Genomic DNA, 47,986 nt, shown 5'->3' with positions numbered 1-47,986 from the left:
CCAGCGGCCAAGCCAGCTGCTAAAACCGCTGCTGCAAAGCCAGCGGCCAAGCCAGCTGCTAAAACCGCTGCTGCAAAGCCAGCGGCCAAGCCAGTGGCTAAAACTGCTGCTGCAAAACCGGCGGCCAAGCCAGTGGCTAAAACTGCTGCTGCAAAACCAGCGGCCAAGCCAGCTGCTAAAACCGCTGCTGCAAAGCCAGCCGCCAAGCCAGCTGTTAAAACTGCTGCTGCAAAACCAGCGGCCAAGCCAGCTGCTAAAACTGCTGCTGCAAAACCAGCCGCCAAGCCAGTGGCTAAACCCGCTGCTGCCAAACCAGCGGCCAAGCCAGTTGCCAAACCGGCTGCTGCCAAACCAGCGGTTAAGCCAGCTGCCAAACCTGCTGCCGCTAAACCGGCCGTTGCCAAGCCTGCTCCGGCCAAGCCAGCAACTCCGGCAGCCGCGCCTGCTACCCCGGCAGCGTCCAGCGCTCCAACCGCATCGGCCAGCAGCACGCCTGCACCGGTAGCGCCAAGCACCACCCCAACCAGCGCTTCCTAAGTGCGGGTGGCCACGACGCGCAGCTGCTGCAGCGCGTCGTGGTCAAGGTTGGCGGCTTCGGTCGCCAAGCCTTCAAGCCATTTCGGTTGACTCACTTCCCCAGTCGGCCATGCCTGCGCCAACGCTTCCAGGCGCGCTAATAATTCCCGTTCGGCCTCCAGCTCCAAAGCTTTGACTCGCTCGCGTAATGCCGCCAGAGGCACATCCTGTTGCGCCAGGGCTCGCCATTGCATGCGCATCTGTCGTAACGGTTCGACCACCGTTTTTTGCCATGGGCGTGCAAGCTGTTGCAGCGCGTGAATGCGCGCAGGCTCAAGCGCTACGCCGCGCCGTTCCAGCCACGCACCACAGAGCAACAGGCACACATCCGCGCCTTGTTCCTGCAAGCGCAGGCAAGCGGCTTCGCACCCTGGGCGGGCGTAAATCGATAGGGCAAAGCTCCACAGGTCAGCGCACATATTCACACCCAAGCCAGCGGGCAACGAAGCTGGTAGACTCCGCCGCCATTATGATCCGACTTCAAAGCCTAACATTACAGCGTGGCCCGCAACGTCTTCTTGAAGACGCCGAGCTGACCCTGCACGCCGGTCACAAAGCCGGCCTGATCGGTGCCAACGGCGCCGGCAAATCCACGTTGTTCGCCCTGTTGCTGGGTGAGCTGACCCCGGATTCCGGGGACTGCTTGCTGCCGGCCGACTGGCGCATTGCCCATATGCGCCAGGAGATCGACACCCTCGACCGCATTGCGATCGACTACGTGCTCGATGGCGACCTGCGCCTGCGCCAGGTGCAACACGACCTCGCCGAGGCCGAGAAAGCCCAGGACGGCGCCGCACAGGCCCGCCTGCACTCGGAGCTGGACAGTGCCGACGGCTACACCGCCGATGCCCGCGCCCGCAAGATGCTGGCTGGCCTTGGGTTTACCAACGAACAGATGGATCGCCCGGTCGCCGACTTCTCCGGTGGCTGGCGCATGCGCCTGAACCTGGCCCAGGCACTGATGTGCCCGTCGGACTTGCTGCTGCTCGACGAACCGACCAACCACTTGGACCTCGATGCGATCCTGTGGCTGGAAGACTTCCTCAAGAACTATCAGGGCACCTTGTTGCTGATTTCCCACGACCGGGACTTCCTCGATGCCGTGGTCGATAACATCGCCCACGTCGAACAGAAGAAGATCACGCTGTACCGTGGCGGCTACACCGCGTTCGAACGCGCGCGCGCCGAGCGTCTGGCCCAGCAGCAACAGGCCTTCGAAAAGCAGCAGGCGCAACGTGCGCACATGGAAAGCTACATCGCCCGGTTCAAGGCCCAGGCCACCAAGGCCCGCCAGGCCCAGAGCCGGATCAAGGCGCTGGAGCGCATGGAAGAGCTGTCGGCGGCCCATGTCGATTCGCCGTTCGACTTTGTATTCCGTGAATCGGTGAAAATCTCCAGCCCCTTGCTGGATCTCTCGGATGCACGCCTGGGTTATGGCGACAAAACCATCCTGGAGAAGGTCAAGCTGCAGCTCACACCGGGTGCGCGCATCGGTTTGCTTGGCCCTAACGGCGCGGGCAAATCGACGCTGATCAAGAACCTGTCCGGCGAGCTTGAGCCTTTGGCCGGCCGCCTGACCCGTGGCGAGAACACGGTGGTGGGCTACTTCGCCCAGCATCAGTTGGACTCTCTGGACTCCAAGGCCAGCCCGTTGCTGCACCTGCAGCGTCTGGCGCCGACCGAGCGCGAACAAACGCTGCGTGACTTCCTTGGCGGTTTCGATTTCCGTGGCGCACGCATTGATGAGCCGGTACTGAATTTCTCCGGCGGCGAAAAGGCCCGTCTTGCCTTGGCATTGATTGCCTGGGACCGGCCGAACCTGCTGCTGCTCGACGAACCGACCAACCACCTGGACCTGGAGATGCGCCTGGCGCTGACCATGGCCCTGCAGGAGTTCAGTGGTGCGGTGCTTGTTGTGTCTCACGATCGCCACTTGCTCAAGAGCACCACCGACAACTTTCTGCTGGTGGCTGACGGCAAGGTTGAAGAGTTCGACGGCGACCTGGATGACTATGCGCGTTGGCTGACTGATTACCGCCTGCGCAACGCGCCCGTGAGTAATACGCCGGTCAACCCCGACAAAACCGACAAGAAGGCCCAGCGCCAGGCAGCCGCCGCCCTGCGCCAGCAGTTGGCGCCGCACAAGCGCGAAGCCGACAAGCTGGAAGCCGAGCTGGGCAAGGTGCATGAGCGCCTGGCAAAGATCGAAACCAGCTTGGGCGACAGCGCTGTCTACGAGGCGGCGCGCAAGGACGAACTGCGCGACCTGCTGGCCGAACAAGCCAAGCTCAAGGTGCGCGAAGGGCAGTTGGAGGAGGCCTGGATGGAAGCCCTCGAAGTGCTCGAAACCTTGCAAGCGGAGCTGGAGGCGCTGTCCTGATGGAAGCGTTGCAGTTACCGCTGCCGGCACAATGGATCGCCCCGGTCTGGGTGGGTGTGCAAATCCTGCTGATCCTGCTGGCGGGTTATTTCGCCCAGCGCTTCGTGGCCAAAGTCCTGAATCGCCTGGGTGAACGCTACCCGTTGCCGCCTCAGTTGCTGATGCCACTGCGTGGCGGCCTGCGCTGGCTGATCATGGGCAGTGCGCTGATTTTTGTGCTGGAGCGCCTGGGCGTGTCCGCCACTGTGTTGTGGACGGCGCTGTCGGGGTTTGTCGCAGTCGCGGCCGTGGCGTTTTTTGCCATGTGGTCGGTACTGTCCAACCTGCTGTGTGCGATTTTGATCTTTACCGTCGGGCCGTTTCGCCTCGGTGATATCGTCGAGCTGGTGGATACGGTCGACAAGCCGGGTGTAAAAGGCCGGGTGGTGGCGATCAACCTGCTCTACACCACACTCATTGAGGTGGAGGAGGCCGGCACTGACAATGCGATGGTGCAGGTGCCAAACAGCCTGTTCTTTCAGCGCTCGGTGCGGCGTTGGCCAGGTACCCACGTGTTTCCAGGCGACCGCTAGCATTCACGTCGTGTAAAAATCTATAGCCAGTCTTCGGTCGGCGGAGTTAGCTTAAGCCTTACTCGCAAACTCCCTTCTGAGGTGTGTAATGGCACTCGACACATGGCTGGCCTTTTTCCTGGCCAGTTGGATCATCTCCCTTTCCCCCGGCGCCGGTGCCATCGCTTCGATGTCCAGCGGCCTGCAATACGGTTTCCTGCGCGGCTACTGGAACGCCATTGGCCTGCAGTTGGGCCTGGCGATGCAGATCGCCGTGGTGGCGGGTGGGCTGGGTGCCATTCTTGCGGCGTCTTCGACCGCGTTTTATGCGATCAAGTGGTTTGGTGTGGCGTACCTGGTGTATTTGGCCATCAAACAGTGGCGCGCCCTACCGATGGACATGAGCGAGGATGCGACGATACGCCCGATCGGCAAGCCAATGGCGATGATATTCCGTGGCTTCCTGGTCAACGCGAGCAACCCCAAGGCGTTGGTGTTCATGCTGGCGGTTCTGCCGCAGTTCGTGAACCCGCAGGCGCCGCTGCTGGTCCAGTACCTGATCCTGGGCGCAACCATGATCAGCGTCGACATGATCGTAATGGCGGGCTACACGGGGCTTGCGTCGAAAGTCTTGCGGTTGCTGCGTACGCCCAAGCAGCAGAAACGCATGAATCGAACGTTTGCCGGATTGTTTGTGGGAGCGGCGGGGTTTCTCGCCAGCTTGCATCGCGCAACGGCTTGATTGACGAAACCAGCTCCCACATTTGTTATGTGTTGGCTTTGAGATGACGGCTCAGCGCAGAATCTTCGGCGCTTCATCCCTTGGCAGGTTATTGCGCAGTGCAGGCTTGCCCGGGTCTTGGTAGCCACCGCCCAGTTGCTCCGCCAGTTGGCGCGCCACGTCCTCACCCAGCGCTTTCGACACTTCCCGCACCACACGCGGCCGGTTCAGGCTCACGCGCACGTCACGGTTGTTCACCAGCTTGGTGTCCTGGCCCTCACCCATGGCGGTAAACGCCGAGGTGATCTCGAAGGTTCGCGTATTGATCAGGCTGAAATCGGCCACCAGCGTCAGGCCCAGCACCGCCGAGTAGCTGTTGGTGTGGTCCAGGGCGTTGATGTCCTGGGTGAAGTCGATATCTGACAGGGTGCCGAACAGCACATAGTCCGCGCCCTTGAAGTTACCGGCCTTGATGCGTTTGATCACGTCATAGACGTCACCTTTTGCGTCGGCGGTGTAGGGCGTACCCTGCACCAGCTGAAACTGGTGCGACTTGAGGATCTCGCCCTTGATATCGCTGCTGAATTTACGCAGCTCGGCCTGTTCGATGTAGCTGGTGCGGCTCTCGTACTCGCTGTAGCTCGAAGCTCCGCTGGCGCTGTAGCCACTGGCCTGGAAATTGTTGCTGGCCGACACCGCGTGGATGTACTCCTCGACTCGCGCCTCGTACGCCAGGTCGGTGACCGCGATCTTCGGGGCGGCCGAGACGCCAAAGGCGCACAGCAGGCCGATCATGCCGATCCATGCACGCATTGCTTAGCGCTCCGTGGTCTTGCGGATTTCTTTCTCGTCCATCCATTCGGCCAGGCCGCTTTCAACGTCGATCAACTGCAGGCTGAACTTGTAGAACACGTCCTTGTAGTCCGAGCTGCGCTTGACGATGGAGCTGATGGAACCTTCCAGGCGGTACTTGGCGGCAACCATGTTGCCGGTTTTGCTCACCGTGGATTTTTTGTACAGGCCGCTCTGGTTTTGCAGCTTGAGCTGGTCGACCTGGCTTTGCATGTCGGTGTTATCGCTGGCGAAACGCGCGGTGCCGGTTTTCATCAACTGGGTCTTGATCGACGTGGTGATCTCGCGGGTATCGATGTACTCGCTGGTCTTGTTCTTCACGTCGTACACCTGCACCACTGGGCGGCCTTGCAGGATGCCGGACTGGGCCAGGGAGCGGGTCATGCTCTCGGCGATCATCTGCAGGTCGGTGGAGCCGAACTCGTTGGTCACCAGCTCCACGGCCTTGGAGTCGCCATAGCTGATGTTCTTGCCGCCGAGTACCGGCGAGGTGTTGGAGCAACCGCTGGCCAGAAGGGCAACGAGGGCGAGAATCGAGAAGCGTGCAAACATGGGGAAATCTCTCTGAATACGGTTAGCGCAGCGGCTCAAGGGGTTTTCACTTCGAGACGGAAGTCAGCGGCCTGGGGCAGGTTGGCGATGGCCGGCAGGAAAGTCGCCTGGTTGGCGTACAGGTTCAGCACTTTCCAGGTTTCTTCATCGCCCACCGGGAAGCCGTCGGCGCCCAGCCAGGCGAAGCGGTAATACATCATCTGGTTGCTGCTGGTGATGTTGCTCAACTGCACCTTGGCGGTGAGGAAGCCATTTTCGCGGGCCACGCGGATGGCGCCGACGGCGATGCCCTTGAACTTGCCCATCACCACGATCTTGCTGGCGGCACTGCCGGGCTCCGGTGGCGGCGGGGTGGCGCAGCCGGCGAGCAGGACCAGCGCCAGGGCGCCGAGGATGAAATGACGCATAACGTGCTCCTTAAGGTTGTTTGAGGGCGATAGCCTGGGTGGAAGTGCTCGGAACCACATGAGCTGCAAGGCCAGCGGCGAACACCTGGTTGCCGACCACGCGCAGGGTGATCACCTGATAGCGCTGGTCAGCCTTGACCGTCACCCGTGTGCCGCCCAGGGCATTGGGCAGGCTGACCTGGTGCTCGCCGTGCTTGAGGCGCAGGCGTGTCACCTGGGTCATGTCCGGCAGCGTGCGCCAGGTGCGGGTGTCGGCGCCTTCGGTCACCGCCGAGGCGATGCCCAGCACCAGGCCCGCCATGGGGTTGGTCTTGTTCAGGTTGTTTTGCGTCACGCCACGGCTGACGGCCCGCACGGTGGTGCGCAGGATGATCCCCGGCATGTCGTCACGCAGGGCACGGCGGGACATGGCGGTGGTGCTATTGAGCACGGTTAGGTTCTGTTGCTTGCCGTCGACGCCGATCTGGCCGAAAGCCTGGGTGGAGGTGTCGGCCTTGATCACCGGGAACGAGAGCGGGGTGATCACCAAATGGCCGTCAATCGGAATTGGCAGCGGCAGGCGGATCGAATCTCGCGCCGGTGCCAGGCCGCTCTGCACCACGATCAGTACGTCGGTCTCGTCGGCGCCGACCTTGGACTTGTCCAGGTCCAGCAACGCTTGTTCCAACAGCGGCGTATTGGGGCGCAACTCGGCGGCCTTGCGATAGCCCGGTGCGGCCAGGTCTCTTTCACCCAGGGCTTCGTAGACAAAGCCTGCCAGGTAATGGCTGAACGCACTCTGGTAGCTGTTCTTGAGGCCGACCACTTCCGGCGCGTCCAGTGCTTCAATCGGGTAGCCGCGCAGGTCCTTGACCTGGGTAGTGACGCCCTGGCGCTCGGCTTCGTTCTCGCGCTTGAGGTATTCCTTGTCCCGCAGGTCGGCAATCACGGCTTCGCGCTCGTGGGTCTTCTTGATTTCGGTACGGGCGCCGTCGAAATCATTCAGGGCCAGCAGGTTCAGGGCCATCTGGGTGGTCAGCATGACTTTTTCGTAGTCATAACCTTCGTAGCGACGCACCTTGTCGTTAACCAGGAAACTGCCGAACTGGGCGAGGTACTTTTCGCTGTCGAACTTGACCGACTCTTCCCACTTGAACACTTGCAGGTCGGCGCTGCGCCAGGCGGTCTGGCTGCCGGTGAGGTCGCCCTTGGCGCGCAACAACTCGCCCTTTTCAAAGAAGTAGAGCAGGTCCTTGTCTTCGCCGGTGTTGTTCTTTTCCAGCAGGGTCAGGGCGCCGTCGACGTTACCGGTGGCCAGCTGCTGGTTGGTGGCTTGCAGCTCGGTGTCGTAGCTGCGAAACATTGAACAACCGGAGAGCAAGGTAACCGCCGCCAGTGTGAGCGGGGCTAAGGCGCGAAATGCCATGCAAACTTCTTCCCTGAGAGTGATCGGCTGATGTGCAAATTCCTCATAAAAACGAGGATATAAATTCCCTTTCGCAATAACAGGGCGCGGCATTATAGGCGTCATTGCTGGCAAAACAATGGCTTTTTGCTGCTGCAAGTCGCGTTCATATGCCATTACTTGCCCCTTTAATGCACAGGGCTCACCTGCGCCAAATCACTAACACCTTGAGTCAAACCCTTTAAAATTTAACAATGTGTTACTTCGTATTTCCCTTTGAGATTCATTCATGATTGCCCCCATCCGTTTTCTCGCCTGGTTGCTGCTGCCAGCCTTGATGTCGTGCAGTTTCAACCTGCTGGCCGCGACTGCCGAGGGCGCCCCACAAGCCCTGCATCTGTTGGACTACATTGGTGCTGACTACCCCCCGACGGTGGAGGCGGGCAAGGTTATCGATGAATCGGAATACCGCGAACAAATAGAGTTTCTCGGCGTGTTGCAGGGCCTGGTGGCCGAGTTGCCGCAAAGGCCGGAGCGCGCGGAGTTGGTCAAAGGCGTCGACGAATTGTTAGCGGCTGTATCCGCTCACCAGGACGGCGTACTCGTCGCCCGCCAAGCCCGCCAGTTGGGCGCCAAGTTGGCGGTGGCCTATGAAGTCAGCCAGGCGCCGGCTATCACGCCAGACCCTGCGCGGGGTGCGCCGCTGTACGCCCAGCACTGCTCGGTGTGCCACGGTACCGCCGGTGCGGGTGATGGCCCGGCGTCCACGGGCATGACGCCGCCGCCAGCGAACCTGCGCGATGCGGTACGTCTGGACCGCCTGAGTCTCTACGCGATTTACAACACGTTGGGCCTGGGTGTTGAAGGCACCGACATGCCGTCCTTCGCCGATCAGTTGGACGATCGTCAGCGCTGGGACCTGGCCACCTATATCGCCAGCTTCACCGCTGACCCCGCTGCGGCAAAATCCGAACAGCCGTTCAATCTCGCCGACCTGGCGCGCCAGACGCCCAATGAGGTATTGGCCGCAAATGGCCCGGCCGCTGCCGCGACGTTCCGCGCCCAGCGTGCGCAGCCGCCGCAGGTCAAGCGTGGCCCGGCGCAGTTGCTCGACTACACCGCAACCACCTTGGACAAGAGCCTCGCCGCGTTCCGTAACGGCGATCGCGAACAGGCCTATGACCTTTCAGTCGCAGCGTACCTGGAAGGCTTCGAGCTGGTAGAAAGCTCCCTGGATAACGTCGACGCCAACGTGCGTAAAGACACCGAGAAAGCCTTGATGGCCTACCGGCAGTCGTTGCAGGACGGCCTGCCGGTCGAGCAGGTGCAACAGCGCCTGGACGTGGCCAAGGGCAAACTCACCGAATCCGCCGGATTGTTGGGCAGTGATGGCCTGAGCTGGTCGCTGAGCTACATCTCCGGTTTGCTGATCCTGCTGCGCGAAGGCCTGGAGGCGATCCTGGTACTGGCGGCGATCCTGGCGTTCCTGCGTAATACCGGCCAGCAATCGGCGGTGCGCAGTGTCAACGTCGGCTGGGGCTTGGCGCTGCTGGCCGGCTTGGCGACCTGGGCACTGGCGGCGTATGTGATCGACGTGAGCGGCGCCCAGCGCGAATTACTCGAAGGCTGCACGGCGCTGTTCGCCAGTGTGATGGTGCTGTGGCTGGGCGTGTGGATGCATGACCGACGCCACGCGGCGGCCTGGCAGGATTACATCAAGAGCAGCCTGGTCGGCGGCGGTGGCCGTTTCGGTTTTGCGATGCTGGCGTTTTTCTCGGTATACCGCGAGCTGTTCGAAGTGATCCTGTTCTACGAAACCCTGTGGCTGCAGGCGGGTCCTGCCGGGCACAACGCGGTATTGGCCGGCGGCGCCACGGCGTTGGTGCTGCTGGTTGGTTTGGCGTGGGTGATCCTGCGCGGTTCAGCGAAACTGCCGCTGGCGTTGTTCTTCGGTATCAATGCGGCGCTGCTGTGCGCGTTGTCGGTGGTGTTCGCCGGGCATGGCGTCAAGGCATTGCAGGAAGCGGGCATCTTCGGCACACGGCCGGTGGCGTTCTTTGACTTCGACTGGCTGGGCATTCATGCCGACGCGTACTCGTTGAGTGCGCAGGCTGTGGCGATCCTGGCGATTGTGGTGCTGTACGGCCGCAGCCGCCTGGCCGAGAAACGCCGAGTGGTTGCATAAGCATGCGCGTGTGGATCGATGCAGACGCCTGCCCACGGGCGGCCAAGGACCAAGTGGTGAAGTTCGCCCTCAAGCGCCAGTTCGACGTGGTGCTGGTGGCGGGCCAGAGCCAGATCAAGCCGGGCTTTGCCTGTGTGAAGCTGATCGTGGTGCCCAGCGGCCCGGACGCGGCGGATGACTATCTGGTGGAGCACGCCGTGCCCGGTGAGTTGGTGATCTGCAGCGACGTGCCGTTGGCCGACCGTCTGGTGAAGAAGGGCGTCACGGCCCTCGACCCACGCGGCAAGGAGTTCAGCCCGTCGAACATGAGTGAGCGACTGGCGGTGCGCAACCTGTTCACCGACCTGCGTGAGCAGGGCCAGATGGGCGGCGGCCCGCCGCCCCATGGCGAAAAGGACAAGCAGGCGTTTGCCAATGCGCTGGACCGTATCCTCACGCGTTTGATGAAGGTGGATTAATCATTCTCGTGGGTCAGTTCCAGCACCCGATCCACCAGCTTGTTGATGCCTGACGCGACCTCGCTGATGCGCTTGCCGAGCATGTAGGCCGGTGTGCTCACCAGCTTGCGCGCCTGGTCCTCGACGATATCCTCGACTGCGCACTCCTGATGAGTGGCGCCCATCTTGTCCAGGGCGGCCGCCGTGTCGGGGCAGTTGCCGATGGTGCACGTCACGCCGGGGCCGTAGATCTTTGCCGCCAGGGCCGGCGAGATGCAGATCAACCCAACAGGCTTGCCGGCTTCGGCAAAGGCTTCAGCCAGTGCCAGCACATGCGGGTTGACGCTGCACCCGGCGCCTTCCACGGCAAAGTTCGAGAGATTCTTCGCTGCGCCAAACCCGCCGGGCACGATCAGTGCGTCGAACTCGTCGGCGCTGGCTTCACGAATATCCTTCACTTCACCTCGAGCGATGCGCGCCGACTCCACCAGCACATTGCGCGACTCGGGCATCTCTTCACCGGTGAGGTGGTTGATGACGTGCAACTGCGCAATATCTGGCGCAAAACATTGAACCTGAGCGCCGCGCTGATCCAGGCGCAGCAGCGTGATCACGCTTTCGTGGATCTCTGCGCCGTCGTACACGCCGCAGCCGGAAAGGATCACTGCAATCTTTTTGCTCATGGGCATCTCTCCTCTTTTGTGGCGTTAAATGTCTACTAATTTGTCACCTGTTGCCAATGGGATCTCCTGCCGCTACACCTAATCTTGATGTAACAAAAAAACATCGGACTAGCCCATGGACTTCGTGCCTTACGCGGTACCGTTTTTCATTGCCCTGATTGTGGTCGAGCTGCTGGCCGATCGCTGGCGCGGTGAACGCAATTATCGGGTCGCGGACGCTATCAACAGCCTCAGCACCGGTGTGCTGTCCACCACCACCGGGTTGTTGACCAAAGGCGTGGGCCTGCTGACCTACGCGTTTGCCCTCAAGCACCTGGCGCTGATCGAACTGTCGGCCCACAGCGTGTGGACCTGGGTGTTCGCCTTTGTGTTCTACGACTTCTGCTACTACTGGCTGCACCGCTGCGGCCATGAGCGCAACATCCTGTGGGCCGCGCACTCGGTGCATCACCAGAGCGAGGACTACAACCTCACCACCGCCCTGCGCCAGACCAGCACCGGCTTCCTGCTGAGCTGGGTCTTCTACCTGCCCCTGGCCGTGCTGGGTGTGCCGCTGGTGGTGTTTATCAGTGTGGCCTCGCTTAATCTTCTGTATCAATTCTGGGTGCATACCCGCCATGTGCCCAAACTTGGCTGGTTCGAGTGGTTCTTTGTCACGCCGTCCAATCATCGGGCCCACCATGCGCAGAACGCTCTCTACATGGATCGCAACTACGGCGGGGTGTTCATTATTTGGGACCGCCTGTTCGGCAGCTTCCAGGAAGAAGACGAAAATGAACCGGTGATCTTTGGCGTGACCACGCCGCTGGCCAGTTGGAACCCGCTATGGGCCAACCTGCAGTTTTATGCACAGTTGTGGAGTGACGCGCGGCGCACTGAGAGCGGGTGGGACAAGCTGCGCATCTGGTTCATGCGCACCGGCTGGCGCCCGGCGGACGTGAAAGCCAAGTACCCGATGGCCAAGCCCGACTTGAGCCAGTTCCGTAAATTCGAGGTGCCGCTGGATGCGCGCCAGCAGGTCTACATTGCGCTGCAATTTGCGGCGTATGTAGGGTTCGGCAGTTATTTGATGAATTTCGGCGAAGGGCTGCCCACGGCGGCGCTGGTGTTGGGCTGGAGTGCCATGGCGCTGGGGCTGTTCAGCTTGGGCGTGGCCCTGGAGAACCGCCCGTGGGCGCTGAAAGCCGAGCTGGTGCGCCTGGGGCTGAATGTGCCGCTGGTGTGGCTGGCGCCGCTGGTCGGCTTGTGGCCGGCCAGCAGCCTGGGCTGGTTGGGCCTGCTCAGTTACAGCTTGCTCAGTGCGATCGGCCTCTACTGTTGCAGAAGCCGGCTTACTCGACTGGCGTCTTAGGCGGTTGCTCCGTGGCCTGCTCGGCAGCCAGCCGGGCCTTGGCCTCGGCACAGGCTTCGCGGGCGATACGCGCATTCTTGAAGCGCCGGCGCAGCCACAGGCCAAAGCCCAACAGCAGCAATGCCCCCAGCACCCACAGCTCGTATTTCTTGACGCTGCCGAGCATGCCTTCCAGCACTGCGCCGAAGTGGTAGGCCGCAGCGCCCAGGGCCGCGGCCCAGACGGCGGCGCCGATGCCGTTGAGGATCAAGTAGCGAGCCGGCGGGTAGCCCGACAGGCCAATCGCCACCGGCATCACGGTGCGCAATCCATACACGAAGCGGAAGCTCAGCACCCAGATATCCGGGTGCTTGCGGATGTGCTCCAGGGCCTTGTCGCCCATCAATTGCCAGCGCGGCTTGCGCGCCAGCAGCTTGCGCCCGTGTTTGCGCCCCAGGAAATACCACAGCTGGTCGCCGGCGTAGCTGCCAAAAAAGGCAACCACCACCACCAGGTTGATATCCATATAGCCACGGAACGCCAGGAAGCCTGCGAGAACCAAAATGGTTTCGCCTTCAAAGAAGGTGCCCAGGAAGAGCGCAAAGTAGCCGAAGTCATGCAGAAATTGTTGAAGCATGGTCTGGGGTGCTGGCGAAATGAACGCGCAGCCTACGCCTTCGTGAACATTCATGAAAGTATCGAGATGTGTCACGAAGTGAACAATTCCTACATAAACGACGAATGCGACTACAGGTCGCATCGATAAGCACAACTGTCATTCCTTCGTCATAATGGCCGCTTATAACTGCAACGCTCGCCCGTAAACGCGGGCTCAGGAGTCTGTCGTGAGCTTTACCCCTGCCAATCGCCTGTTCCCCGCCACCCGTCTGCGACGCAATCGCCGTGATGATTTTTCGCGCCGCCTTGTACGTGAAAACGTACTGACGACGAATGATCTGATCCTGCCGGTGTTTGTGCTGGACGGCGAAAATCGTCGGGAAGCCGTGGCATCGATGCCGGGTGTGGAGCGCTTGACCATTGATTTGCTGCTGGAAGAGGCGGCTGGTTGGGTTGAACTGGGGATTCCGGCGCTGGCACTGTTCCCGGTGACACCGGCTGAGCTCAAGTCCCTCGACGCCGCCGAAGCCTGGAACCCGGATGGCATCGCCCAGCGCGCCACCCGTGCCTTGCGTGAGCGGTTCCCGGAACTGGGTGTGATCACCGACGTGGCGCTGGACCCGTTCACCACCCACGGCCAGGATGGCATTCTCGACGAAGACGGTTATGTTCAGAACGACATCACTGTCGATGCGCTGGTCAAGCAGGCCTTGTCCCATGCGGCGGCAGGCGCCCAGGTGGTGGCGCCGTCGGACATGATGGACGGCCGCATCCAGGCGATTCGCGAAGCCCTGGAACTGGCCGGCCACGTCAATGTGCGCATCATGGCCTACTCGGCCAAGTACGCCAGCGCCTATTACGGCCCGTTCCGCGATGCGGTGGGTTCGGCGTTGAACCTGGGCAAGGCCAACAAGGCTTCGTACCAGATGGACCCGGCCAACAGCCATGAAGCGCTGCACGAAGTGGCGGCCGACCTGGCCGAAGGCGCCGACATGGTGATGGTCAAGCCCGGGATGCCGTACCTGGACATCCTTTATCGGGTCAAAGAGGAATTCAAGGTGCCGACCTTTGTCTATCAGGTCAGCGGTGAATACGCCATGCACATGGCCGCGATCCAGAATGGTTGGTTGAGTGAAGGGGTGATCCTCGAATCCCTGACTGCCTTTAAACGTGCGGGCGCTGATGGCATTCTGACCTACTTCGCCGCCCGCGCCGCCCAATTGCTTAGAGAGCAACAATAGCCCTCACAGGAACACTCGATGAATACCGAAGGACTCTCCGAAGTGGCTGTAAAAGACGCTCACCCGGTGGTTGAACAAATCGCCGAAACCCCACCGGAGCTGGAACCGGCTGCGCCTGCCGTGGTGGCTGAGGCGCCCGCGCCGGCCCCGGTGGCGGCGGTGACCAACCTGGATGACAGCAGCCTGTACATCCATCGTGAGCTGTCACAACTGCAATTCAACATCCGCGTGCTGGAGCAGGCGCTGGATGAGTCCTACCCGCTGCTGGAGCGGCTGAAATTCCTGCTGATCTTCTCCAGCAACCTGGACGAGTTCTTCGAGATCCGCGTGGCCGGCCTCAAAAAACAAATCACCTTTGCCCGCGAACAGGCCGGTGCCGACGGCCTGCAGCCGCATCAGGCCCTGGCGCGCATCAGCGAGCTGGTGCACGGCCATGTGGACCGCCAGTACGCGATCCTCAACGACATCCTGCTGCCGGAACTTGAAAAACATCAGGTCCGCTTCATCCGTCGTCGTCACTGGACCACCAAGATCAAGACCTGGGTGCGCCGCTACTTCCGTGACGAGATTTCACCGATCATCACCCCGATCGGCCTCGACCCGACGCACCCGTTCCCGTTACTGGTCAACAAGAGCCTCAACTTTATCGTCGAGCTGGAAGGCATCGACGCTTTCGGTCGCGATTCTGGCCTGGCGATCATCCCGGCGCCGCGTCTGTTGCCACGGATCATCAAGGTACCGGAAGAAGTAGGGGGCGCTGGCGATAACTATGTATTCCTGTCTTCGATGATCCACGCGCACGCCGATGACCTGTTCCAGGGCATGAAGGTCAAGGGCTGCTACCAGTTCCGCCTGACCCGTAACGCCGACCTGGCGCTGGACTCCGAAGACGTCGAAGACTTGGCCCGTGCCCTGCGCGGGGAGCTGTTCTCGCGCCGTTACGGCGACGCGGTACGCCTGGAAGTGGCCGACACCTGTCCCAAACACCTGTCGGACTACCTGCTCAAGCAGTTCAACCTGGCCGAGTCCGAGTTGTACCAGGTCAATGGCCCGGTGAACCTGACCCGTCTGTTCAGCATCACCGGCCTGGACAGCCACCCGGAGCTGCAATACACGCCGTTCACACCGCAGATTCCGAAACTGCTGCAAAACAGCGAGAACATTTTCAGTGTGGTGAGCAAGCAGGACATCCTGCTGTTGCACCCGTTCGAGTCCTTCACGCCAGTGGTCGACCTGCTGCGCCAGGCCGCCAAAGACCCGCATGTTCTGGCGGTGCGCCAGACTCTGTACCGCTCCGGCGCCAACTCGGAAATCGTCGATGCGCTGGTAGACGCCGCGCGAAACGGCAAGGAAGTCACGGCGGTGATCGAGTTGCGTGCGCGGTTTGACGAAGAGTCCAACCTGCAACTGGCCAGCCGCCTGCAAGCGGCCGGTGCGGTGGTGATCTACGGCGTGGTTGGCTTCAAGACCCACGCCAAAATGATGCTGATTCTGCGCCGCGAGGCCGGCGAGATTGTGCGTTACGCCCACTTGGGCACCGGCAACTACCACGCCGGCAACGCCAAGCTCTACACCGACTACAGCTTACTCACCTCTGACGACGCCTTGTGTGAGGACGTCGGCAAGTTGTTCAGCCAGCTGATCGGCATGGGCAAGACCTTGCGCATGAAGAAGCTGCTGCACGCGCCGTTCACGCTCAAGAAGGGCATGCTCGACATGATTGCCCGCGAAACCCAGTTCGCCCTCGACGGCAAGCCGGCGCACATCATTGCCAAGTTCAACTCGCTGACCGATCCGAAGATCATCCGCGCGCTGTACAAGGCCAGCCAGTCCGGTGTGCGCATCGACCTGGTGGTGCGTGGCATGTGCTGCCTGCGCCCGGGCATTGTGGGTGTGTCGCATAACATCCATGTGCGCTCGATCATCGGCCGCTTCCTGGAGCACACGCGGGTGTTCTACTTCCTCAACGGCGGCGAAGAGCAGATGTTCCTCTCCAGTGCCGACTGGATGGAGCGCAACCTCGACAAGCGTGTGGAGACCTGCTTCCCGGTGGAAGGCAAGAAGCTGATCATGCGGGTCAAGAAGGAGCTCGAAAGCTACCTCACCGACAACACCCATAGCTGGAGCCTGCAATCGGACGGGCGCTACGTGCGCAACACGCCGACCGGCAACCAGAACCCGCGCAGTGCGCAGGCGACGCTGCTGGAGAAGCTGGGTAGCCCGATTCTTGCGGTGAATTAAAAACCGACAGGGTCTGAAATGTGGAGTGGCTTTGTGGCGAGCGGGCTTGCCCCGCGTTGGGCTGCGAAGCAGCCCCAATAAAAACGCCGCATTCTGTCTGACAGAATGCGGCGTTTGGTTTTAGGGCCGCTTCGCAGCCCAACGCGGGGCAAGCCCGCTCGCCACAACAAGCCCGCTCCCACAGGTGTTTTTGCAGTGTCCTTTAGCGCAGGTTCAGGCTGAACCCAACCCGCGTCAGCCACTCCGCTTCCTGGGCAAAGTCTGCCTGGGTCAGCTGGTTTTCATCCAGCCAGCCTTTGGGGAATACCACGTCCAGGCTGTCACCGTGCGCGCGCAGGGTGACTTGGGGCATTTCCTGGGTGCCACGGATGTGGTGGAACAGGATCGCAAAGCGCAGCAACACGCACAGGCGGATCAGTTTGATGCCTTCGTCGCCGAATTCGGCAAACTTGTCCTTGGGAATGTTGCGGCGATGGCCACGCACCAGCAGGGCGAGCATCTGTTGGTCTTCGCGGGAGAAGCCGGCGAGGTCCGAGTGTTCGATCAGGTAGGCGCCGTGCTTGTGGTAATGGTAGTGGGCGATGTCCAGGCCCACTTCATGCACCTTGGCCGCCCAGCCCAGCAGCTCGCGCCAGACGCCGTCTTCCAGCTCCCAGTCCTCGGCCACCTGGTCAAAAGCGTGCAGGGCTTTGCGTTCCACACGGGCCGCTTGTTCCAGGTCGACGTGATAGCGCTCCATCAGGGAGGTGAGGGTGCGCTCACGCACGTCTTCGTGGTGATGGCGGCCCAGCAGGTCATACAGCACGCCTTCGCGCAGGGCGCCGTCGCAGTGGTCCATGCGTTGCAGTTCGAGGGCGTCGAAGATCGCTTCGAGAATCGCAAGGCCGGCCGGGAAGATGGTGCGGCGGTCGGGCTTGATGCCGTCGAAGTCGATTTTCTCGGCATCGCCCAGCTTGAACAGTTTGCGCTTGAGCCAGGCCAGGCCTTCGGCGTTGACCTCACCGGTGCCATGGCCGCCGGCTTTCAGGGCCAGGCCGATGGCGCGGATGGTGCCGGAGGAGCCGATGGCTTCATCCCAGGTCAGGCGGTGCAGGGCGTGCTCGATGCTCATGATCTCCAGCCGCGCCGCCGTGTAGGCCTGGGCGTAGCGGGCCGGGGTGATCTTGCCGTCCTTGAAGTAGCGCTGGGTAAAGCTCACGCAGCCCATTTGCAGGCTCTCGCGCAGCAAGGGCTCGAATCTTTGCCCGATGATGAACTCGGTGCTGCCGCCGCCGATATCCGCCACCAGGCGCTTGCCGGGGGTGTCGGCCAGGGTGTGGGACACGCCCAGGTAGATCAGGCGCGCTTCTTCGCGGCCGGAAATAACTTCAACCGGGTGCCCGAGGATTTCTTCGGCGCGGCGGATGAATTCGACACGGTTACGCGCCTCACGCAAGGCGTTGGTGCCGACAATTCGCACGGCGCCCAATGGCATGCCGTTGATCAGTTGGGCAAAACGCTTGAGGCAGTCGAGGCCGCGCTGCATTGATTCTTCATTGAGCTGGCGCTGGTCGTCGATGCCGGCAGCCAGTTGAACTTTCTCGCCGAGCCGCTCAAGGATGCGGATTTCGCCGTTCTGGGCCTTGGCCACGACCATGTGAAAGCTGTTGGAGCCCAGGTCGATGGCGGCGATCAGGGACAGATTCTTGGCTTGGGATTGCGGCATGGTTTGGGGGTCTCGGTCGATAACCCGACCATCGTGCCACGATCGACCGCTGGCGCCAACGCGTTGTGCTTCGGGAATGTTCCTGTGGGTGTAGGAGGCAATGCCCGTTGGAGCTGTAGGGCGGTTCGATTTTGATCTAGTGAATAAATTTTAAGCCAGGTAAGAGATATTAAAATTATGCCTGTAGAAATCCTCTACTGACTTTCCTTACAAGGTTGTTGAGTTGTTCTGTTCGATTTCTTGCTTATGACTACGTGGGCAGTCGAAAACGGTAACTACGTTTTTATTGCATTCTGACAATAGCTGGCGCGCTCTCCTATTCTTTTTTGGGTCACTAACAAGCGAGACTGCCCGCCGGCAATGATGCCGTGGTGTTACTTGCTTATGGGCTTTTATGTCAGGGAGTGTCGTGTTTTGGAAGCGGAGCTTTTCAGTCTTTAATTAGTAACGCCTGTTAACTTCTAATGATGGGTAAAACATGAAAAAAGTATTTGGCTTGGCCGTGGGTGTAGCGTGTCTGGTTGCCAGTGTGGGCGCCTATGCTACAAACAACCCGACCGGCAACCTGATCGTCAAGGGCACCATCACTCCGGCAGCTTGCAGTATCAGCGTGACCGCCGGCGGGGTTATTGACTATGGCACGATTCGCGCCGCCGAATTGTCCCGGACGAATTTCAACCCGCGTGAGGAGCGCTCCACAGCGCTGGTCGTCAATTGCGGTCAAACGCCTGCGAGGTTTGGCTTGACGGTGACTGACTTGCGAGCCTTCAGTAAAGTCCCCGGCATATTGGGCGCAAACTATACCGAGGCCCAGAACTTTGGCCTGGGCGCGCCCGGTGGCAAGCGCACCGGCGGCTATTCGGTCACCCTCAGGAACTTGACGTCCAGCGGACAGGCGCTTTGGCCGATCGTACGCTCAAGCACGACAGCTGCCTGGCAAGCCAGCGACGGCAAGGTGACCCAGGCGCCCAGTCAGCACTCCTGGCGTAACGGCGCACCCTATGCGCCAGCGGCGATCTCCCAGCTCTCCGGTGTTATTGCCGTTAAAGCTGTGATCAATCGCGCGGCTGACCTGAACCTCACCGGTAATGTGACACTGGATGGTCACGCAACCCTGGTGCTGAATTACATCTAAGCCTTTTGAATGACAGTCGATGCGAGGCAGAGGTCGTCAGCATGCCCCTGGTTTGTTATCGGCTGTTTTTACATGGCTGGGAGATTACAAGTGTTTATTTATTTGTAAGTGTTCCAGGGAGAACTCGGTGATCGGTCTTTCAAGAATAATTGTTTCTATATCGTGCTGTATGGCGTTGCTATTGTACGGCACAGCCTATGCCGACGGTATGTTGCCTGAAACCACGGTTGTCATTCTTTATGAGGAAAATGGCGAAGCCACGATTAATATCAAAAATACCGATCCAACTCCCGCATTACTGCACTCCGTCATTGAAAACGTGCCCGAGGATCTTGAAACCCTGTTGATTGTCACCCCGCCCATTGCTCGCGTGGAGCCAGAGGAGACGCAACTGGTTCGGTTTATCAGTACCTTGAAGACACCGCTCAAGACTCAGCGTCTCAAACGTGTGTCCTTTGAGGGTATTCCCCAGGCGCGTGAACCCGGTGGTGCGACCATTGGTATCACCCTGCGTCAAAACTTGCCGTTGATCCTGCACCCGGCAGGTTTGCCCCGGCACGAGGCACCTTGGGAACTGCTTAAGTGGAAGCGCCAGGGTGATCGCTTGAGCGTACATAACGACAGTGCCTATGTGGTGCGGATGGGGTTGGAGGTACAGCTTAATCCGCTGAAGCAAATCGGCTTGCTGCCCCGCACTTATATCCTGCCCGGCGAGGTGTTGACGCTCAAGACCGAGGGGCCGGTGAGCGAGGTGACCTCGGTGCGGCTACAGCCGGCCACGGTGTTTGGTTTTGCCGTCGATGATTACCAGGCAGATGTACTGGGCCATGAGGGTTAATCAGTCGCTACCCAGCCCGGTAGGCCGCCGCTCAGGGCTTTTCTTGGGGTTGGCCGCCTTGTGGGGTGCCCCCGGTTTTGCTTGGGCGGGCGAGTTGGGGGAGGGCTTTGATCTGGCTGTCTTGGCCAGCTATGGCATCGATCCGAAGGTTTCCGACTACTTTCGCAGTGCGGCGCGGTTTCGTGAGGGCATGCAGGTAGTGGGACTGCGCGTCAACGGAAACTCCCTGGGTCTGGTCGAGGCCCGTTTCGATTATCAGGGACAGCTGTGCTTTACCCAGGGTCTGCTTGAAAAAGCCGGACTCAAAGTACCCGCCGCAATCGTGCAATCGGGCATTTCGGCCGATCAGGCGTGTCACGATTTCATGGGTGAGTTCCCCGCGACCATCGTCAGGCTGCAGCCGGGCAGAGAAGAGGTTGCTCTGGTCGTGCCTACCCAGTCCCTGCGTGAGGCTGAATGGGAAGCGGGGAGTTTTTCCGAGGGCGGTGCGGCAGCGTTGTTCAACTACGATGTGCTCGGGTTTCAGACCCAGTCGCGCAGTGGCCCCAGCCGGTTCGTTTCGGCTTACACCGAGGCGGGATTCAATCTGGGTAATTGGGTGGTCCGCAGTCGGCAGTTCTTCATCTCTGATAACGGTAAAAGTCGCAGCGAACATGTGCAGGCCTACGCCCAGCGTGACATTGCCGCGTTGCGCTCGACGTTCCAGGTGGGCCAGATCTCTACCCAAAGTCCGGTGTTCGGTGGGGTTCAGCTGTCGGGCTTTCAGCTGTTTCCGGATGGCGTATCGCGCACCGGCGCCAGTAATGGCGTGGTGGTGGAGGGGGTGGCCCACAGCCAGGCGCGTGTCGAGGTGCGCCAGTCCGGCGCGCTGATTCATACCACGTTGGTGCCTGAGGGGCCGTTCAGCCTGACTGGCTTGCCCTTGCTCAATGGCACCAGCGACCTGGAAGTCAGCGTTATCGGCACCCGGGGGGGCACTCGCAGTTTCGTGGTGCCGGCGGCCTCCTTCAGTGCGGCCATTGGCGTAACTCCGGGTTTTGACTTCGCCCTGGGCAAGGTGCGCGAACAACTGAGTGATGGTCGGGAGGCGCCGACTGTCGCCATGGGCAGTGGCACCTGGGGGCTGGGCAGGCAGTCATCCCTTGGGTTTGGTTTATTGAGCACCGATGAGTATCACTCGGCCGGTGGCACCTTTAGCAGCGTGTTTTTCCAGCGGGTGACTGTCAGTGCCCGGCATAACCTCTCGCGCGATGGCGAGGTGGGTGTGGACGGCGGACGCAGCTCCCTGTCCCTGAGCAGCCCGTTGGTGGCGGGTATTGAGATGAGCCTGAGCGCGACGACCCAAAGCCAAGGCTATCGGGATGTCCTCGAAGCGGGCCGGCGCTTGAAAAAAGATGAGCTGCAGACTCGCTTCCAGAATCAGTACACGGCGGGCCTCAGTTGGGCTGACCCGACCCTGGGGGCCTTTGCGGTTAACTACGCACGCAGTACCCAGTTTGATGGTCAGCTTGCCGAAAATGTATTTGCCTCGTGGAGCAAGGGTTTCAGGCAGGTCGATGTGGCGTTGATCGCCGACTCGCAGGTGGGCGCATCGCGGCGGCGCAAGACCGCAAGCCGTGAGCGGGGTATGCGTGATGAGGTATCGCCGGAAGGGGTGTCCTTGCGCCTGCAGGTCACGGTGCCCTTTGGTGACGATCGCCGCCTGACATCCTACGCCAGTCGCCGCAATGGCCGCGCCGATATGGGCACGGCGTTGTCCGAACGGGTCAATGAGTATGTGAACTACGAAGTGGGCGTTGAGCGGGATCTGCAGGACCGCCAGCAAGCGGTGCGCGCAAACGTCGATGTGATACCGCGTTATACCCGGGTTGGCCTGGGCATGAATCGCACGCCCACGAGCACCAGCTATAACGGGCAACTGCAAGGCGCCGTGGTGGCTCACGAACGCGGCCTGACCTTTTCTCCCTATAAGGTGCAGGACACCTTCGGTGTTCTGTCGGTGGGCGATGTGTCGGCGGCCAAGGTCTCGACCCCACAAGGCCCGGTGTGGACGGACTACCGTGGGCATGCAGTGATACCCGGCTTGCCGGCTTACACCACCAGCCGTCTGGAAGTGCAGACCCAGTCCTTGCCCAAGCGGGTCGATCTCAAGAACGGCACCAAAATCCTCGCCGCTGGGCGCGGGTCATTCAATACCGTGGATTTCCAGGTGGTGAATGTTCGTCGGGTATTGCTTGAAGTCCGCGATGACCAAGGTGCACCTCTGCCCCAGGGTTCTGCGGTGTTTGGCCCGGACAATACCTACCTGACCAATGTGGTGGGCGAGGGCCTGATCTTTTTGAACAATATGGATGACGGGCAAATCCTCAGCGTTTCGCCGCCGGGCTCTACGCGCGCGTGTTTGCTGCATCTGAACCTTGAGTCGCAACCCCAAGAGGACAAGCTCTATGAAACGGCTTCGGCGGTCTGTCGTGCCCAGTAAAACCGTACAGCACCCCGTCCGCCGAATGTGCCTGGGGCTTGGCTTGTTGTTCATGCTCTCGATAGCTGCCCAGGATGCTTCGGCGAATGATTGTCGCCTCTCGATCAGCCAGCCCAGGGTCGACTACGGCATGCTCAGGCGCGCAGAACTGCTGGATGAGCAGATCAGCAACCAGCCGGTTATTTTGGGCAAACGTACCCTGCAACTGAGCGTCGTGTGTGCCGAACCCGGGGTTGTCGCCCTGCGCTTTACCGGCGTACCGGCAGGGACGCAAGGCTTTCGATTCGGGCGCCAGGGCAGTTTCACCCTGGCCCTCAAACATGCCTTGGTCGATGGTCGCGCTGTCGAACTTTACTCGATGCAATCAACAGACACGTCTGCCCTGGGGCATTTACTGCCCGGCCAGGTATTGATTGCCAAAGCCGGGGGGGGGCCGCTGACCGGCACACGCTTTTCAGCGCAAGTGGAGATCGACACTTACCTGCCGCCCGATGCCTTTTCGGTGCGCCACGAGACCGTCTTCGAAGGTCAGGGGCACTTTGAATGGTTGCCTGGCGGCTGACCGGTCAGCCCGGTTGTTCCACCGAGCCAATGAAATTGGCGAATTCCGGCGTCTTCGGGTTTGCGAACAAGGTCTTGGGGTCGCCCACTTCATGCACCTTGCCCTGATGCATGAACACCAGCTTGTCCCCGACTTCCCGCGCAAAGCGCATTTCGTGGGTCACCATAATCAGGGTCATGCCGTCCTTGGCCAGTTGGCGCACCACACTGAGCACTTCATTGACCAGCTCCGGGTCCAGCGCCGAGGTGATTTCATCGCACAGCAGCACCTTGGGCGACATGGCCAGCGCGCGGGCAATGGCCACCCGTTGCTGCTGGCCGCCGGACAGGCGATCAGGGAAAGCGTCAAACTTTTCCCCCAGCCCGACCCGCTCCAGCATCTGCCGGGCAAGCTGGGCGGCCTTGGCCTTGGGCACTTTCTGCACCACTTGTGGCGCGAGCATGACGTTCTCTCCCACGGTCAGGTGTGGGAACAGGTTGAACTGCTGGAACACCATCCCGACTTTCTGCCGCAGGCTGCGCAGGTCGGCGCGGGCGGCGTCGAGGTATTCACCATCGACTTCAATCACGCCGTCGTTGATCGATTCCAGACCGTTGAGGGTCCGCAGCAAAGTGGACTTGCCTGAGCCGCTGCGGCCGATAATCGCCACCACTTGGCCTTCTTCAACGGTCAGGTCGATGCCTTTGAGGACGTGGTGATCGCCGTAGTACTTATGCAGGGCGGAAATTCTAAGCAGAGGCATGCAGTCTCCTTTCCAGGTAGCGCGCACTGAGGGACAAGGGGTAGCAGAGCAGGAAGTAACCGAGGGCCACCAGGCCGTAGACCATAAAGGGCTCGAAGGTAGCGTTGGCGAGCATGCCGCCGGTTTTGGTCAGCTCGGTAAAACCGATGATCGAGGTCACGGCGGTGCCTTTGACCACCTGCACCGAGAAGCCCACGGTGGGCGCCACGGCAATGCGCAGGGCTTGCGGCAGGATCACGTAGCGCAGTTGTTCAAGCGGGTTAAGCGCCAGGCTGGCCGATGCTTCCCATTGCCCGTGGGCAATCGATTCGACGCAGCCGCGCCAGATCTCGGCCAGGTAAGCACTGGTGAACAGGGTCAAGGCAATCGCCGCCGCCAGCCAGGGCGAGATATCCACGCCCAGCAGCGCAATGCCGAAAAACACCAGGAACAGCTGCATCAGCAGCGGCGTGCCCTGGAACAGCTCGATATAGGTGCGCGCGACATTGCGCGGGAAGGCTTTACGGCTGATGCGCAGGGTCATCACCAACAACCCGATGACGCCGCCGCCGACAAAGGCCACCAGCGACAGCAGCAAGGTCCATTGCAGGCCGGTGGCGAGGTTGCGCACGATGTCCCAGAAGGAGAAATCACTCATCGGCTGTTCCTCATTACGTAGCGACGGCCGATCCAGTTGAGCAACTGGCGAATCATCAGCGCCATGCACAGGTACACCAGAGTGGTCAGTGCATAGGTTTCGAAGGCACGGAAGTTGCGCGACTGGATAAAGTTGGCGGCAAAGCTCAGCTCTTCGGTGGCGATCTGTGAACACACCGCCGAGCCGAGCATCACGATGATGATCTGGCTGCTCAAGGCCGGCCACACCTTGCCCAGTGCCGGCAGCAGCACCACATGGCGGAACGCCTCGAAACGCGTCATCGCCAATGCCGCTGCGGCTTCCAGCTGGCCGCTTGGGACTGCCTGGATGCCGGCGCGAATGATCTCGGTGGAGTACGCCCCCAGGTTGATCACCATCGCCAGTACGGCGGCTTGCCACTCGGTGATTCTCAGCCCCAGGGACGGCAGGCCGAAGAAGATGAAGAACAACTGCACCAGAAACGGCGTGTTGCGGATCAACTCGACATACACCCCGAAGATCCAGGAAAACGGCTGGATCTTCCATGCCCGCACCACGGCGCCGACGGTGCCCAAGGCCACCCCGAGGATCGTGCCGATAGCCGTCAGCTCAAGGGTGAACAGCGCGCCGCGTAGCAGCAGGTCGGTATTGGCCAGCACCGGCACAAAGTCAAATTGATACGCCATGAATCAGCTCCGCCTCACAGATCGGCAGGCAGTGGTTCTTTAAGCCACTGCATCGCGTTCTTTTCCAGGCTGCCATCGGCCTTGGCCGCGACCAGGATCTGGTTGACCTTCTCCAGCAGCGCCGGCTCGTTTTTGTTCACGCCCACGTACACCGGCGAATCCTTGAGTTTCACCTTCAGCGCCAGCCCGCGTTTGTTGCTGCGCTCGCTGATCGCGACCATCACCACGTTGCCGCTGGCGATCAGGTCGACCTGGCCGGCCAGGTAGGCGGCGATGGTGGAATTGTTGTCTTCGAAGCGCTTGATCGTGGCTTCCTTGGGCGCCACGGCGGTCAGCTCGATGTCTTCGATGGCGCCGCGCGTCACGCTGATGGTCTTGCCCTTGAGGTCATCGGTGGTGTGGATGGCCGCATCAGGCGGGCCGAACACGGCCAGGTAGAACGGCGCGTAGGCCTTGGAGAAGTCGATGACCTTTTCGCGCTCGGCATTCTTGCCCAGGCTGGAAATCACCAGATCGACCTTGCCGGTAGTGAGGAACGGGATACGGTTGGTGCTGTTGACTGGGGTCAGCTCCAGCTTGACCTTGAGCCGGTCGGCCAGCAGCTTGGCGGTGTCGATGTCCAGGCCACGGGGTTTCATGTCCGGGCCAACCGAGCCGAACGGCGGGAAGTCCTGGGGCACGGCCACCTTGAGGGTGCCACGGGCGACGATATCGTCCAGACCGTTGGCATGGGCGGGCGCCTGGCTCAGCATCAGGCTGGCAAACAGGGCAGTGAGCAGGGCGCTGTAGCGCTTGGTCATGGCAACTCTCCGGGGAAGGGCGCGGGAATATTCTGTTTCGAGCCATTGCACGGCCCATGCCATCACCGCATCAATGGCCTGGAACGCCGGGATTTGTTGAGGTCTGGTGGTCTTACTGGTCTGAACAGTGCGCAGGGTTTTCGCACCTTTTTCGAGCGCCGATAAAACCCCGCGAGCCCCTTTGGGGCGTGGCTTGCCGCCGGCTGCGAATAGCTTTACAACTAGCCGCTCCGTTGACTGCAACCTTGAGTTTTTTATGAATTCCATCGCCCAAGCCGTACCGGAAGCGGCCCTGCAGGCCATCCGTAAACTGATCAAGGAACAGGGCTTTGCCGCGGGTGACGCGTTGCCGTCCCAGCGCGACCTGGCGGTACAGTTGGGCGTGAGTCGGGCGTCGTTGCGCGAGGCGTTGTCGTCTTTAAGTGCTCTGGGCGTGGTGAGTGTGCAGCCGGGTAAAGGCGTGTTTGTGCAAGAGGTGCAAGAGGCGCCGGGGTTTGCCTGGCCCTTCGCCGCCCAGGCCACGCCGCTGGATATCTTCCAGTTGCGCTACGCCCTGGAAGGGTTTGCTGCGGGGTTGGCGGCGGTAACATTGAGCCCCGATGAGCTGGACAGCCTGCAAGACAATGTCGAGGCCATGCGCAAAGTACTCAAGGCCGGCGACTTCGAAGCCGCTGCCCGCTTGGACTTCGAGTTTCATCAACGGATCCTGCTGGCCAGCGGTAACCAGGCGATGGTGAGCATCCTGAGTGCCAGTGCCGAGGTGTTCCTGGAGAGCCAGAAGCTACCGTTCATCCGGCCGGAACGGGCCATGGAGACCTGGCAAGAACACCGCAGGATCCTGCGTGCCCTGGCTCGGCGCGCCAGTGCGGCGGCGCAGAAAACCATGCAGGAACACGTGCGCAATGCGGCGTTGCGTACAGGCATCGCCTTCGTGACTGCCGTGACGCCGTGAGTGAGCTATACCCAAACTCATGCGGCGCCATAGCAAGACTCAATCAGAGGCGGCTTCCTGAACGGGGGAAGGGCGGCTATGATGGGCCACGTTTTTTTTGCTTACAATCCGGAGACATCCATGAGCAACGATCTTATCAAGCACGTCACCGACGCGACCTTTGAGGCCGAAGTACTCAAGGCTCAAGGCCCGGTACTGGTTGACTACTGGGCTGAATGGTGTGGCCCTTGCAAAATGATCGCCCCTGTTCTGGACGACATTGCGACCACTTACGAAGGCAAGCTGACCATTGCCAAGCTGAACATCGACGACAACCAGGAAACCCCGGCCAAGCACGGCGTGCGTGGTATCCCGACCCTGATGCTGTTCAAGAACGGCAACGTCGAAGCCACTAAAGTGGGCGCGCTGTCGAAGTCCCAGCTGCAAGCTTTCCTCGACGCGAACATCTAAGCGTCGTCAAAAAAGCCCCGCAAAATAGCGGGGCTTTTTCGTGAAACAGGGCTAGACGCTCCGAAATTCAGGTGGTACATTCGGCCCCGCACTGGTTTCTCCACTGCCCCCTGCAAGCCGTCGCCGACGCATTCCTTTTCGATTAGTACGCGATCCTGTCGCCTTCTCTGCGGCGCGGCCTCATTAAGCCAAAAGCTTAATTTCCCCCCTCCATAAATGATTACGTCATTCCTATATGAATCTGACTGAACTCAAGCAAAAGCCGATTACCGACCTGCTCCAACTGGCCGAAGAAATGGGCATAGAAAATATGGCCCGTTCGCGCAAGCAGGACGTGATTTTCTCCCTGCTCAAAAAGCACGCGAAAAGCGGCGAGGAAATCTCCGGTGATGGCGTGCTGGAGATTCTCCAGGACGGCTTCGGCTTCCTCCGCTCTGCAGACGCTTCCTATCTTGCCGGCCCAGACGATATCTACGTCTCGCCGAGCCAGATCCGTCGCTTCAACTTGCGCACCGGTGACACCATCGTTGGCAAGATCCGTCCTCCGAAGGAAGGCGAGCGTTATTTCGCCCTGCTCAAGGTCGACACGATCAACTTCGATCGTCCTGAGAACGCGAAGAACAAGATTCTCTTCGAGAACCTGACGCCGCTGTTCCCGACCGTGCGCATGAAGATGGAAGCCGGTAACGGTTCCACTGAAGACTTGACCGGTCGTGTCATCGACCTGTGCGCCCCGATCGGCAAAGGCCAGCGCGGCCTGATCGTCGCACCGCCGAAAGCCGGTAAGACCATCATGCTGCAGAACATTGCAGCGAACATCGCGCGTAACAACCCGGAAGTTCACCTGATCGTATTGCTGATCGATGAGCGCCCGGAAGAAGTGACCGAAATGCAGCGCACCGTGCGCGGCGAAGTGGTTGCCTCGACGTTCGATGAGCCGCCAACCCGCCACGTGCAGGTTGCCGAAATGGTGATCGAGAAGGCCAAGCGCCTGGTTGAACACAAGAAAGACGTGGTCATCCTGCTCGACTCCATCACCCGTCTGGCGCGTGCCTACAACACCGTGATCCCAAGCTCCGGCAAGGTCCTCACCGGTGGTGTCGATGCCCACGCCCTGGAGAAACCAAAGCGTTTCTTCGGTGCTGCGCGAAACATCGAAGAAGGCGGCTCGCTGACCATTATCGCCACCGCGCTGGTTGAAACCGGCTCGAAGATGGACGAAGTGATCTACGAAGAGTTCAAGGGTACCGGCAACATGGAACTGCCCCTGGACCGTCGCATCGCTGAAAAGCGTGTGTTCCCAGCGATCAACATCAACCGCTCCGGCACCCGCCGTGAAGAGTTGCTGACCGCCGACGACGAACTGCAGCGCATGTGGATCCTGCGCAAGCTGCTGCACCCGATGGACGAAGTAGCCGCCATCGAGTTCCTGATCGACAAGCTGAAAACCACCAAGACCAACGACGAGTTCTTCCTGTCGATGAAGCGTAAGTAATACGACGCTTCAGGTCCAAAAAATGGCGCCCTTCGGGGCGCCATTTTTTTTGCATCGGAAAAGTGAGATTTGTGCGGTAATAGTGTCAGTTAAGAAACAAAAAGGCTGAGCGTGGCTACGCTCATCTCCATTCGAATCAGGCTGATCTACGATTTATGACCGCTCTTGCTTACCGAAGAGACATTGATGGCCTGCGCGCCATTGCTGTCCTCGCTGTCGTGCTGTTCCATTTTGGTGTTCCTGGTATTACTGGCGGTTTTGTCGGCGTTGATGTGTTCTTCGTGATTTCAGGCTTCCTGATCACCTCGATCATCTGGCGCGAGCGTGAAGCAGGGCGTTTCAGCTTTGTCGATTTTTGGGCGCGACGGGCACGGCGTATCCTGCCTGCGTTGCTTGTGATGATGTTCACCTCGTTGGTGGCCGGCTGGTTCCTGATGGCGCCCAAAGATTACTCAGAGCTTGGGCGCTCGATACACAATCAGGTTATTTTCATCTCCAATCTGTTCTTCATGCGTCAGGATGGCTACTTCGACACGGCCTCCGATATGAAGCCGATGTTGCACACCTGGTCGCTCTCGGTTGAAGAGCAGTTCTACATCGCCTTTCCACTCTTGCTGGCGCTGTTGTCGAGCCGGCTGAAGCAGTGGCGCAGCGCTTTGTTTGTGTTGCTGCTGGTGTCGTTTGCGGCGAGCGTGTGGGCCGTGGCCCATGAGCCGGACAAGGCGTTCTTCCTGCTGCCCATGCGTGCCTGGGAATTGCTGGCCGGGTCCATGTTGGCGGTGATGCCGGCGCGGGCAGGGCGGGTAAGTCCGCTGTTGGCGCAAACGGTCAGTCTGTTCAGCCTGGGCCTGATTCTGGTGGCGGTATTGGGTTATGACGCCAGCACTGCGTTCCCTGGCGCTGCGGCCTTGTTGCCGGTATTGGGCGTGGTGGGGTTGATTTGGGCCAACGGCCAACACGCCACCTGGGTCGGGCGCTTGCTGGGCAGTCGCGTGCTGGTCGGGATTGGGCTGATTTCCTATTCGTGGTACCTGTGGCACTGGCCGGTGCTGGTGTTTGGCAAGTACGCGAGTATTTTTGGCCTGTCGTCCTGGGCGCTGGCGGGTCTGTTCGTCTTGAGCCTGGTGTTGGGTTACCTGTCCTGGCGGTTCGTCGAGGGGCCGTTTCGTGAGCGGCGCCTGCTGGCGGGTCGTCGGGCGATCCTGATCGCGGGCCTTGTCGGGCTCGCCGGCCTGGGCCTGATCGGCAAAGGCCTGGTGTGGTCGGATGGGTTTGCATCGCGGCTGTCGCCCCAGGCGTTGCAATTTGCCCAGGCGCATACCTGGAGCCCTACGCTCATGAGCTGCCTGTCGGATGACAAGAAGGACCCACATCGCAAACTTTGCCACTTTGGCCCGCAGGCCAGTGCTGCCCGCGCATTGGTCTGGGGCGACAGCCATGCCTCGGCACTCATTCCTGCGTTGAATGACGGCTCACGCAAGTACGACTTCGGCATCACCCAGGCCGGTTACGCCGGGTGCCTGCCGTTCGACCGCAAAGAAAACACCCCGGGCTGCCGAGCGTTCAACGAGCGTGTCACCCAGTTATTGAGCAAGGAACCGTTCAGTGATGTGGTGCTGGTAGCCCGCTGGAGCCTTTACGTCTATGGCCAGCGCTCCGGCGACACCGGCGCCTCCCTTCATGACCCGCAGACGGGCAAGTACGACCGCGCCGTCGCTGAACGACTGTTTGCCGAGGGTGTGAGTGCGCTGGTGCAGCAACTGCGTGCCAGCGGGCACAGGGTGTGGCTGGTCAAGGAGGTGCCGTTGCAGGCGTTCAACGTGCCTTACCGGCTCAGCCGCCTGGCGATGCTGGGGCGCCCGACCGACCGCGAAGGTTTGCCCCTGGCCGAGCACGTCGAGCGCCAAGCCTTCATCAGCAGCGTGTTTGAGCGCATCGCTGCGGCCGACCCCGGTGTCCAGCTCATGGACCCGGCGCCCAAGCTGTGCGAGACGAACGGCTGGTGCCGGGTCGAGCGCGATGGCCAGTCGCTGTATACCGATGACAACCACCTCTCAGCCGTGGGCACGCGTTATGTGGAAGGGTTCCTTGAGCCCTTCTTCCACGCCATGCGTAATGAGGCCGTTGAGTCGGGTGTGAGTCGCAATGACGTGCAATAAGCTGCCAGCGCTCTTAAGAGCAGGTAGGATGTACGCCTATTTTACGGGTGGCATGGTTAATGAAATTCAAGGATCTTCGGGATTTCGTGCAGCAACTTGAGCAGCGCGGAGAGTTGAAACGTATCCAGGTGCCGATTTCCCCGGTGCTGGAAATGACTGAGATTTGCGACCGTACCTTGCGCAACAAGGGCCCGGCGCTGCTGTTCGAAAACCCGACCGGCTTTGATATCCCGGTGCTCGGCAACCTGTTCGGCACGCCCGACCGCGTTGCGTTTGGCATGGGCGCCGAGTCGGTCAGCGAGCTGCGCGAGATCGGCAAGCTGCTGGCCTTCCTCAAGGAGCCCGAGCCACCCAAGGGCTTGAAGGACGCCTGGTCGAAGCTGCCGATCTTTCGCAAGATCATTGCCATGGCGCCCAAAGTGGTCAAGGACGCGGTGTGCCAGGAAGTGGTCATCGAACGCGATGACGTCGACCTGGCCATGTTGCCGGTGCAGACCTGCTGGCCGGGCGACGTCGGCCCGCTGATCACCTGGGGCCTGACCGTCACCAAAGGCCCGAACAAGGATCGCCAGAACCTGGGGATCTACCGTCAGCAAGTGATCGGCCGCAACAAGGTGATCATGCGCTGGCTGAGTCACCGTGGCGGCGCGCTGGACTTCCGTGAGTGGTGCGAAAAACACCCTGGCAAGCCGTTCCCTGTGTCCGTGGCCCTGGGCGCCGACCCGGCGACCATCCTCGGTGCCGTGACGCCGGTACCCGACAGCCTGTCCGAATATGCCTTCGCCGGCCTGCTGCGCGGCAACCGCACCGAGCTGGTGAAGTGCCGTGGCAACGACCTGCAAGTGCCGGCCACCGCCGAAATCATCCTCGAAGGCGTGATTCATCCGGGCGAAATGGCCGATGAAGGCCCTTACGGCGACCACACCGGCTACTACAACGAAGTCGACAGCTTTCCGGTGTTCACCGTCGAGCGCATCACCCACCGGATCAAACCGATCTACCACAGCACCTACACCGGCCGGCCGCCGGATGAGCCCGCCATTCTCGGTGTGGCGCTCAACGAAGTGTTCGTGCCGATCCTGCAAAAGCAGTTCCCGGAAATCACCGACTTCTACCTGCCGCCCGAGGGCTGCTCGTACCGCATGGCCATCGTGACCATGAAGAAGTCGTACCCAGGCCATGCCAAGCGGGTAATGCTCGGTGTGTGGTCGTTTTTGCGACAGTTCATGTACACCAAGTTCGTTATCGTCACCGACGACGACATCAACGCACGGGACTGGAACGACGTGATCTGGGCCATCACCACGCGCATGGACCCCAAGCGCGACACGGTGATGATCGACAACACGCCGATCGACTACCTCGACTTTGCTTCGCCGGTATCGGGCCTCGGCTCGAAGATGGGCCTGGATGCCACCCACAAATGGCCGGGTGAGACTACCCGCGAATGGGGCCGGGTGATCGTCAAGGATGACGCTGTGACCGCACGTGTTGATGCGATCTGGAAAGAATTGGGAATAGATTGATGCGTGTAACCCTGCAACCTTCCGGCGCCGTACTGGAGCTGGTCCCTGGCGAGCGAATCCTCGAAGGCGCGCGCCGCCTGGGCTACGAGTGCCCACAGGCGTGTCGCAATGGCGTGTGCCATGTGTGTGCCGCGCTGCTGGTGGAAGGCCGGGTGCGGCAAGCCGGTGAGGTGCGTGACCATGGTGAGTTCTACACCTGCATCGCCGAACCGCTGGAAGATTGCATTGTGTTATGGGATGGCGTGCTGGCGCCGGGAGAGTTGCCGTTGCGCAAGTTGTCGTGCCAATTAAGTGAATGCGTGGAGGTCGGTGGCGATGTATGGCGCGTGCGCCTGCGCGCGCCGGCCGGCAAGGCGGTGCGTTACCACGCCGGGCAATACCTGATGATCGAGCGCGACAATGGCGATAAATCGGCGTTTTCCCTGGCCTCGGCGCCCCATGCCGGGCGCGAGCTGGAACTGCATGTGCTGGTGCGCGAGGACAGTGCGCGCAATTTGATCGAGCAGTTGCAACGTAACCAGATGGCCCGTGTTGAACTGCCGTTTGGTGATACTCACTTGGCCGAACTACCGGACGGGCCGCTGGTGCTGATCGCCGCCGGCACCGGCATGGCGCAGATGCACAGCCTGATCGAGCATTGCCGCGCCTCGGGTTTCAAGCACCCTGTGCACCTGTATTGGGGCGTGCGCCGCCCGGAAGACTTCTACGAGATTGAACACTGGGAGCAATGGCAGCAACTGCCCAACCTGTTCCTGCACAAAGTGGTCAGTGACCTGTGCGGTTGGGAAGGGCGCTGCGGGCTGCTGCATGAGGCTGTGTGTGAAGACATCAGCGACCTCAAGGCGGTGCACGTCTACGCCAGTGGTTCTCCGGCAATGATCTACGGCACGCTGGACGCATTGGTGGACGCCGGCATGGATGCACACCAGATGCGCGCCGATGTGTTCGCCTACGCGCCGCGCCCTTGAAGCCTTGAGCTGAACCAGTGTGGGAGCTGGCTTGCCTGCGATAGCGGTGGGTCAGCTAACACACCTGCAACTGATACACCGCTATCGCAGGCAAGCCAGCTCCCACACAGCTATGCGGTTTTCTTAGAAACGCACGCCTGCCGTCAGCATCGCCGCATTGAACCCCAGCAACACCAACTCGCTGGCCACCGGGCCGAAGTGAACCCCCACTGACGGAATGATCGCCGGTGCCACGCCATAACGGTTGAGCGGGATTTTGTCGCGGTACTTACCGCGATAGCCCTGTAGCGCGCCTGCGGTCACCTTCATATAGAACGGCGAGTCGCCAATATCGTAGCGCTTGCCGGCGTAGACGTAATACGAGCGCTGGCTGAACGAGTTGCGAAACGTCGCCCCGCCATACACCAACCCCGACGCCTCGTTACGTTCCAGGTTGATCAAATCCTGATTGTTATTGTGCTTTGGGTCCGGAGAAAAATGGCGGGTGTAGACACTGGTCTGGGCGTACCAGAAACCTTTGTTGTCATTGGCGGCGGCCTCGGAAGCCAGAGCAGTGGTGGTTTGCAGCAAAAGCAGCAGACCTGAAAACAGGTATTTCATGGTTCGACCTCGATAGTCGTTTGAAGAGGCGGCTAATGTGGGTCGCTAAACATCTGCAGTTTGGCGGCTTGTGTTGGGCATGACCTGAACCAGCGCTGAAAACACGGCCGCCTATGCTTATGCAATTAAGATATTTTAAATGTAGGAATAATCTAATTAGGCTATAAGCCAACGGACTACCGCCTTATCGTCAACAACCAGTAACTGACCGCTACCGCCCGCCAGCCGGACCGATCGTGTGAACTCAGAGCATTGAAGCTTTGATTTTTTGATTGCCAGGTTTGAATGGCAGGGGAGCGGTATGGGGAGTTACAAGAAACATGCGTACACAGCTATTTTGTCGGCCAATTTGCTGACTGCTGTGGGATTCAATCCGGTGCGGGCGGACGAAACAGCCGCCGAAGCACCCAAACTCGACACCGTGATTGTCACCGGCACCCGCGCCCAAGAGCGCACCGCCAGTGCTTCGTTGTCGCCCATCGATGTCATTTCCGGTGACACATTGCGCAGCACCGGCTCCGATGAGCTGGGCGCGGTGTTGGCACGTCTGATTCCTTCCATCAACTTCCCGCGGCCCAGCCTGGTGGACGGTGCCGAACTGGTACGCCCGGCGCAGTTGCGCGGTTTATCGCCGGATCAAGTGCTGGTGCTGGTCAATGGCAAACGCCGCCACACCAGTGCCTTCGTCAACCTGGGCGGCGCGGTGGGGCGCGGTTCGGCGCCGGCGGATTTGAATGCGATCCCGTTGTCGGCGGTCGACCATATCGAAGTGCTGCGCGATGGCGCGTCGGCGCGCTATGGCTCGGACGCGATTGCCGGGGTGATCAACGTGATCCTCAAGCACGACGACCACGGCGGCTCTGTCTCGACCAAGTTTGGCGAGTACAAGAAGGGCGACGGCATCCAGCGCAACGTCAGCGGCAACAGCGGGTTTGCCTTGGGTGATAACGGCTTTATCAACGTTTCGGGTGAAGGCGCCGACAACGACTACACCAACCGCGCCGGCGACGACTTGCGCCCTGGCAGCGTGGGTTCCACCACCTATGGTCAGCGCGTGTTCCGTCAGGGCGAGCCGGCCACCAATGAAGGCAAATTCCAGTTCAACTCCGAATATTCCTTCAACGATGCAGCCGAGTTCTACACCTTCGGCGGTTACAGCAAGCGCCGTGGCGAAACGGCGGCGTTCTATCGGGCGAGCAATGCGTCCAACAACATCCCGGCGCTCAACCCCAATGGCTACCTGCCGCTGATCAAGGGCAATCTGGAAGACACGTCCTTGGTGGTCGGCCTGCGCGGCTTGCTGGCCTACGATTGGCACTACGACCTGTCGGCCAACTACGGCAAGAACCAGTACGAACTGGGCACCGAAACCATCAACACTTCACTCGGCCTGGCCACGCCACGCAAATTTAACAACGGCACCCTGAGCAACGATCAGCGCCAGGTCAGCCTGGACCTGTCCCGTGAGTTCGACGTGGGCTTTTTGCCGTACCCAGTGTCGGTGGCCTTTGGCGGCGAATACCTGCGCCAGGGTTATCAAATTGAAGCGGGCGAACCGGCGTCCTACTACCAGACCGGCAGTTCGGGCCTGGGTGGGTTCCGTGATGCCGACGCCGGCAGCACCTCGCGGCACAACTGGGCTCAGTACCTGGACCTGGAAACCAACTTCACCGAAAAACTCAGTGCCTCGGCCGCCGTGCGTCATGAGGACTACAGCGACTTCGGCTCCAATGTCAGCGGCTCCCTGTCGGCGCGTTATGACTTCACCCCGCAAGTGGCCTTGCGTGGCAGCATTTCCAATGGTTTCCGTGCGCCGTCCCTGGCCCAGCAGAACTTTGCCTACACCTCGTCGCAGCTGATCGGCAACACCCTCCAGGAAGCCGGCACCTTCCCGGCCAACAGCCAGGTCGCCCGCCTGTTGGGCGCCGAAGACCTCAAAGCCGAGAAGTCGCGCAACTACAGCCTCGGCCTGGTGCTGGAGCCTGCCGATGACCTGACCGTGACGCTCGATGTGTACCGCATCGACATCCGCGACCGCATCAGCCTGTCGTCCAACCTCAATCTCAACCCGGCCACCATTGCCTATCTGCAGGCTAATGGGGTCGGCAATATCAACTACACCAGCGCCCGTTACTTTACCAACGCCACCGACACCAGCACCGACGGCGTCGACCTGGTGGCCAACTATCGCTACCAATTCGATAACGGTATCCGCTGGAACAGCACCGTGGGCTACAACTACAACCACACCAAAGTGACCGACGTGAAGCCCAACCCGGCGATTCTGGACAGTCTGGGCGCCAACCTGGTGCGGGTAGACCGCCGTGAACGCATCGGTTTGCTGGGTGATACCACGCCGCAACACAAGCTCAGCCTGGGCAACGACTTCACTTACGGCAATTGGGCGCTGCACAGCAACCTGGTGCGCTATGGTGAATTCACCAGCTACCAGGCCGACAAGGTCAATGACCAGACCTTCAAGGCCGCCTGGGTGCTGGACCTGTCGGCAGACTACAAGCTCAAGAACTGGACCTTCACCCTGGGCGGCGACAACATCACCGATAAATACCCGGAGAAGGTCAATGCCTACGCCAGCAGCGGCGGCAACCTCGCCTACAGCACTTTTTCGCCGTACGGTTACAGCGGCGCGTTTTATTACGGTAAAGTTGCTTACAACTGGTAACACGCAGGAGACCTAAGCGATCCGCCATGACCGTTATTGAAACCGATCTGTTGCAATTGGCTTACCCTCCGCGGCTCGATCTGGGGCCGCAACTGACTCACGAGCAATTAATGAGTTCGATGCAGGCCACCATGGCCAGGCATAAGGGTGGGCCGGTCTGGCTATTTGCTTATGGTTCGCTGATCTGGCGTCCCGAATGCTCGTCGACCCAGCGCATGCGCGCACGGGTTCACGGCTACCATCGCGGCCTGTACCTGTGGTCACACGAGCATCGAGGCACGCCGGAGTCGCCGGGGTTGGTGTTCGGCCTGGATCGCGGCGGTTCGTGCAGCGGGTTTGCCTACCGTTTGCCGGAAGACCAGCTTGAGGCCTCGCTTTATGCCTTGTGGCAGCGCGAGATGCCTTACCCGTCATACCGGCCGCACTGGCTCAGTTGCCGCCTGGAAGATGGCAGTCAGGTGCAGGCGCTGGGGTTTGTGTTGGAGCGGCACTTGCCCAGCTATGCCGGCAACCTGCCCGATATCGTGCTTAACCATGTGTTGCAAAGCGCTTGCGGGCGTTACGGCACCACTCGCGATTATGTCGAGCAGACCGTGAACGCCCTGCGTAGCCACGCCATGCCAGATAAAAACCTGGAGGCGCGGCTCAAGCGTTGTGCCAAAGACTGCGGCGCAAATTAACGCGCCGAGCTGACGCTGTTGGTGTGCCACAGTGTTGGGATCAGGAATGCAATCGCCAACAGGCACGCGCCCACCAGCAACACAAAACCACCGTCCCAGCCGAAATGGTCCACGGTGTAGCCCATGGCCGCACTCGCTGCCACCGAACCGCCCAGGTAACCAAACAAGCCGGTGAAGCCAGCGGCAGTCCCCGCGGCTTTTTTCGGCGCCAGTTCCAGCGCCTGCAGGCCGATCAGCATCACCGGGCCGTAGATCAGGAAGCCGATGGAGAACAGCGCAATCATGTCGACCATCGGGTTGCCCGGCGGGTTGAGCCAGTAAACCAGGGTCGCCACGGTGACCAACGCCATGAACACGATGCCGGTCAGGCCACGGTTGCCACGGAAGATTTTGTCCGACATCCAGCCGCACAGCAGCGTGCCGGGAATGCCCGCCCACTCATAGAAGAAGTACGCCCACGAGGTTTTATCCACGTCGAAGTGCTTGGCTTCCTTGAGGTACGTCGGTGCCCAGTCCAGTACGCCGTAGCGCAGCAGGTAGACGAACACGTTGGCGAAGGCGATGTACCACAGCATTTTGTTGCGCAGCACGTACTTGACGAAGATTTCCTTGGCGCTGAACTCGTCTTCGTGGCTGGCGTTGTAGCCTTCCGGGTAGTCGTTTTTGTACTGCTCGATGGGTGGCAGGCCGACCGATTGCGGGGTGTCGCGCATGGTGATGAAGGCAAATGCCGCCACGGCCAATGCCACGGTCGCCGGCACATAGAACGCCGCATGCCAGTCGTTGAACCAGGCCATGCCCAGCAGGAACAGCGGGCCGATCAGGCCGCCGCCGACGTTATGCGCCACGTTCCACACCGACACCACGCCGCCGCGTTCTTTCTGCGACCACCAGTGCACCATGGTGCGCCCACTCGGCGGCCAGCCCATGCCCTGGGCCCAGCCGTTGATGAACAGCAAAATGAACATCATGGTTACGCTGGACGTCGCCCAAGGCGCGAAACCGAAAATGAACATCACCCCGGCCGATATCAACAGGCCAAAGGGCAGGAAGTAGCGCGGGTTGGAGCGGTCGGACACCAGGCCCATCAGGAACTTGGACAAGCCGTAGGCAATCGCGATGGCCGACATGGCCAGGCCCAGCTCGCCACGGGTGTAACCCTCGTCGATCAGATACGGCATGGCCAGCGAGAAGTTTTTACGCAGCAGGTAGTAGCCCGCGTAGCCAAAGAAAATACCGGCGAAGATCTGCCAGCGCAGCCGTCGATAGGTACTGTCTATTTTTTCTTCAGGCAGGGGCGCCTGGTGTGCGGCAGGACGAAAGAAAGCAAACATTCAAGAGCTCCAAATTTCTTGTTTTGACTGCGGATGCGAATGTTACAGTTTCGTTACCGAAAATAGCATCGCCTCTTATCTGCAAACACAGGAAACTGGAGCGATTGCATGTTCTCTTACGAACATGTCGCGAATAGATAAGTGTGGGTCGGTATCGGGTCTTAAGACCGAAGAGATCAACTGTGGGAGCTGACTCACCGCTATCGCAGGCAAGCCAGCTCCCACATGAACCGCATTCAGCGGGTCTGGACCACGATTTTGCCCACAGCCCTGCGTTGCCCCAGGTCATTGATCGCCTGCGCGGCCTGCTCAAGCGGATACACCTGCGACACCAACGGCTTCAACTTGCCCTCGCCATACCAGGTGAACAACTGCTGGAAGTTCGCCGCATTGTCCTGCGGCTGGCGTTGGGCGAACGAACCCCAGAACACCCCGACCACCGACGCACCCTTGAGCAGCGCGAGGTTCACCGGCAGCTCGGGAATGCGCCCGCTGGCGAAACCCACCACCAGCAGGCGGCCGTTCCAGGCAATGCCGCGCACGGCCTGGTCAAACAGGTCGCCGCCGACGGGGTCGTAGATCACGTCGACACCATTGCCGTCGGTCAGGCGCTTGATTTCGTCCTTGAGGCTGGCTTCGCTGTAGTTGATCAGCTCGTCCGCGCCGGCCGCCTTGGCCACGGCGAGTTTGTCGGCGCTGCTGGCGGCGGCAATCACCCGGGCGCCCATGGCTTTGCCGATTTCCACGGCGGCCAGGCCCACACCGCCGGAGGCGCCGAGCACCAGCAGGGTTTCGCCGGGTTGCAGGTTGGCGCGTTGCTTCAGCGCATGCATCGAGGTGCCGTAGGTCATGCTGAAGGCGGCGGCGGTGTTGAAATCCATGCTCGGCGGGATCGGCAGCACGTTATAGCCCGGCACCGCGACCTGTTCGGCAAAGCTGCCCCACCCGGTCAGGGCCATGACCCGGTCGCCGACTTTGAGGTGGCTGACCTTTTCACCCACTTCGCTGACCACCCCCGCCGCTTCGCCACCCGGCGAAAACGGGAAGGGCGGTTTGAACTGGTACTTGCCCTCGATGATCAAGGTGTCCGGGAAATTTACCCCGGCCGCGTGCACGTCCAGCAGGATTTCGTTCTTCTTGATCGCGGGGCTGGCGATCTCTTCCAGCACCAGGGTTTCGGCGGGGCCGAAGGCTTTGCACAGCACAGCTTTCATCGGACTATTCCTTTTGGCGTCGTGGCCGATAAGTGTAGGAGGGTACGCCCGTGGGTCAACGAGCATGCCCGGCCCTGATAAGTCGCCATAAGCTTGTACTCAGCCTTGCTAGCGTTATGCTACCCGGCAACCGAATTCGAGGAATGAACTGTGAAAGCGTGGATCCTGTTGATGCTCGCCCTGACCTTGCCGATGGCAGCCCAGGCCGAAGAAGCGAAAGAAGGCGAGGCGCCGAAGGTCAGCTATATCAGCCTGACCCCACCCTTTGTGGGCAACTACGGCCTGGATGGCACGGCAAAACTGCGGGTCTACAAGGCCGACATCGCCCTGCGCGTGACCGGGCCTGAAGCGGCCGCGGCCGTCAAAGCCAACGACCCGCTGATTCGTAACCAACTGGTGGCACTGTTTACCCAGCAGACCAACGAAGCCATGAGCACGGTCGAAGGCAAAGAAAAGCTGCGCCAGGAAGCCCTGAAGCAAACCCAGCAAGTCATGAACGATGAGACTGGCAAGCCGGTGGTCGAAGACCTGCTCTTCAACAACTTGATTATCCAGTAAAGCGGGCGCTTCGCGCCTTTCGCGAGCAAGCCCGCTCCGACATTCGACCGTGTTCCTCTGATTAAACGCGGTCAAAATGTGGGAGCGGGCTTGCTCGCGAAGAGGCCCTTACAGGCACCTCAAGAAGCCAGGCTCTTCCTGAACCTGGCCAACGCCACCGCAAAAAACACCAACCCAATCCCCACCAACGCCAGCAAATCCGGCCACACCACACCCACGCCCGCATCGCGAAACAAAATCGCCGCACTCAAACTCACAAAATGCGTCGACGGCGAGCCCTGCATCACCCATTGCAACCACTCGGGCATGCTGTCCAATGGCGTACTGCCGCCAGACAGAAGCAGCATTGGAATAATCACCGGAATTGCCAGCAACCCGAACTGCGGCGTCGAACGCGCAAGGGTGGCGAGAAAAATCCCCAAGGCGGTGCTGGCAAACAGGTACAGCGCCGTCACCAGCAAAAACAGGCTCAGGGACCCGGCCAGCGGCACGCCGAGCAAACCTTTGACTACCAGCTCCAGCGACAGCCACGTGCACAGCACCACCACCAGCATGTTGCTCCAGATTTTTGCCAGCATGATTTCCAGCGCGGTCAGCGGCAGCACCAGCAAATGGTCGAGCGTGCCGTGTTCACGTTCGCGCAGCAGCGCCGTGCCGGTGAGCACGATGGCCAGGATGGTGATGTTGTTGACGATCTGGATCACCGCCAAAAACCAACCACCTTCCAGGTTGGTGTTGAACAGCGCCCGTGTGGTCAACTGCGCAGGCACCTTGCCCGCCGCGTCGGGTTGCCCGCCGTAGCGCTGCAACTCACGCTGGAAAATCCGGCCGATATAGCCTGCGCCCATAAATGCCTGGCTCATCGCCGTGGCATCGACGTTTACCTGCACGCCCGGCTGACGCCCGGCCAACAGGTCCGCCTGGAAGTTGGCCGGCACATTGATCACGAAGGTGTATTCGCCGCTGTCCATGACCGTGTCCAACTGGTCGTAGGCCAGTGGCGCAGGCGGCTGAAACTCCGGTGGCTGCAACGCCTCGGCCATCTGCCGCGACAGCGCGCTGTGGTCTTCATCGATAAAGGCCACGCTGGCGTTGTGCACGCCAATCACCGAACCGGCGGCGGGCATGTAGATCGCGACCGTGAAGGCGTAGGCCAGAAACAGCAGCAACACGCTGTCGTGACGCAGGCTGGTGAGTTCCTTGAGGCCCAGGCGCAGGATATGAGCGAGCTTGCTCATCAGGCCTCCTGCTTCTTGAGCATGATCAGGCTCAGCCCGGTGAACCCGACGAAAAACCCGAACAGCGCCAGGCATTGCGGCCACAACTGGCGCAGGTCCAGGGCCTTGGTGAAGGTGCCCACGGCGATATCCAGAAAGTGCCCGGCGGGGAACAACATCCCCATCAGCGCGGCCGCACCTTCCAGCGACGAGCGCGGCACGATCAACCCGGAGAACTGGATGGTCGGCAGGCTGGTGATGATCATGGTGCCGAGGATCGCCGCGATCTGGGTGCGAGTGAACGCGGAAATCAGCAGGCCCATGCTCGTGGTAGCGAGCACATACAACAGGCCGCCGACCGCCAGCGCCACGCTACTGCCCTTGAAAGGCACGCCGAACAGCCAGCGGTTCATCGCCACCAGCAGCGCCAGGTTGACCAGGCTCACCGCCAGGTACGGCGCCTGTTTGCCCAGCAGAAACTCCAGGCGCGTCAGCGGCGTGGCGTAGAAATTGGTGATCGACCCCAGCTCCTTCTCACGCACGATGCCCAACGCGGTGAGCATTGCCGGGATAAACGCCAGGATCAGCGCCATCACGCCGGGGCCGATGGCGTTCACACTGACCACATCCTGGTTGTAGCGAAAGCGCGTTTCCAGCTTGGCGGCAGCTTGGGGGCTACGGGGCAGGTTGCTCAGTTCGGCCAGTTGTTGCAGATTGCCTTGGTGCACCGCTTCGACGTAGTTACGGCTGGTTTCGGCGCGAAACGGCATGCCGCCATCGATCCAGGCGGCTACCGTGGGTTGGCGGCCGGCGTACAGGTCGCGGCCAAAGCCGGGCGGAATCTCCAGCGCCAGTTTGATTTCCGAACGTTGCAGGCGCCGGTGCAGTTCATTGGCATCGCGGATCGGTGCTTGTTCGGCGAAGTAGCGCGAGCTGCGGAAGGCTTCCAGGTAGGCACGGCTTTGCGGGGTCTGGTCCTGGTCGTAGACGGCGAATGCGAGGTTTTCTACGTCCAGGGAAATGCCGTAACCGAAGATCACCATCATGAACATCGCCCCGAGCAGGGCGAAGGCCATGCGCACTTTGTCGCGCAACAGCTCCTTGCCTTCGCGGCTGGCGACGGCCAACAGGCGGGCGATGCTGAAACCGCGTTTGCGGGTGGGCGGCGTGCTGCTTTCGCTGACGGTTTTGTTCGGCGCGCCAGGTTCGGGTTCGCCTTGGGCCTGCTCCAGGCAAGTGACGAACGCGGCTTCCAAGGTGTCGCCGTGGAAATGCTGTTGCAGTGCGTCGGGTGTGTCGCAAGCCAACACTTTGCCCGCGTGCATCAAAGAGATGCGGTCGCAGCGCTGGGCTTCGTTCATAAAGTGGGTGGACAGAAAGATCGTCACGCCTTGCTCGCGGGACAACTCAACCAATAGCCGCCAGAAATCATCCCGCGCCGCCGGGTCGACGCCCGAGGTCGGCTCATCGAGGATCAGCACTTCCGGGCGATGCAGCACCGCCACCGCCAGTGAGAGGCGCTGACGCAGGCCCAGGGGTAACTCGCCGGAGGGTTGCTCGGCCACTTCACCGAGGTCGAAGCGCTGGATCAGCTCGTCGATACGCGGGCCGCTGTCGGCCTTGGGCAAGTCGAACAGTTGCGCATGCAGCACCAGGTTCTGGCGCACGCTGAGTTCGCCATACAGCGAAAAGCTTTGCGACATAAAGCCCACGCGCTTGCGCGTCGCCAGGTCCTTGGCATTCACCGGGTTGCCCAGCAGCGTGGCACTGCCTTCGGTGGCCGGCATCAGCCCGGTGAGGACTTTCATGGTAGTGGTTTTGCCGCAGCCGTTGGAACCGAGAAAGCCGAAGATCTCACCGCGGCCAATCGCAAAGCTGACCTTGTTCACCGCCGTGAAATCCCCAAAGCGCAGCGTCAGGTCGTGGGCTTCGATAGCGATATCCGTGTTGCCACTTTCGCGCGGCGGGATCACCAGCGGCTGGTTGTTGTGGGCGCTGTCACCCTGGAAATGAGTAAAGGCTTCATCGAGTTTGCCGCTGGGTGTAACGGCTGCCAGTTCGCGGCTCAGGCCGTCGGCGATCAGCTTGCCGCGATCGAGCATCAGGCAATGTTCGAACTGCTCGGCCTCTTCCATGTAGGCGGTGGCCACCAGCAGCGTCAGCTGTGGGCGCTCGCTGCGCACGGTGTCGACCAGCTCCCAGAAACGCCGGCGCGACAGTGGGTCGACGCCGGTGGTGGGCTCGTCGAGAATCAACAAATCCGGGTCGTGGATCAGCGCGCAGCACAGGCCGAGCTTTTGTTTCATACCGCCGGACAACTTGCCCGCCGGGCGTTCTGCGAAGCGCGCAAGGTCGGTGGCCAGCAGCAGGTTGTGCATGCGCTGCTCGCAATCGGCTTTGGACAGGCCGAACAGCGTGGCAAAGAAACGGATGTTTTCGCTGATGGACAACTCTGGGTACAAGTTGCCGCCCAGACCTTGAGGCATAAACGCGATGCGCGGGTACAGGCTATTGCGGTGGCGGCGATCTTCGATGGCGCCGCCAAGCACCTCAAGCTGGCCTGCCTGCAGTTTCTTAACCCCGGCGATCAGCCCCAGCAAACTCGACTTGCCCGCGCCGTCCGGGCCGATCAACCCGCAGCGGGTACCGGCCGGCAGGCTGAAGGCGATGTCGACCAGTGCTTGTTGCTTGCCGTAACGGTGGTGGATGCCGGTGGCGTGCAGCGCCAGGCCGCTCATTGCAGGTTGGCCGGCCAGTCGATATCAGCCGTGCGCACATAACCCGCGCCGGGCATGCCCGGTTTGGCTTGCGGCACGGCGCTGGGTTGGGTCAGGCGCAGCTTGACGCGGAATACCAGTTTCTGGCGCTCGTCGCGGGTCTCTACCTCTTTGGGGGTGAATTGCGATTTGGCCGCGACAAAGCTGATTTTCGCCGGCAGCGGTTGCTGGGGCAGGGCGTCGAGCAGGATGCGTGCGTCGCTGCCGACGGTGAGGCGGCCGGTGACGGAGGCCGGCAGGTAGAGGTTCATGTACTGATCATTCGGGTCAATCAGCAGTAAAACTCTGCCGCCTGCGCCGAGCACTTCACCCGGTTCAGCCAGGCGCAATTGAATGATGCCGTCGATGGGCGCGCGCAGGCTGCTGTCGTCGATTTCGCTGGTGAGCTGGGCCACCTGCGCCTGTGCTGCGCCGATGGCCGCTTTCACCGAATTAACCTGCGCCTGGGCGGCGATCACGGCCGCGTTGCCGGTGTTCTGGCGTGCTTGCTGCTGGTCGATCAACTGGCTGCTGGCAAAGCCGCGCTTGTACAGCTCCTGGGTGCGTCTGAGTTCCTGGTTGGCCAGCAATTGCTCGCTTTGACGCAACTGCACGTTGGCCTCTGCGGCGGCGAAGTTCTCCTTGGCGCGCAGCACTTCGGCCTCGGCCTGGGCGCGCTGGGCTTCGAGGGTGCGGGTGTCCATGCGTGCGAGCAATTGGCCTTTGAGCACCTTGTCGCCTTCATCCACGCGCACTTCGGCCAGGCGCCCGGGGATCTTGGCGGCGATCTGTACTTCGGTGGATTCCAGGCGGCCATTGCCCATGCTCAAGCCTTCGGGCAGGCGGTCCTGAGTCGATCGCCAATAACCGAACCCGCCGGCACCCAGCAACAAGGTGATGAGCGCGACGGCGAAAAGGCGCGACATAGTGTGATTGGTAGACATGACGGCATCCTGCGGCATTAGCATCCTAGTTTGACCGATACCGCCCGAAGGCTCTTGATACCGGTCAAATGAAGCGCAAGCCTAACCCGCTTGGCGTGAAGATGCTTGCATCACAGGTGTGACCGCAGGGTTCTGCCTTTTCAGCGCAGGGCGAGCACCGCCGCCCATTGTTCGGCCGTTACCGGCATCACCGACAATCGACTGCCTTTTTGCACCAGCGGCAATTCGGCGAGGGCGGTTTGTTGTTTCAGGTAGCCAAGGCCCAGCACCTTTGGGAAAGTCTCGACGTGGGCCACGTTGAGTGCCGTCCACGGGTTTTTCTCCGGCGTGGCTTTGGCATCGAAGTAGTGGCTTTCGGGCTCCAGCGCGGTCGGGTCCGGGTAGGCTGCCTCGACAATTTTGCCGATACCGGCAATGCCCGGCTCAGGGCAGCTGGAGTGGTAGAAGAAAAACTCATCGCCAACGGCCATGGCTCGCAAAAAGTTGCGTGCCTGATAGTTGCGCACGCCGTCCCAGCGCGTTTCACCGAGCTTTTCCAGGCCTTTGATGGAGAGTTCATCGGGCTCGGATTTCATCAGCCAGTAGGCCATTTTTGGGCTCCTGAAAAAGGCATTGGGTAAGTTGTCAGGCAATTCCATGACAAACCGACAGTCGGTTGGCGTCAAGGTTTGCGTGTTGGGTCACGTTACCGCAGAATGCCCGCTTTTAAGCTTGGCGCAGCTGCAACGGACTACTTTGGAACGTTGTTGTCATCGTGTACGAGGTGCCTGAAGGGGGGCAATCGATGCAACGTAAACCGGATTTACTATGGATTTTGGTTATTTTGTTTGGTCTGGGCGTCGTGACCACCGGGTATGCCCAGAGCTTGTGGTCGAACAAGACCGATGCACCGGTTGAACTGGCTCAGCAGCAGCCACAACCGTTCAAGCGTTAACACTTCTTTTTAAGGCGTCGCTGGTTCCAGCGACGTTTCTGCGACATACCATTTCTTATCGGTGACCGTGCCAGCCAATGGCACATCCCAGCTCGCCTGCGCCAAACGGTCGACCTTCTGGCATTCATGGGCCAGGCCCAGCAACGTGGGTTTGCGCCAGTTTTTGCGCCGAGCCAGGTAGGCCAGGCTGCGGTCATAAAACCCACCGCCCATGCCCAGGCGTCCACCCACATCATCGAAGCCCACCAGCGGCAACAGCACCAGGTCCAGCGCCCAGACGTTGCGCTGGCGGTTGGCATTGACGTGCGGCTCAAGGATGCGAAAGCGGTTGGGCAATAACTTATCCCCAGGCCGCACGCGCTGAAACACCATCTTGGTGCGCGGCCAGGCACTGAGTACTGGCAGATAAGTGGCCTTGCCCCGGCGCTGGGCAGCGCGCAGCAGCAGGCGCGGATCGATTTCACCGTCCGTGGGTAGATATAAAGAGATATGTTTGGCCCGGCGAAACAGCGGGTGCTGTGCCAGTTGCCGATACAGGCCGTGGGCAGCCTTGCGCTGCTCGCTCGGCGTAAGGGCGCGGCGGGCTTTGCGCAACATGCGTCGAAGTTGCGGACGGGAAAGCGGCGCAGGTTCGGTCATGGTTGTTCGGCTCATAAAACAATGCCAGTCCTGAGACTGGCATTGAGTTTTGGAATTCAGGCTCCCCGACAGAGCCGCTGTCGACTTAGCCCTTGAACCCGAAAGTTCAAGGTGGAAGATGCAGTAGGCTTTAAGGCTTTCCGTCTAGCGGACATGCACACCAGCCCAACGTGCAACTTCCAGGGTAGTGCGAATCGGCTCAGGGACATCGCCGACTGGCAAACACGCCAGGGAGTGAGGCGAGTATACCTTAAACAGACGCGTCATTCAGCCCTTGGGTGGCTCTGGATCGGTAGAAAGTGCCAGATCCACGCGTTCGAGCAGGTCGCGCACCTGCTCACGTGTCGAGCCGCTGGCCTGCACGTCAGGCCGTTCCTGCTTATGCAGCAGGTCGTGGGTGATGTTCAGCGCGGCCATCACGGCGATACGGTCGGCGCCGATGACTTTGCCGCTGCTGCGGATTTCACGCATCTTGCCATCCAGGTAGCGGGCAGCACTCACCAGATTGCTGCGTTCTTCCTGCGGGCAGATGATCGAATATTCTTTGTCGAGGATCTGCACGGTAACGCTATTGCTTGAACTCATGAGTCTTGCTCCAGGGCCTTCAGGCGCGAAATCATCGATTCGACCTTACGCCGGGCGATTTCGTTTTTTTCAATGAGGTGAGCGCGTTCCTCGCGCCAGGTCTTTTCCTGAGCTAATAGGAGTCCGTTTTGACTCTTAAGTTGCTCGACCCGATCAATTAGCAGTTCGAGTCTGGCCATCAGCGCTTGCAGGTCGGTGTCTTCCATTGGGTTCCACTGGATTTGTCTGATGAATGGCAACTTCAGGATAAACGATCTGACGCCCTCGATAGTCTTGGTACGTCTGCCGGTGCTAGGATACAGCGCTTCATTCTAGACATTGCGCCGTCTGGCGCCTAGCTCACCATGCCTATTCAGAACTCCCCGTACGACGCTTTTTCCAAACTGCTGAGCTCCAGCGGTCATCCTTGCTCGCCTGCCGAACTGCACGGCGTGCTGTTGGGCCGCAGCTGCACGGGTGTTGGCTTCGATGCCGACAACTGGCTGGCCGATGTGGCCGAGCTGCTGGAAACCGAACCCACCGAGAACGTGCGAAACGCGCTGATCGGCCTGCAAGAGATGGTCAAGGG

Annotated in this window: 46 protein-coding genes and 1 other RNA gene (1 of these 47 running past the window's edge); 24 read left to right on the top strand and 23 right to left on the bottom strand. The window is 60.7% G+C overall.

The genetic code is table 11. The annotated features are described in order from the left end of the window. On the top strand, nt 1-537 hold a 537-nt coding region (locus BFP92_RS32235; RefSeq protein ID WP_239694330.1), incomplete at its 5' end, for a hypothetical protein. Here BFP92_RS32235 and BFP92_RS27145 read toward each other — a convergent pair. After that, complete coding sequence (locus BFP92_RS27145) at nt 534-995, bottom strand: TIGR02444 family protein (RefSeq protein ID WP_065931869.1); 462 nt, start codon at nt 993-995, stop codon at nt 534-536. The genes BFP92_RS32235 and BFP92_RS27145 overlap by 4 nt on opposite strands. Before the next feature lie 50 nt (nt 996-1,045). Here BFP92_RS27145 and BFP92_RS27140 point away from each other — a divergent pair, with 50 nt between their 5' ends. The 3 genes from BFP92_RS27140 to BFP92_RS27130 all read left to right on the top strand — a co-directional run bounded on the left by BFP92_RS27140 (nt 1,046) and on the right by BFP92_RS27130 (nt 4,249). Continuing rightward, entirely contained in the window at nt 1,046-2,956 is a 1,911-nt protein-coding gene (locus tag BFP92_RS27140; protein ID WP_065931868.1) for an ATP-binding cassette domain-containing protein, read from the top strand. Beyond that, the gene (locus BFP92_RS27135) at nt 2,956-3,528 is read left to right on the top strand and encodes a mechanosensitive ion channel family protein (RefSeq protein ID WP_065931867.1); all 573 of its coding nucleotides are present in this window, start codon (nt 2,956-2,958) and stop codon (nt 3,526-3,528) included. Before BFP92_RS27140 ends, BFP92_RS27135 begins: the two co-directional genes overlap by 1 nt. A gap of 88 nt (nt 3,529-3,616) precedes the next feature. Continuing rightward, entirely contained in the window at nt 3,617-4,249 is a 633-nt protein-coding gene (locus BFP92_RS27130; RefSeq protein ID WP_065931866.1) for a LysE family transporter, read from the top strand. Nucleotides 4,250-4,300: 51 nt separating this feature from the next. On the opposite strand, the gene BFP92_RS27125 is transcribed toward BFP92_RS27130, so the two are convergent. From BFP92_RS27125 to BFP92_RS27110, 4 genes are read right to left on the bottom strand one after another with little or no spacing between them, the layout of a single operon-like run. Next, the gene (locus BFP92_RS27125; RefSeq protein ID WP_065931865.1) at nt 4,301-5,041 is read right to left on the bottom strand and encodes a penicillin-binding protein activator LpoB; all 741 of its coding nucleotides are present in this window, start codon (nt 5,039-5,041) and stop codon (nt 4,301-4,303) included. 3 nt (nt 5,042-5,044) lie between these two features. Then, complete coding sequence (lpoB, locus tag BFP92_RS27120) at nt 5,045-5,632, bottom strand: penicillin-binding protein activator LpoB (RefSeq protein WP_017135234.1); 588 nt, start codon at nt 5,630-5,632, stop codon at nt 5,045-5,047. 35 nt (nt 5,633-5,667) lie between these two features. Continuing rightward, the gene (locus BFP92_RS27115) at nt 5,668-6,039 is read right to left on the bottom strand and encodes a YcfL family putative periplasmic lipoprotein (protein ID WP_008439304.1); all 372 of its coding nucleotides are present in this window, start codon (nt 6,037-6,039) and stop codon (nt 5,668-5,670) included. 10 nt (nt 6,040-6,049) lie between these two features. Further along, nucleotides 6,050-7,444 carry a COG3014 family protein gene (locus BFP92_RS27110; protein WP_065931864.1) on the bottom strand — a complete coding sequence of 465 codons (1,395 nt, stop codon included), beginning with the start codon at nt 7,442-7,444 and terminating at the stop codon, nt 6,050-6,052. Between the two features lie 268 nt (nt 7,445-7,712). Here BFP92_RS27110 and BFP92_RS27105 point away from each other — a divergent pair, with 268 nt between their 5' ends. Together BFP92_RS27105 and BFP92_RS27100 are read left to right on the top strand one after the other, a co-directional pair. Next, on the top strand, nt 7,713-9,608 hold the full coding sequence (locus BFP92_RS27105) for an FTR1 family protein (RefSeq protein ID WP_065931863.1): 1,896 nt from the start codon (nt 7,713-7,715) through the stop codon (nt 9,606-9,608). Between the two features lie 2 nt (nt 9,609-9,610). Then, on the top strand, nt 9,611-10,066 hold the full coding sequence (locus tag BFP92_RS27100) for a YaiI/YqxD family protein (protein WP_065931862.1): 456 nt from the start codon (nt 9,611-9,613) through the stop codon (nt 10,064-10,066). Here the strand turns inward: BFP92_RS27100 and elbB are convergent. After that, nucleotides 10,063-10,728 carry an isoprenoid biosynthesis glyoxalase ElbB gene (gene elbB / locus BFP92_RS27095; RefSeq protein ID WP_065931861.1) on the bottom strand — a complete coding sequence of 222 codons (666 nt, stop codon included), beginning with the start codon at nt 10,726-10,728 and terminating at the stop codon, nt 10,063-10,065. The two genes, BFP92_RS27100 and elbB, sit on opposite strands and share 4 nt — an antisense overlap. A 115-nt stretch (nt 10,729-10,843) precedes the next feature. On the opposite strand from elbB, the gene BFP92_RS27090 reads away from it, so the two are divergent. After that, nucleotides 10,844-12,079: a sterol desaturase family protein gene (locus tag BFP92_RS27090; RefSeq protein WP_065931860.1), complete on the top strand. Its 1,236-nt coding sequence runs from the start codon at nt 10,844-10,846 to the stop codon at nt 12,077-12,079. Here BFP92_RS27090 and BFP92_RS27085 read toward each other — a convergent pair. Next, on the bottom strand, nt 12,060-12,695 hold the full coding sequence (locus tag BFP92_RS27085) for a DedA family protein (RefSeq protein WP_065931934.1): 636 nt from the start codon (nt 12,693-12,695) through the stop codon (nt 12,060-12,062). The genes BFP92_RS27090 and BFP92_RS27085 overlap by 20 nt on opposite strands. Nucleotides 12,696-12,903: 208 nt before the next feature. Here BFP92_RS27085 and hemB point away from each other — a divergent pair, with 208 nt between their 5' ends. Both hemB and ppk1 read left to right on the top strand, forming a co-directional pair. Then, the gene (hemB, locus tag BFP92_RS27080) at nt 12,904-13,917 is read left to right on the top strand and encodes a porphobilinogen synthase (RefSeq protein WP_065931859.1); all 1,014 of its coding nucleotides are present in this window, start codon (nt 12,904-12,906) and stop codon (nt 13,915-13,917) included. Between the two features lie 18 nt (nt 13,918-13,935). Further along, nucleotides 13,936-16,158 carry a polyphosphate kinase 1 gene (ppk1, locus tag BFP92_RS27075; protein ID WP_017135242.1) on the top strand — a complete coding sequence of 741 codons (2,223 nt, stop codon included), beginning with the start codon at nt 13,936-13,938 and terminating at the stop codon, nt 16,156-16,158. Nucleotides 16,159-16,360: 202 nt separating this feature from the next. On the opposite strand, the gene ppx is transcribed toward ppk1, so the two are convergent. Further along, on the bottom strand, nt 16,361-17,863 hold the full coding sequence (gene ppx, locus BFP92_RS27070) for an exopolyphosphatase (RefSeq protein ID WP_065931858.1): 1,503 nt from the start codon (nt 17,861-17,863) through the stop codon (nt 16,361-16,363). A gap of 478 nt (nt 17,864-18,341) precedes the next feature. Between ppx and BFP92_RS27065 the strand changes: the two genes are divergently transcribed. The 4 genes from BFP92_RS27065 to BFP92_RS27050 all read left to right on the top strand — a co-directional run bounded on the left by BFP92_RS27065 (nt 18,342) and on the right by BFP92_RS27050 (nt 22,880). Beyond that, the gene (locus BFP92_RS27065) at nt 18,342-18,998 is read left to right on the top strand and encodes a DUF1120 domain-containing protein (RefSeq protein ID WP_065931857.1); all 657 of its coding nucleotides are present in this window, start codon (nt 18,342-18,344) and stop codon (nt 18,996-18,998) included. 127 nt (nt 18,999-19,125) lie between these two features. Further along, nucleotides 19,126-19,836 (top strand): fimbria/pilus chaperone family protein, encoded by a 711-nt coding sequence (locus BFP92_RS27060; RefSeq protein WP_256122264.1) that lies wholly within the window; start codon nt 19,126-19,128, stop codon nt 19,834-19,836. Further along, nucleotides 19,826-22,318 carry a fimbria/pilus outer membrane usher protein gene (locus BFP92_RS27055; RefSeq protein WP_065931932.1) on the top strand — a complete coding sequence of 831 codons (2,493 nt, stop codon included), beginning with the start codon at nt 19,826-19,828 and terminating at the stop codon, nt 22,316-22,318. The genes BFP92_RS27060 and BFP92_RS27055 overlap by 11 nt, the downstream gene beginning before the upstream one ends. A 52-nt stretch (nt 22,319-22,370) precedes the next feature. Next, a complete protein-coding gene (locus BFP92_RS27050) occupies nt 22,371-22,880 on the top strand; it encodes a DUF1120 domain-containing protein (protein WP_342356507.1) in 510 nt (169 codons plus the stop codon). A 4-nt stretch (nt 22,881-22,884) separates the two neighbouring features. On the opposite strand, the gene BFP92_RS27045 is transcribed toward BFP92_RS27050, so the two are convergent. The 4 genes from BFP92_RS27045 to BFP92_RS27030 are packed head-to-tail and all read right to left on the bottom strand — an operon-like array spanning nt 22,885 to nt 25,724. Then, nucleotides 22,885-23,622 (bottom strand): amino acid ABC transporter ATP-binding protein, encoded by a 738-nt coding sequence (locus BFP92_RS27045; RefSeq protein ID WP_017135248.1) that lies wholly within the window; start codon nt 23,620-23,622, stop codon nt 22,885-22,887. Continuing rightward, nucleotides 23,609-24,259 (bottom strand): amino acid ABC transporter permease, encoded by a 651-nt coding sequence (locus BFP92_RS27040; RefSeq protein ID WP_065931855.1) that lies wholly within the window; start codon nt 24,257-24,259, stop codon nt 23,609-23,611. Before BFP92_RS27040 ends, BFP92_RS27045 begins: the two co-directional genes overlap by 14 nt. Then, a complete protein-coding gene (locus BFP92_RS27035; RefSeq protein ID WP_065931854.1) occupies nt 24,256-24,924 on the bottom strand; it encodes an amino acid ABC transporter permease in 669 nt (222 codons plus the stop codon). Before BFP92_RS27035 ends, BFP92_RS27040 begins: the two co-directional genes overlap by 4 nt. A gap of 14 nt (nt 24,925-24,938) precedes the next feature. After that, nucleotides 24,939-25,724: a transporter substrate-binding domain-containing protein gene (locus tag BFP92_RS27030; protein ID WP_056860769.1), complete on the bottom strand. Its 786-nt coding sequence runs from the start codon at nt 25,722-25,724 to the stop codon at nt 24,939-24,941. Between the two features lie 256 nt (nt 25,725-25,980). Here BFP92_RS27030 and BFP92_RS27025 point away from each other — a divergent pair, with 256 nt between their 5' ends. The 6 genes from BFP92_RS27025 (at nt 25,981) to BFP92_RS27000 (ending at nt 33,274) form a co-directional block, all read left to right on the top strand. Beyond that, a complete protein-coding gene (locus BFP92_RS27025; protein WP_065931853.1) occupies nt 25,981-26,676 on the top strand; it encodes a FadR/GntR family transcriptional regulator in 696 nt (231 codons plus the stop codon). A gap of 120 nt (nt 26,677-26,796) precedes the next feature. Further along, nucleotides 26,797-27,126: a thioredoxin TrxA gene (gene trxA / locus BFP92_RS27020; RefSeq protein WP_003213989.1), complete on the top strand. Its 330-nt coding sequence runs from the start codon at nt 26,797-26,799 to the stop codon at nt 27,124-27,126. A 235-nt stretch (nt 27,127-27,361) separates the two neighbouring features. Beyond that, on the top strand, nt 27,362-28,621 hold the full coding sequence (gene rho / locus BFP92_RS27015) for a transcription termination factor Rho (RefSeq protein ID WP_003176825.1): 1,260 nt from the start codon (nt 27,362-27,364) through the stop codon (nt 28,619-28,621). A 155-nt stretch (nt 28,622-28,776) separates the two neighbouring features. Then, nucleotides 28,777-30,780, top strand: a complete 2,004-nt coding sequence (locus tag BFP92_RS27010; protein WP_065931852.1) for an acyltransferase family protein — start codon at nt 28,777-28,779, stop codon at nt 30,778-30,780. Nucleotides 30,781-30,839: 59 nt separating this feature from the next. Then, nucleotides 30,840-32,306, top strand: coding sequence for a 4-hydroxy-3-polyprenylbenzoate decarboxylase (ubiD, locus tag BFP92_RS27005; protein ID WP_065931851.1), 1,467 nt, complete (start codon nt 30,840-30,842; stop codon nt 32,304-32,306). Continuing rightward, a complete protein-coding gene (locus BFP92_RS27000; RefSeq protein WP_065931850.1) occupies nt 32,306-33,274 on the top strand; it encodes a CDP-6-deoxy-delta-3,4-glucoseen reductase in 969 nt (322 codons plus the stop codon). Before ubiD ends, BFP92_RS27000 begins: the two co-directional genes overlap by 1 nt. Before the next feature lie 123 nt (nt 33,275-33,397). On the opposite strand, the gene BFP92_RS26995 is transcribed toward BFP92_RS27000, so the two are convergent. Further along, the gene (locus BFP92_RS26995) at nt 33,398-33,874 is read right to left on the bottom strand and encodes a sn-glycerol-3-phosphate transporter (RefSeq protein WP_065931849.1); all 477 of its coding nucleotides are present in this window, start codon (nt 33,872-33,874) and stop codon (nt 33,398-33,400) included. 301 nt (nt 33,875-34,175) lie between these two features. Here BFP92_RS26995 and BFP92_RS26990 point away from each other — a divergent pair, with 301 nt between their 5' ends. After that, nucleotides 34,176-36,557: a TonB-dependent receptor plug domain-containing protein gene (locus BFP92_RS26990; protein WP_065931848.1), complete on the top strand. Its 2,382-nt coding sequence runs from the start codon at nt 34,176-34,178 to the stop codon at nt 36,555-36,557. A 26-nt stretch (nt 36,558-36,583) separates the two neighbouring features. Next, complete coding sequence (locus BFP92_RS26985; protein ID WP_065931847.1) at nt 36,584-37,237, top strand: gamma-glutamylcyclotransferase; 654 nt, start codon at nt 36,584-36,586, stop codon at nt 37,235-37,237. Here BFP92_RS26985 and glpT read toward each other — a convergent pair. Together glpT and BFP92_RS26975 are read right to left on the bottom strand one after the other, a co-directional pair. Then, nucleotides 37,234-38,571, bottom strand: coding sequence for a glycerol-3-phosphate transporter (gene glpT, locus BFP92_RS26980; protein ID WP_053258586.1), 1,338 nt, complete (start codon nt 38,569-38,571; stop codon nt 37,234-37,236). The two genes, BFP92_RS26985 and glpT, sit on opposite strands and share 4 nt — an antisense overlap. A gap of 236 nt (nt 38,572-38,807) precedes the next feature. Next, entirely contained in the window at nt 38,808-39,785 is a 978-nt protein-coding gene (locus BFP92_RS26975) for an NADPH:quinone oxidoreductase family protein (protein WP_065931846.1), read from the bottom strand. A gap of 150 nt (nt 39,786-39,935) precedes the next feature. Between BFP92_RS26975 and BFP92_RS26970 the strand changes: the two genes are divergently transcribed. Further along, nucleotides 39,936-40,343, top strand: coding sequence for a flagellar basal body-associated protein FliL (locus BFP92_RS26970; RefSeq protein ID WP_056860760.1), 408 nt, complete (start codon nt 39,936-39,938; stop codon nt 40,341-40,343). 119 nt (nt 40,344-40,462) lie between these two features. On the opposite strand, the gene BFP92_RS26965 is transcribed toward BFP92_RS26970, so the two are convergent. The 4 genes from BFP92_RS26965 to BFP92_RS26950 all read right to left on the bottom strand — a co-directional run bounded on the left by BFP92_RS26965 (nt 40,463) and on the right by BFP92_RS26950 (nt 45,850). Further along, nucleotides 40,463-41,581 (bottom strand): ABC transporter permease, encoded by a 1,119-nt coding sequence (locus tag BFP92_RS26965; RefSeq protein ID WP_083221813.1) that lies wholly within the window; start codon nt 41,579-41,581, stop codon nt 40,463-40,465. Next, the gene (rbbA, locus tag BFP92_RS26960; protein WP_065931845.1) at nt 41,581-44,298 is read right to left on the bottom strand and encodes a ribosome-associated ATPase/putative transporter RbbA; all 2,718 of its coding nucleotides are present in this window, start codon (nt 44,296-44,298) and stop codon (nt 41,581-41,583) included. The genes BFP92_RS26965 and rbbA overlap by 1 nt, the downstream gene beginning before the upstream one ends. After that, nucleotides 44,295-45,260, bottom strand: coding sequence for an HlyD family secretion protein (locus tag BFP92_RS26955; RefSeq protein ID WP_065931930.1), 966 nt, complete (start codon nt 45,258-45,260; stop codon nt 44,295-44,297). Before BFP92_RS26955 ends, rbbA begins: the two co-directional genes overlap by 4 nt. A gap of 140 nt (nt 45,261-45,400) precedes the next feature. After that, nucleotides 45,401-45,850 (bottom strand): EVE domain-containing protein, encoded by a 450-nt coding sequence (locus tag BFP92_RS26950; RefSeq protein WP_056860757.1) that lies wholly within the window; start codon nt 45,848-45,850, stop codon nt 45,401-45,403. 194 nt (nt 45,851-46,044) lie between these two features. Here BFP92_RS26950 and BFP92_RS31865 point away from each other — a divergent pair, with 194 nt between their 5' ends. After that, nucleotides 46,045-46,194 carry a hypothetical protein gene (locus BFP92_RS31865; protein WP_010207387.1) on the top strand — a complete coding sequence of 50 codons (150 nt, stop codon included), beginning with the start codon at nt 46,045-46,047 and terminating at the stop codon, nt 46,192-46,194. A 9-nt stretch (nt 46,195-46,203) separates the two neighbouring features. On the opposite strand, the gene BFP92_RS26945 is transcribed toward BFP92_RS31865, so the two are convergent. From BFP92_RS26945 to BFP92_RS26930, 4 genes are all read right to left on the bottom strand, one after another. Continuing rightward, entirely contained in the window at nt 46,204-46,833 is a 630-nt protein-coding gene (locus tag BFP92_RS26945; protein ID WP_065931844.1) for a 5-formyltetrahydrofolate cyclo-ligase, read from the bottom strand. A gap of 58 nt (nt 46,834-46,891) precedes the next feature. Continuing rightward, nucleotides 46,892-47,070, bottom strand: a non-coding RNA gene (gene ssrS / locus BFP92_RS26940) — 6S RNA. Nucleotides 47,071-47,100: 30 nt separating this feature from the next. Then, on the bottom strand, nt 47,101-47,418 hold the full coding sequence (locus tag BFP92_RS26935; RefSeq protein ID WP_065931843.1) for a cell division protein ZapA: 318 nt from the start codon (nt 47,416-47,418) through the stop codon (nt 47,101-47,103). Further along, nucleotides 47,415-47,624: a TIGR02449 family protein gene (locus BFP92_RS26930; protein ID WP_003177365.1), complete on the bottom strand. Its 210-nt coding sequence runs from the start codon at nt 47,622-47,624 to the stop codon at nt 47,415-47,417. The genes BFP92_RS26935 and BFP92_RS26930 overlap by 4 nt, the downstream gene beginning before the upstream one ends. Before the next feature lie 138 nt (nt 47,625-47,762). Between BFP92_RS26930 and BFP92_RS26925 the strand changes: the two genes are divergently transcribed. Further along, nucleotides 47,763-47,986 carry the start of a YecA/YgfB family protein gene (locus BFP92_RS26925; RefSeq protein ID WP_017135268.1) on the top strand. Its footprint extends 334 nt past the window's final position, so only the first 224 of its 558 coding nucleotides appear in the window; its start codon is at nt 47,763-47,765; its stop codon lies beyond the right edge, outside the window.

This window comes from Pseudomonas sp. 58 R 3 (assembly GCF_900006605.1).
Classification (GTDB): Bacteria; Pseudomonadota; Gammaproteobacteria; order Pseudomonadales; family Pseudomonadaceae; genus Aquipseudomonas; species Aquipseudomonas salomonii.
The sequence above is the reverse complement of the archived record's forward strand: the minus strand, read 5'-3'. Positions and strand labels throughout refer to the sequence as shown.

Coding starts and splice junctions, on each gene's coding strand:
- BFP92_RS27145 (WP_065931869.1), bottom strand. CDS start 995: ATGTGCGCTGACCTGTGGAGCTTTGCCCTATCGATTTACGCCCGCCCA.
- BFP92_RS27140 (WP_065931868.1), top strand. CDS start 1,046: ATGATCCGACTTCAAAGCCTAACATTACAGCGTGGCCCGCAACGTCTT.
- BFP92_RS27135 (WP_065931867.1), top strand. CDS start 2,956: ATGGAAGCGTTGCAGTTACCGCTGCCGGCACAATGGATCGCCCCGGTC.
- BFP92_RS27130 (WP_065931866.1), top strand. CDS start 3,617: ATGGCACTCGACACATGGCTGGCCTTTTTCCTGGCCAGTTGGATCATC.
- BFP92_RS27125 (WP_065931865.1), bottom strand. CDS start 5,041: ATGCGTGCATGGATCGGCATGATCGGCCTGCTGTGCGCCTTTGGCGTC.
- lpoB (WP_017135234.1), bottom strand. CDS start 5,632: ATGTTTGCACGCTTCTCGATTCTCGCCCTCGTTGCCCTTCTGGCCAGC.
- BFP92_RS27115 (WP_008439304.1), bottom strand. CDS start 6,039: ATGCGTCATTTCATCCTCGGCGCCCTGGCGCTGGTCCTGCTCGCCGGC.
- BFP92_RS27110 (WP_065931864.1), bottom strand. CDS start 7,444: ATGGCATTTCGCGCCTTAGCCCCGCTCACACTGGCGGCGGTTACCTTG.
- BFP92_RS27105 (WP_065931863.1), top strand. CDS start 7,713: ATGATTGCCCCCATCCGTTTTCTCGCCTGGTTGCTGCTGCCAGCCTTG.
- BFP92_RS27100 (WP_065931862.1), top strand. CDS start 9,611: ATGCGCGTGTGGATCGATGCAGACGCCTGCCCACGGGCGGCCAAGGAC.
- elbB (WP_065931861.1), bottom strand. CDS start 10,728: ATGAGCAAAAAGATTGCAGTGATCCTTTCCGGCTGCGGCGTGTACGAC.
- BFP92_RS27090 (WP_065931860.1), top strand. CDS start 10,844: ATGGACTTCGTGCCTTACGCGGTACCGTTTTTCATTGCCCTGATTGTG.
- BFP92_RS27085 (WP_065931934.1), bottom strand. CDS start 12,695: ATGCTTCAACAATTTCTGCATGACTTCGGCTACTTTGCGCTCTTCCTG.
- ppk1 (WP_017135242.1), top strand. CDS start 13,936: ATGAATACCGAAGGACTCTCCGAAGTGGCTGTAAAAGACGCTCACCCG.
- ppx (WP_065931858.1), bottom strand. CDS start 17,863: ATGCCGCAATCCCAAGCCAAGAATCTGTCCCTGATCGCCGCCATCGAC.
- BFP92_RS27065 (WP_065931857.1), top strand. CDS start 18,342: ATGAAAAAAGTATTTGGCTTGGCCGTGGGTGTAGCGTGTCTGGTTGCC.
- BFP92_RS27055 (WP_065931932.1), top strand. CDS start 19,826: ATGAGGGTTAATCAGTCGCTACCCAGCCCGGTAGGCCGCCGCTCAGGG.
- BFP92_RS27050 (WP_342356507.1), top strand. CDS start 22,371: ATGCTCTCGATAGCTGCCCAGGATGCTTCGGCGAATGATTGTCGCCTC.
- BFP92_RS27045 (WP_017135248.1), bottom strand. CDS start 23,622: ATGCCTCTGCTTAGAATTTCCGCCCTGCATAAGTACTACGGCGATCAC.
- BFP92_RS27040 (WP_065931855.1), bottom strand. CDS start 24,259: ATGAGTGATTTCTCCTTCTGGGACATCGTGCGCAACCTCGCCACCGGC.
- BFP92_RS27035 (WP_065931854.1), bottom strand. CDS start 24,924: ATGGCGTATCAATTTGACTTTGTGCCGGTGCTGGCCAATACCGACCTG.
- BFP92_RS27030 (WP_056860769.1), bottom strand. CDS start 25,724: ATGACCAAGCGCTACAGCGCCCTGCTCACTGCCCTGTTTGCCAGCCTG.
- BFP92_RS27025 (WP_065931853.1), top strand. CDS start 25,981: ATGAATTCCATCGCCCAAGCCGTACCGGAAGCGGCCCTGCAGGCCATC.
- trxA (WP_003213989.1), top strand. CDS start 26,797: ATGAGCAACGATCTTATCAAGCACGTCACCGACGCGACCTTTGAGGCC.
- rho (WP_003176825.1), top strand. CDS start 27,362: ATGAATCTGACTGAACTCAAGCAAAAGCCGATTACCGACCTGCTCCAA.
- BFP92_RS27010 (WP_065931852.1), top strand. CDS start 28,777: ATGACCGCTCTTGCTTACCGAAGAGACATTGATGGCCTGCGCGCCATT.
- ubiD (WP_065931851.1), top strand. CDS start 30,840: ATGAAATTCAAGGATCTTCGGGATTTCGTGCAGCAACTTGAGCAGCGC.
- BFP92_RS27000 (WP_065931850.1), top strand. CDS start 32,306: ATGCGTGTAACCCTGCAACCTTCCGGCGCCGTACTGGAGCTGGTCCCT.
- BFP92_RS26995 (WP_065931849.1), bottom strand. CDS start 33,874: ATGAAATACCTGTTTTCAGGTCTGCTGCTTTTGCTGCAAACCACCACT.
- BFP92_RS26990 (WP_065931848.1), top strand. CDS start 34,176: ATGGGGAGTTACAAGAAACATGCGTACACAGCTATTTTGTCGGCCAAT.
- BFP92_RS26985 (WP_065931847.1), top strand. CDS start 36,584: ATGACCGTTATTGAAACCGATCTGTTGCAATTGGCTTACCCTCCGCGG.
- glpT (WP_053258586.1), bottom strand. CDS start 38,571: ATGTTTGCTTTCTTTCGTCCTGCCGCACACCAGGCGCCCCTGCCTGAA.
- BFP92_RS26975 (WP_065931846.1), bottom strand. CDS start 39,785: ATGAAAGCTGTGCTGTGCAAAGCCTTCGGCCCCGCCGAAACCCTGGTG.
- BFP92_RS26965 (WP_083221813.1), bottom strand. CDS start 41,581: ATGAGCAAGCTCGCTCATATCCTGCGCCTGGGCCTCAAGGAACTCACC.
- rbbA (WP_065931845.1), bottom strand. CDS start 44,298: ATGAGCGGCCTGGCGCTGCACGCCACCGGCATCCACCACCGTTACGGC.
- BFP92_RS26955 (WP_065931930.1), bottom strand. CDS start 45,260: ATGTCTACCAATCACACTATGTCGCGCCTTTTCGCCGTCGCGCTCATC.
- BFP92_RS26950 (WP_056860757.1), bottom strand. CDS start 45,850: ATGGCCTACTGGCTGATGAAATCCGAGCCCGATGAACTCTCCATCAAA.
- BFP92_RS31865 (WP_010207387.1), top strand. CDS start 46,045: ATGCAACGTAAACCGGATTTACTATGGATTTTGGTTATTTTGTTTGGT.
- BFP92_RS26945 (WP_065931844.1), bottom strand. CDS start 46,833: ATGACCGAACCTGCGCCGCTTTCCCGTCCGCAACTTCGACGCATGTTG.
- BFP92_RS26935 (WP_065931843.1), bottom strand. CDS start 47,418: ATGAGTTCAAGCAATAGCGTTACCGTGCAGATCCTCGACAAAGAATAT.
- BFP92_RS26930 (WP_003177365.1), bottom strand. CDS start 47,624: ATGGAAGACACCGACCTGCAAGCGCTGATGGCCAGACTCGAACTGCTA.